At 72.6% G+C, this 57671-nt stretch carries 48 protein-coding genes (1 of these 48 running past the window's edge); 23 read left to right on the plus strand and 25 right to left on the minus strand.

Going from position 1 to position 57671, the window contains the following annotated elements:
- Together IEZ10_RS23630 and IEZ10_RS23635 are read left to right on the plus strand one after the other, a co-directional pair.
- A partial coding sequence (locus IEZ10_RS23630) for a HAMP domain-containing protein (protein ID WP_189248688.1) occupies positions 1–3100 on the plus strand: 3100 nt, incomplete at its 5' end.
- Positions 3101–3103: 3 nt separating this feature from the next.
- Entirely contained in the window at positions 3104–3736 is a 633-nt protein-coding gene (locus IEZ10_RS23635) for a response regulator (protein WP_179820860.1), read from the plus strand.
- Between the two features lie 612 nt (positions 3737–4348).
- Here the strand turns inward: IEZ10_RS23635 and IEZ10_RS23640 are convergent.
- The 3 genes from IEZ10_RS23640 to IEZ10_RS40025 form a co-directional block, all read right to left on the minus strand.
- Positions 4349–5125, minus strand: a complete 777-nt coding sequence (locus IEZ10_RS23640) for a MerR family transcriptional regulator (RefSeq protein WP_189248689.1) — start codon at positions 5123–5125, stop codon at positions 4349–4351.
- A 679-nt stretch (positions 5126–5804) separates the two neighbouring features.
- Positions 5805–7502, minus strand: coding sequence for an NYN domain-containing protein (locus IEZ10_RS23645; RefSeq protein WP_189248690.1), 1698 nt, complete (start codon positions 7500–7502; stop codon positions 5805–5807).
- A 258-nt stretch (positions 7503–7760) separates the two neighbouring features.
- On the minus strand, positions 7761–8792 hold the full coding sequence (locus IEZ10_RS40025) for a sigma-70 family RNA polymerase sigma factor (protein ID WP_189248691.1): 1032 nt from the start codon (positions 8790–8792) through the stop codon (positions 7761–7763).
- 232 nt (positions 8793–9024) lie between these two features.
- On the opposite strand from IEZ10_RS40025, the gene pyrE reads away from it, so the two are divergent.
- On the plus strand, positions 9025–9561 hold the full coding sequence (gene pyrE / locus IEZ10_RS23655; RefSeq protein ID WP_189248692.1) for an orotate phosphoribosyltransferase: 537 nt from the start codon (positions 9025–9027) through the stop codon (positions 9559–9561).
- A gap of 82 nt (positions 9562–9643) precedes the next feature.
- Here the strand turns inward: pyrE and IEZ10_RS23660 are convergent, their stop codons facing one another.
- A complete protein-coding gene (locus tag IEZ10_RS23660) occupies positions 9644–10453 on the minus strand; it encodes a DedA family protein (protein WP_229811564.1) in 810 nt (269 codons plus the stop codon).
- Between the two features lie 169 nt (positions 10454–10622).
- Between IEZ10_RS23660 and fbaA the strand changes: the two genes are divergently transcribed.
- The 4 genes from fbaA (at position 10623) to IEZ10_RS23680 (ending at position 14703) form a co-directional block, all read left to right on the plus strand.
- Positions 10623–11645, plus strand: a complete 1023-nt coding sequence (gene fbaA, locus IEZ10_RS23665; protein WP_189248693.1) for a class II fructose-bisphosphate aldolase — start codon at positions 10623–10625, stop codon at positions 11643–11645.
- A 184-nt stretch (positions 11646–11829) separates the two neighbouring features.
- The gene (locus IEZ10_RS23670) at positions 11830–12249 is read left to right on the plus strand and encodes a DUF3151 domain-containing protein (RefSeq protein WP_189248694.1); all 420 of its coding nucleotides are present in this window, start codon (positions 11830–11832) and stop codon (positions 12247–12249) included.
- 127 nt (positions 12250–12376) lie between these two features.
- Positions 12377–13660, plus strand: coding sequence for an adenylosuccinate synthase (locus tag IEZ10_RS23675; RefSeq protein ID WP_189248695.1), 1284 nt, complete (start codon positions 12377–12379; stop codon positions 13658–13660).
- Between the two features lie 98 nt (positions 13661–13758).
- The gene (locus tag IEZ10_RS23680) at positions 13759–14703 is read left to right on the plus strand and encodes a glycerophosphodiester phosphodiesterase family protein (protein WP_189248696.1); all 945 of its coding nucleotides are present in this window, start codon (positions 13759–13761) and stop codon (positions 14701–14703) included.
- Positions 14704–14787: 84 nt separating this feature from the next.
- On the opposite strand, the gene corA is transcribed toward IEZ10_RS23680, so the two are convergent.
- On the minus strand, positions 14788–15906 hold the full coding sequence (gene corA / locus IEZ10_RS23685) for a magnesium/cobalt transporter CorA (protein ID WP_189248697.1): 1119 nt from the start codon (positions 15904–15906) through the stop codon (positions 14788–14790).
- Between the two features lie 312 nt (positions 15907–16218).
- Here corA and purD point away from each other — a divergent pair, with 312 nt between their 5' ends.
- The 5 genes from purD to IEZ10_RS23710 all read left to right on the plus strand — a co-directional run bounded on the left by purD (position 16219) and on the right by IEZ10_RS23710 (position 23157).
- Positions 16219–17451 carry a phosphoribosylamine--glycine ligase gene (gene purD, locus IEZ10_RS23690; RefSeq protein WP_189248698.1) on the plus strand — a complete coding sequence of 411 codons (1233 nt, stop codon included), beginning with the start codon at positions 16219–16221 and terminating at the stop codon, positions 17449–17451.
- 212 nt (positions 17452–17663) lie between these two features.
- Complete coding sequence (locus tag IEZ10_RS23695; protein ID WP_189248699.1) at positions 17664–18701, plus strand: hypothetical protein; 1038 nt, start codon at positions 17664–17666, stop codon at positions 18699–18701.
- A gap of 322 nt (positions 18702–19023) precedes the next feature.
- Entirely contained in the window at positions 19024–20292 is a 1269-nt protein-coding gene (murA, locus tag IEZ10_RS23700) for a UDP-N-acetylglucosamine 1-carboxyvinyltransferase (protein ID WP_189248700.1), read from the plus strand.
- A 225-nt stretch (positions 20293–20517) separates the two neighbouring features.
- On the plus strand, positions 20518–21807 hold the full coding sequence (locus tag IEZ10_RS23705; RefSeq protein ID WP_189248701.1) for a GTP cyclohydrolase IIa: 1290 nt from the start codon (positions 20518–20520) through the stop codon (positions 21805–21807).
- A gap of 408 nt (positions 21808–22215) precedes the next feature.
- On the plus strand, positions 22216–23157 hold the full coding sequence (locus IEZ10_RS23710; protein ID WP_189248702.1) for an EamA family transporter: 942 nt from the start codon (positions 22216–22218) through the stop codon (positions 23155–23157).
- Between the two features lie 187 nt (positions 23158–23344).
- Here the strand turns inward: IEZ10_RS23710 and hisC are convergent, their stop codons facing one another.
- Positions 23345–24406, minus strand: coding sequence for a histidinol-phosphate transaminase (hisC, locus tag IEZ10_RS23715; protein ID WP_189248703.1), 1062 nt, complete (start codon positions 24404–24406; stop codon positions 23345–23347).
- A gap of 102 nt (positions 24407–24508) precedes the next feature.
- Here hisC and IEZ10_RS23720 point away from each other — a divergent pair, with 102 nt between their 5' ends.
- A complete protein-coding gene (locus IEZ10_RS23720; protein ID WP_189248704.1) occupies positions 24509–25135 on the plus strand; it encodes a Uma2 family endonuclease in 627 nt (208 codons plus the stop codon).
- Between the two features lie 128 nt (positions 25136–25263).
- Here the strand turns inward: IEZ10_RS23720 and IEZ10_RS23725 are convergent, their stop codons facing one another.
- The 5 genes from IEZ10_RS23725 to IEZ10_RS23745 form a co-directional block, all read right to left on the minus strand.
- Complete coding sequence (locus IEZ10_RS23725; RefSeq protein WP_189248705.1) at positions 25264–25929, minus strand: NUDIX hydrolase; 666 nt, start codon at positions 25927–25929, stop codon at positions 25264–25266.
- A 19-nt stretch (positions 25930–25948) separates the two neighbouring features.
- The gene (locus IEZ10_RS23730) at positions 25949–27793 is read right to left on the minus strand and encodes a DUF4434 domain-containing protein (protein WP_189248706.1); all 1845 of its coding nucleotides are present in this window, start codon (positions 27791–27793) and stop codon (positions 25949–25951) included.
- 69 nt (positions 27794–27862) lie between these two features.
- Positions 27863–28951, minus strand: a complete 1089-nt coding sequence (locus IEZ10_RS23735) for a glycosyltransferase (protein ID WP_189248707.1) — start codon at positions 28949–28951, stop codon at positions 27863–27865.
- Positions 28952–28969: 18 nt separating this feature from the next.
- Positions 28970–30187 carry a nucleotide sugar dehydrogenase gene (locus IEZ10_RS23740; protein WP_229811581.1) on the minus strand — a complete coding sequence of 406 codons (1218 nt, stop codon included), beginning with the start codon at positions 30185–30187 and terminating at the stop codon, positions 28970–28972.
- A 240-nt stretch (positions 30188–30427) separates the two neighbouring features.
- Positions 30428–32098, minus strand: coding sequence for a glycosyltransferase family 4 protein (locus tag IEZ10_RS23745; protein WP_189248708.1), 1671 nt, complete (start codon positions 32096–32098; stop codon positions 30428–30430).
- Between the two features lie 56 nt (positions 32099–32154).
- Here IEZ10_RS23745 and wecB point away from each other — a divergent pair, with 56 nt between their 5' ends.
- From wecB to IEZ10_RS23765, 4 genes are all read left to right on the plus strand, one after another.
- On the plus strand, positions 32155–33312 hold the full coding sequence (wecB, locus tag IEZ10_RS23750) for a non-hydrolyzing UDP-N-acetylglucosamine 2-epimerase (RefSeq protein ID WP_373287412.1): 1158 nt from the start codon (positions 32155–32157) through the stop codon (positions 33310–33312).
- A 197-nt stretch (positions 33313–33509) separates the two neighbouring features.
- On the plus strand, positions 33510–35567 hold the full coding sequence (locus IEZ10_RS23755; protein ID WP_189248709.1) for a glycosyltransferase family protein: 2058 nt from the start codon (positions 33510–33512) through the stop codon (positions 35565–35567).
- Between the two features lie 285 nt (positions 35568–35852).
- Entirely contained in the window at positions 35853–36980 is a 1128-nt protein-coding gene (locus tag IEZ10_RS23760) for an epoxide hydrolase family protein (protein WP_189248710.1), read from the plus strand.
- A gap of 443 nt (positions 36981–37423) precedes the next feature.
- Entirely contained in the window at positions 37424–39160 is a 1737-nt protein-coding gene (locus IEZ10_RS23765) for a DEAD/DEAH box helicase (RefSeq protein WP_189248711.1), read from the plus strand.
- A gap of 51 nt (positions 39161–39211) precedes the next feature.
- On the opposite strand, the gene IEZ10_RS23770 is transcribed toward IEZ10_RS23765, so the two are convergent.
- The 5 genes from IEZ10_RS23770 to IEZ10_RS23790 form a co-directional block, all read right to left on the minus strand.
- Positions 39212–40705 (minus strand): DUF6297 family protein, encoded by a 1494-nt coding sequence (locus tag IEZ10_RS23770; protein WP_189248712.1) that lies wholly within the window; start codon positions 40703–40705, stop codon positions 39212–39214.
- The gene (gene ccmA / locus IEZ10_RS23775; protein WP_189248713.1) at positions 40702–41448 is read right to left on the minus strand and encodes a heme ABC exporter ATP-binding protein CcmA; all 747 of its coding nucleotides are present in this window, start codon (positions 41446–41448) and stop codon (positions 40702–40704) included. Before ccmA ends, IEZ10_RS23770 begins: the two co-directional genes overlap by 4 nt.
- A gap of 150 nt (positions 41449–41598) precedes the next feature.
- On the minus strand, positions 41599–42054 hold the full coding sequence (locus IEZ10_RS23780) for a hypothetical protein (protein ID WP_229811565.1): 456 nt from the start codon (positions 42052–42054) through the stop codon (positions 41599–41601).
- On the minus strand, positions 42051–42485 hold the full coding sequence (locus IEZ10_RS39145; protein ID WP_229811566.1) for a hypothetical protein: 435 nt from the start codon (positions 42483–42485) through the stop codon (positions 42051–42053). Before IEZ10_RS39145 ends, IEZ10_RS23780 begins: the two co-directional genes overlap by 4 nt.
- A gap of 226 nt (positions 42486–42711) precedes the next feature.
- Positions 42712–43551 (minus strand): SDR family NAD(P)-dependent oxidoreductase, encoded by an 840-nt coding sequence (locus IEZ10_RS23790; protein WP_189248714.1) that lies wholly within the window; start codon positions 43549–43551, stop codon positions 42712–42714.
- A gap of 122 nt (positions 43552–43673) precedes the next feature.
- On the opposite strand from IEZ10_RS23790, the gene IEZ10_RS23795 reads away from it, so the two are divergent.
- The 4 genes from IEZ10_RS23795 (at position 43674) to IEZ10_RS23810 (ending at position 47748) form a co-directional block, all read left to right on the plus strand.
- A complete protein-coding gene (locus IEZ10_RS23795; RefSeq protein ID WP_189248715.1) occupies positions 43674–46247 on the plus strand; it encodes a sensor histidine kinase in 2574 nt (857 codons plus the stop codon).
- Positions 46247–46654, plus strand: coding sequence for a roadblock/LC7 domain-containing protein (locus tag IEZ10_RS23800; RefSeq protein ID WP_189248716.1), 408 nt, complete (start codon positions 46247–46249; stop codon positions 46652–46654). The genes IEZ10_RS23795 and IEZ10_RS23800 overlap by 1 nt, the downstream gene beginning before the upstream one ends.
- Before the next feature lie 190 nt (positions 46655–46844).
- Positions 46845–47192, plus strand: coding sequence for a DUF742 domain-containing protein (locus tag IEZ10_RS23805; RefSeq protein ID WP_189248717.1), 348 nt, complete (start codon positions 46845–46847; stop codon positions 47190–47192).
- Complete coding sequence (locus IEZ10_RS23810; protein WP_189248718.1) at positions 47173–47748, plus strand: GTP-binding protein; 576 nt, start codon at positions 47173–47175, stop codon at positions 47746–47748. The genes IEZ10_RS23805 and IEZ10_RS23810 overlap by 20 nt, the downstream gene beginning before the upstream one ends.
- Positions 47749–47837: 89 nt before the next feature.
- Here IEZ10_RS23810 and IEZ10_RS23815 read toward each other — a convergent pair whose 3' ends face one another.
- The 6 genes from IEZ10_RS23815 to xylA form a co-directional block, all read right to left on the minus strand.
- Entirely contained in the window at positions 47838–48209 is a 372-nt protein-coding gene (locus IEZ10_RS23815) for a DUF742 domain-containing protein (RefSeq protein ID WP_189248719.1), read from the minus strand.
- On the minus strand, positions 48206–48592 hold the full coding sequence (locus IEZ10_RS23820; RefSeq protein WP_179820950.1) for a roadblock/LC7 domain-containing protein: 387 nt from the start codon (positions 48590–48592) through the stop codon (positions 48206–48208). Before IEZ10_RS23820 ends, IEZ10_RS23815 begins: the two co-directional genes overlap by 4 nt.
- A 107-nt stretch (positions 48593–48699) precedes the next feature.
- The gene (locus IEZ10_RS23825; RefSeq protein ID WP_189248720.1) at positions 48700–50994 is read right to left on the minus strand and encodes a sensor histidine kinase; all 2295 of its coding nucleotides are present in this window, start codon (positions 50992–50994) and stop codon (positions 48700–48702) included.
- 101 nt (positions 50995–51095) lie between these two features.
- A complete protein-coding gene (locus IEZ10_RS23830) occupies positions 51096–51797 on the minus strand; it encodes a DUF998 domain-containing protein (RefSeq protein WP_189248721.1) in 702 nt (233 codons plus the stop codon).
- 181 nt (positions 51798–51978) lie between these two features.
- The gene (gene xylB, locus IEZ10_RS23835; RefSeq protein ID WP_189248722.1) at positions 51979–53394 is read right to left on the minus strand and encodes a xylulokinase; all 1416 of its coding nucleotides are present in this window, start codon (positions 53392–53394) and stop codon (positions 51979–51981) included.
- Positions 53391–54554 (minus strand): xylose isomerase, encoded by a 1164-nt coding sequence (gene xylA / locus IEZ10_RS23840; protein ID WP_189248723.1) that lies wholly within the window; start codon positions 54552–54554, stop codon positions 53391–53393. Before xylA ends, xylB begins: the two co-directional genes overlap by 4 nt.
- Positions 54555–54639: 85 nt before the next feature.
- On the opposite strand from xylA, the gene IEZ10_RS23845 reads away from it, so the two are divergent.
- Positions 54640–55866 (plus strand): ROK family transcriptional regulator, encoded by a 1227-nt coding sequence (locus IEZ10_RS23845; protein ID WP_229811567.1) that lies wholly within the window; start codon positions 54640–54642, stop codon positions 55864–55866.
- Between the two features lie 3 nt (positions 55867–55869).
- On the opposite strand, the gene IEZ10_RS23850 is transcribed toward IEZ10_RS23845, so the two are convergent.
- Positions 55870–56496, minus strand: coding sequence for a Fic/DOC family protein (locus tag IEZ10_RS23850; protein ID WP_229811568.1), 627 nt, complete (start codon positions 56494–56496; stop codon positions 55870–55872).
- On the minus strand, positions 56441–56755 hold the full coding sequence (locus IEZ10_RS23855; protein ID WP_189248724.1) for an antitoxin VbhA family protein: 315 nt from the start codon (positions 56753–56755) through the stop codon (positions 56441–56443). Before IEZ10_RS23855 ends, IEZ10_RS23850 begins: the two co-directional genes overlap by 56 nt.
- A 128-nt stretch (positions 56756–56883) precedes the next feature.
- Here IEZ10_RS23855 and IEZ10_RS23860 point away from each other — a divergent pair, with 128 nt between their 5' ends.
- Positions 56884–57393: a VOC family protein gene (locus tag IEZ10_RS23860; protein ID WP_189248725.1), complete on the plus strand. Its 510-nt coding sequence runs from the start codon at positions 56884–56886 to the stop codon at positions 57391–57393.
- Between the two features lie 15 nt (positions 57394–57408).
- Here IEZ10_RS23860 and IEZ10_RS23865 read toward each other — a convergent pair whose 3' ends face one another.
- On the minus strand, positions 57409–57671 hold the end of the coding sequence (locus IEZ10_RS23865; protein ID WP_229811569.1) for a DMT family transporter. It continues 649 nt past the right edge of the window; 263 of the gene's 912 nt are visible here — the last part of the coding sequence; its start codon lies beyond the right edge, outside the window — the gene reads right to left on this strand; it ends in the stop codon at positions 57409–57411.

The raw sequence follows: 57671 nt of genomic DNA on the forward strand, positions 1-57671 counted from the left end.
GCGGGGCGTGTCGGGGGTCTGGAAGGACCTCACCGACAACGTCAACTTCATGGCCAACAACCTGACCTACCAGGTCCGTAACATCGCCGAGGTCACCACCGCCGTCGCCAACGGCGACCTGACCCGCAAGATCGACGTGGACGCCCAGGGCGAGATCCTCGCCCTGAAGACCACTATCAACACCATGGTCGACCAGCTGTCCTCCTTCGCCTCCGAGGTCAGCCGCGTCGCCCGCGAAGTGGGGTCGGAGGGACAGCTCGGCGGCCAGGCGCAGGTGCGGGGCGTGTCGGGCGTCTGGAAGGACCTCACCGACAACGTCAACGTCATGGCCAACAACCTCACCACCCAGGTGCGGCAGATCGCGGCCGTCTCCACCGCGGTGGCCCAGGGCAACCTGTCGAAGAAGATCACCGCGGACGCCGCGGGTGAGATCCTCCAGCTCAAGGACACCCTGAACACCATGGTGGACCAGCTGTCGATGTTCGCCGACGAGGTCACCCGCGTCGCCCGCGAGGTCGGCACCGAAGGCCAGCTCGGCGGCCAGGCCCGCGTCCGCGGCGTCTCCGGCGTCTGGAAGGACCTCACCGACAACGTCAACTCCATGGCCAACAACCTGACCTACCAGGTCCGCGACATCGCCGAGGTCACCACCGCCGTCGCCAACGGCGACCTGACCCGCAAGATCGACGTGGACGCCCAGGGCGAGATCCTCGCCCTGAAGACCACCATCAACACCATGGTCGACCAACTGTCCTCCTTCGCCTCCGAGGTCAGCCGCGTCGCCCGCGAGGTCGGCTCCGAAGGACAGCTCGGCGGCCAGGCCCGCGTCGAGGGCGCCGAGGGCATCTGGAAGCGGCTCACCGAGAACGTGAACGAGCTGGCCGGCCGCCTGACCACCCAGGTCCGCGCGATCGCCGAGGTCACCACCGCCGTCGCCCGCGGCGACCTGACCCGCTCGATCACCGTCGACGCCGAGGGCGAGATCGGCGAGCTGAAGGACAACATCAACACGATGGTGTCGGTGCTGCGCGACACCACCACCGCCAACCAGGAACAGGACTGGCTCAAGTCCAACCTGGCCCGCATCTCCCGCCTCATGCAGGGCCACCGCGACCTGATGGAGGTCGCCAGGCTCATCATGAGCGAGCTGACCCCGCTGGTCTCCGCCCGCTACGGCGCCTTCTACCTCGCCGACGCCTCCGGTGACCTGCACCTGATCGCCGGGTACGGCACGCGCCCCGGCTCCAACGCCCGGGAACGGTTCGCGATCGGCCAGGGCATCGTGGGACAGGCCGCCCTGGAGGGCAGGCGGATCGTCCTGGACGACGTGCCCGCGAAGTACCTCACCGTGGACACCGGCCTCAGCTCCTCCTCCCCCGCCCAGATCGTCGTGCTGCCGATCCTGTTCGAGTCGCAGGTCCTCGGCGTGCTGGAACTGGCCTCCTTCCGCCAGTTCGGCGAGGTCCACCACGACTTCATGACCCAGCTCGTCGAGACCATCGGCGTCACGATGAACACGATCATGGCCAACTCCCGCACCGAGGACCTGCTGACCGAGTCGCAGCGCCTCACCACCGAGCTGCAGGAGCGCTCCGACGAGCTCCAGCGACAGCAGGAGGAGCTGCGCCGCTCCAACGCCGAACTGGAGGAGAAGGCCGCGCTGCTGGCCAAGCAGAACCGCGCCATCGAGATCCAGAACTTCCAGATCGAACAGGCCCGCCGGACGCTGGAGGAACGCGCCGAGCAGCTCGCGGTCTCCTCGCGCTACAAGTCCGAGTTCCTGGCCAACATGTCGCACGAGCTGCGCACCCCGCTGAACAGCCTGCTGGTGCTGGCCAAGCTGCTCACCGAGAACGCCGAGGGCAACCTCACCGTCCAGCAGGTCGAGTTCGCCCGGACCATCCACGGCGCCGGCTCCTCCCTGCTCCAGCTCATCAACGACATCCTCGACCTGACCAAGGTCGAGGCCGGGCGGATGGACATCCACCCCCAGCAGATCTCCCTGCCCAAGCTCGTCGACTACTTCGAGGCCACCTTCGCCCCCGTGGCACAGGACAAGGGCCTGTCGTTCGCGGTCGAGGTCGACGCGGCGGTCCCGCAGGAGGTCCACACCGACGAGCAGCGCCTCCAGCAGGTGTTGCGCAACCTGCTGTCCAACGCGATGAAGTTCACCCCCACGGGCGAGGTACGGCTGCGCGTGAGCCACGCGCAGCCCGGCGTGGCCTTCGTGGACGACACCCTGCGCGGCGCCACCGGCATCCTCGCCTTCGAGGTCGTGGACACCGGCATCGGCATCGCCGCCGACAAGCAGGAGGTCATCTTCGAGGCGTTCCGCCAGGCCGACGGCACCACCAGCCGCAAGTACGGCGGGACGGGCCTGGGCCTGTCCATCTGCCGGGAGATCGCCCGCCTGCTCGGCGGCGAGATCCACGTGGTCAGCGAGGTCGGGAAGGGCAGCATCTTCACCCTCTACCTCCCGCCGGTCTACAGCGGCCCGCTGGCGTCACGCGACGGCGGAGCCGCCGTGCCGGCCGCCTCCGCCCCGCCCCAGGAGGAGACGCCCGTCCTCGTGCCGGACGAGACGCCGGCGGAGCCGGTCGCGCTGCCCGAGCTGGAGACGATCCTGCCGGAGAGCCTGCCGGCCCCGAACCCCTGGCAGAGCGAGACGAAGCCCTGGAAGGGCGACGACCCGCTCACCGGCGCCAAGATCCTGATCGTGGACGACGACATCCGTAACGTCTTCGCGCTGACCAGCGTGCTCGAACGGTACGGTTCCACGGTCATCTACGCTGAGAACGGGCGTGAGGGCATCGAACAGCTCGAACGCAACGAGGACGTGGCGCTGGTGCTGATGGACATCATGATGCCCGAGATGGACGGCTGGGCCACCACGTCCGCGATACGCCAGATGCCGCAGTTCGCCGATCTGCCGATTATCGCGCTAACCGCTAAGGTCATGCACGGCGACCGGGAGAAGAGCATCGCGGCCGGCGCCTCCGACTACGTGCCGAAGCCCGTGGACGTCGACCGCCTGCTGGAACGCCTGCGCGGCTGGCTGAGCCGCGGCAAGGCGGCCGGCGACTCCTACGAAGGGGCTTGATCGATGTCCGACCGGGCGAAGATCCTCCTGGTTGACGACCGGGAAGAGAACCTGATCGCGCTCGAGGCCATCCTCAGCTCACTCGACCTCGTGCCCGTCCGAGCGAGATCGGGCGAGGAGGCGCTGAAGGCTCTGCTCAACACGGAGTTCGCGCTCATCCTCCTGGACGTCCGCATGCCCGGCATGGACGGGTTCGAGACCGCCTCCCACATCAAGCGGCGCGAACGCACCCGTAACATCCCGATCATCTTCCTGACCGTCGTCGACAGCGCCCCCGACTACGCCTTCCGCAGCTACGCCGCCGGTGCCGTCGACTACCTCACCAAGCCGTTCGATCCGTGGGTGCTGCGGGCGAAGGTCGCGGTGTTCGTCGAGCTCTACAACATGAACCGCCGCCTGGCCGAGCAGGCGTCCATGCTCCGCGACCGGCTCGCCGGCGAACTGCCCCCGGGTGACGCCGCCGACCAGGCGGCCGTGCTCCCGGAGCTGTCGAGGCGTCTGGCCGCGGTGGAGGACGAGTTCATCCGGGTCGGCGAGCTGGCCCGCAAAACCGGCGACCCCAGCCTCACCGGCGCGCTGGCCGACCTCTCCCACCGCCTGGACCACCTCCGCGCCGGCCTCGACGCGCTCTCCTGACCCCCTGAGCACGTCCCGCCTCCATAACCAGACCGAAGCCGTTCACATCGCAGGGGTTTCCCTAGGCATGGACGGGTCGGTGGTTGGTGGGTGTTCCGGTCTTTCAGGCTGGGGCTTTTCCTGCTTGGGGGGCGGTTCCCCGGGTTTGGGTGGGTCGGTGGTCGCCGGGCCGGTCGTTTGTGCGCGCTGCGGTGGGTGGGTGTTCCGGCCGGCGCTGTGGTTGCTGTCTGGTTCCGGCCGGCCTTCGGCCTGGTCTCGGGCGCGGTGGTTTCTGGCGTTTTGAAGCCGGCCGGAACACCCACCCACCTCCGCGCCATGACTTGCCCGGCCGTACGGCCCGCTCGCCGTAGCTGCTCCCTTTCTGCCGGCCCACGGTCCCCGCCGATGCTGAAGCGTTCCTGCTTCTCCGTCCGGGGCGGGTCGCCGTAGCCTTGCGGCCACACTGGCGGGGGAGAGCGCAGGGCCGGGCGCCGTAGCTTCTCCCTTTCGGACCGCTCATGGCCCTCGCCTCTTTCCTTCGAGCAGGAACCCGGGTCTTCTAGGGCCCCTCCGGGGAGCAGGAACACGGGTCTCCCACGGTCCTATGGTGGGGCGGCTGCGACGACGGACCGCTCAGTGGGCGGTGGTCCGTGCGCGTTCCAGATACGCCAGGAGTTCGACCATCTTCTCGGTCGGCCAGGGCAGGCGGGCACTGAGCTGGTCGCGATGCTCCTGCCACATTCGCCGAGCCGCCGCCTTGGTCTGTTCTCCCCTGGCGTCTTCGGCGTGGAAGGGCGTGGCCAGCTCGTCCCAGCGCCGGACGAGTTCCTGCACCTGCGGATCGTCGGCAGGGGTGCCGTCCTGTACGTGCCTGAGGAGTTGCTCGACCAGCTCGATGAAGTGGGTCTTGGCCTCCTCGACGGCCTCGGCGCCCAGCTCGCCGCGGCGACGGGCGAGTTCATCGCGTTGCTCTTGCGTGAAGTAGGTCTCCAGCATCGAGATCATCTCCAAGGTCGTCATGAATTGGTCCGGATCGGGCATCGACGCCTCGTCGAGCTGTCGCAGCAACCCATGAATCTGTTCGATCAGCTGTTGAATCTGTTCCGCCTGGAACGTCAGCTGCCGCAGCTGGGTTCTCAGGAGAGTCCGCATCGCCGCCGGGTTCTCCGGCGAGGACGCGAGCACCTCCTTGATCTCATCAAGCGGCATGCCCAGCGCACGCAGCGACCGCACCCGGTACAGCCGCCGCAGGTCAGCCGCGGTGTACCGGCGATGGCCGGACGCGGTGCGCTCGCCGGATCGCAGCACACCGATCTCGTCGTAGTGCCGCAGCGTGCGCACTGTGACCCCGCTGGCCCGAGCCAGCTCACCGATGCTCCACCAGCGCGCGGTGGCGTCTTCCCCGATCACGTCAGCAACGCTAGGACCTCACGCGACGAGAGGTTCAAGCCCGACCTTTCGCCTGCTCCCACCTCTTGCTTCCTCGCCCCTCGGATTTCTTCCCTTGAAATGGTCGACCCGGCCCCTGATTCCACCGCTCACACGTACTTCACCAGCGCCCTGGCTCACATCCTCTTTGCCGGCGGTGCGGGCCGTAGAGGACCGTGGGAGGTCCGGGTTCCTGCTCGAAGGAAAGAGGCGAGGGCCATGAGCGGTCCGAAAGGGAGAAGCTACGGCGCCCGGCCCTGCGCTCTCCCCCGCCAGTGTGGCCGCAAGGCTACGGCGACCCGCCCCGGACGGAGAAGCAGGAACGCTTCAGCATCGGCGGGGACCGTGGGCCGGCAGAAAGGGAGCAGCTACGGCGAGCAGGCCGTACGGCCGGGCAAGTCATGGCGCGGAGGTGGGTGGGTGTTCCGGCCGGCTTCAAAACGCCAGAAACCACCGCGCCCGAGGCCAGGCCGAAGGCCGGTCGGAACCAGACAGCAACCACAGCGCCGGCCGGAACACCCACCCACCGCAGCGCGAACCCCCGACCAGCCCGGCAACCACCAACCCACCCAAACCCGGGGAACCACCCCCCAAGCGGGAAAAGCCCCAGCCTGAACGGCCGCACGGGCCGGGCTTCGCGATGCGGACCGTTGTGCCCGCGCTAGCGGCGGGCGCGTTCGAGGGCGTCCCAGAAGCCTCGGCGGAGGGCGTGGCGGACCTCGTCGTGGAGGAGGAAGTCGATCGGCAGGGAGGAGCCCTGAAGGAGACGTGCCTCAAGGTCGGAGGGCATCCGAGGCTTGCGGGCCAGCACGGCCTCCAGCCACAGAGCGGGGGCGTCCTTGGCGACGGACTCGCCGAAGTCGTAACCCTCCTTGTGCGCGGCCTTGACCGCGTCGGCGAGGGTGGTGGCGACGCCCGCGGGCATGCTCTGGATCGGCACCGGAGCCGCCTGGGGGCCGGTGTAGGCGGACTGGTAACCGGACATGCCTCCGGTCCCGTTCGACGTGTACGGCGAGACGGCGGGCAACGAGCTGGTCGGCCCGTTCGGGGTCGAGGCCGCCGGGAGCGAGGCCGGAGCGGGCGGGGAGGCCGGAGCCGGGGGCGGAGTGGCGGGAGCCTGTGGCTGGGGCGCCGTGGCGGGCGGGAGGGAAGAGGAGGACGGCTCCTGGGTGTAACCGGAGTAGGACGGCGGTGCGGGCTGGGAGGTCTGGGCGTGGCTCGCCCGGCTCCTCCTTTGCGGCAGGGGGGCGGGGGTCGGAGCGCCACCCATGCCGGTGTTCAGGCCGTCACCCGCGGCGCCGATGCCCTGGCCGCCGGCCGTCGCGCCGCCCGGCGTACCGGTGCTCAGACCGCTGCCCGCCGTACCACTGCTCTGCGCACCACTGTTCAGACCGCTGCCCGCCGTACCGGAACCGGGACCGGTGCCGAAGCCGCCGCCCGCAGTGCCGGGGTTCATGCCGCTGCTCGGTGTGGTGTCGTCCAGACCGGTCGTGCCGCCGCTCAGGCCGCCGGCCGGCGTACCGGACCCCAAGCCGCCTGTGCCGCCGCCCAAGCCGGTCGGACCGCCGTTCGGCGTACCGGAGCCCAGGCCGCTGCCCGCGCCGCTTGCGGCGAGTTCGCCGCCCAGAGCACCTGTGCCGCCGCCCGGACCGCCCGGACCGCCCGTGCCGCTCATGGCGCCGTTCCGGCCGCCTGCGCCGCCGCTCAGACCCGCGCCGAGGCCGCCTGTGCCGCCGCTCAGCGAACCGTTGGTCAGGGGTACGGTGACCTGGCCGTTTCCGGCGGTGTGGTGGCCGTTGCCGCGGGCGGGCGAGTCGGCCGCGGCGCCGTTCAGGGTGACGTAGGGCCGCAGGTGGCCGGCGCCGATCTCGATGAGGTCGTCGCACTCCTGGCGCAGTGAGCGGGACACCGCCCAGCTCCCGTCGGCGCCGATGTGCACGACGGTGACGCGGACGCCGAGGTCCTGGGCGTCGCAGACGACCTGGGCGAGGTCCTCGTCACCGCTGACCACGACGGCGTCGCAGACCGCGTTGTTGCGGGCGAGCGTCATCAGGTCGCGGTGGACCTGGGCGTCGACGCCCTCCCGGCGGCCGGGGCGGATGCGCGACAGCCGCAGCTTGAGGCCGGGGATGTCGGCCAGCGTGTCGTGTTCGGGTGTGCGCCGGCCCTCGACGGTCGCCTCGTACCAGTAGCAGCGCAGCACGGGGAGCCCGGTGCGTTCCCGGCAGAGGGTGTTGAGGAGCTTCAGCAGGCCCGGGTAGTCCCAGGTGACGGCCTCGCGATGGCGGGTCCCATGCGCGGCCATAGCGCCGTCGGCCAGCAGGTAGCCAGCGTCCACGAACAGCGCGCAGCGATCCACGCGACACCGCCCTTCCTACGTGGCCCGCCTTCGGCCTGAAAAGCCAGAAAGCACCCTGAGGGATCAGGCAGGCGGCCCTTCCTCAGGGTAATCAAGCAACTGATCGTCTGAGGCTGAATCCCGGCGATTCGACCCGCGCCTGACCATACGCCAGTGTGTCCACGCAGACCGTACCAGTTTGTCCTGTTATTCAGGTCTTCCGTAACTGCCCGATTCACCCCGGCCCGTTCCGCCCGTGTCCGAATTCCCGTGCGCGGTTCACGGCCGGGGGAGACCGCTTCCCGCCCCCGGTGATCCGCCCGCCGTACGGGCGGACGGGTCTGCGGTGCACCGGTCCGCCGGGGATGGCGGGGACGGCGTGCCGGGTGGCGGAAAACCGGACTGCGGGCCCGGCGGCCCGCCCGCGGACGCCACCGTGAGCGCGGCGGCCAGGGTCGCCGTGGCGGTCAGCGCGACGGTCGCCGCGACGGCCGCGAGGGGTCGCCACCAGGAGCCGGGCACCCGCCACCGGCGGAGCCGCCCGCGCACGCCCCTCGCCCGTTCCAGCCCGGTGAGGTAGGCGGGGAACGCCGGGCCCGCGACGAGGGGGCCGACGGCCCGGCGCAGCGCCCGGCCGACGTCGGCCAGTTCCAGGAAGGCGGCGTGGCAGCCGGCGCAGCCGTCCATGTGCTCCTCCAGGGCCGCCGCGGCGCGCCGGTCGAGGTCCCCTCGCAGGTGAGCGGTCATCTTCCGGAGCGTGGGGCGGCAGCCGATCCCCAGGTCGCCGGCCAGGCGGGTACGGATGTACGCCTGGCGCAGCCCCTCCCTCGCGGTGCGGGCGAGCGCGGACGCGCCGTCGGGGGTCAGGCCCAGCAGGGGCGCGATCTCGGCCGGTCCGGCCCGCTCCGCTCCCGTGTGCCACAGGACGAGCCGCCAGCGTTCCGGCAGTGAGAAGAAGACGCGTGCCATCGGCGCGCGCTCCGGCCCGGCCAGGGCCGGGTCCGCCGGGAACGCCCCTCGGCCGGGCCGGCGCTCCCCTCGCCCGCGGTCGCGGATCGTCCGGCGGAGCGCGGCGAGCAGCCAGGGCCGGAAGGCCTCCCGCGGACCGCCGCCGTCCCTGACCAGCAGCAGGAGCGCGGTGAAGGTCTCCGCGACGGCGGTCTCGGCCTCGACGGGGTCGCGGACGAGGCGGCGCGCGAGGATCCGGGCCGCCGTGGCGTGCCGTTCGTACAGCGTGCCGTAGGCCGCGGCGTTCCCGCCCCGCGCCGCGGCCAGCAGGTCGGCGTCTCCTTGAGGCCCTACCGCGCTCATCGCGAACCCTCCGTTACTCTGAGTAGCAGTATCGGTGATTCCGCACTCGGGGTGATGGCTAAACCGGGACCGTCGTTTTGCCGGGGTCGCGGCCCGGGTAAAGCCGGCCCCGGAGGCGCGGAGACCGGGCACGGCTCAGCGGCGGCCAGGCGGGGGCGGCGGAGCGGGCGGGGACGGAGCGTGAAGCGGGGCGGGAGCGGCGCGCCGGGGATACCGCCCTAACCTTGTTGCCATGAGCGATCGTGAGAGCCTGCTGGCCGAGATCAAGAGCAAGGGTGTCGTGCACGGCAAGGTCGTGCTGTCCTCCGGCAAGGAGGCGGACTTCTACGTGGACATGCGGAAGGTGACCCTGGACGGGCAGGCGGCTCCGCTGGTGGGCCGGGTCATGCTGGACCTCACCGAGGACCTCGACTACGACGCGGTGGGCGGGCTCACCCTGGGGGCCGACCCGGTCGCGGCGGCCATGCTGCACGCGGCGGCGGCCCGGGGCCGCAAACTCGACGCGTTCGTGGTGCGCAAGGCGCAGAAGGTCCACGGGCTGCAGCGCAGGATCGAGGGCCCGGACGTCGCGGGGCGGCGGGTGCTGGCGGTGGAGGACACCTCCACGACGGGCGGGTCCGCGCTGACCGCGGTGGAGGCGCTGCGCGAGGCGGGCGCCGAGGTGGTGGCGGTGGCCGTGGTCGTGGACCGGGGCGCGGCGGCGGCGGTCGCCGAGGCGGGCCTGCCGTACCGGAGCGCCTACGGCCTGGAGGAGCTCGACCTGGCCTGAGAGCGGCGCCCCGGCTCGTCACCACCGTGCCTCACTCGCATGGTGGTGACCCCGCGTCACCGCCGGGCGTCGTCCCGCGCGGTCACCACTGGCCGTCGCCCCACGGGGCGGACGTGTCGCGGTGGTGCCTGCCCCGGGGGCGGGCGACGCCGGCCTCGCCCTGCTGACCCGGGACGCCCGGCACATCCGGAGCACCGGGGACGCCCGTGCCGCCCTGAGCGCCGGGGGCGGCCGGACCGCCGGGTCCACCGCCCCTGCGGCTCTTCACGATCTCCAGGATGATCGGGATGATCGAGATCAGGATGACGACCAGGGCGCCCGGCAGGATGTACTTGTCGATGTCGGGCACGGCCGAGCCGACCAGCCGGCCGAAGATCAGCATGCCGTCGGTCCAGATGATGCCGCCGATGCAGTTCCACAGGAAGAACCTCTTGCGGCTCATGCCGAGCATGCCGGCGACCGGGTTGAGGAACGTCCGGACGATGGGGATGAACCGGGCGAGCACCACCGCCCTGGCCGGGCCGAACTTCTGGAAGTAGTGCTCGGCCTTGTCGACGTACTCCTTCTTGAAGAGCCTGGAGTCGGGGCGGTCGAACATCCTTCGGCCGTAGGTGGCGCCGAGATGGTGCCCGAGCTGGGCGCCGGCGATGGCGCACAGGGGCGCCAGGACCAGCAGCAGGGGGAACGACAGAGGCTCAAGCCCCGGAATGGCGGTGGCGGCCTCGGCCGTGCTGAAGATGCCCGCGGCGACCAGCAGCGAGTCGCCGGGCAGGAAGAAGCCGAGCAGCAGCCCGGTCTCGGCGAAGATGATGCCGAGCACGCCGGCCGTGGCGAACGGGCCGAGCAGTCCGAGCCACCACTTGGGGTCGAGGAGGTTGTGCAGGAGGTCCATCAGCGTGAAGCCTACCCCGCCGGGGATTACCGGCGAGGTCGTCTGGGCATGCGAAGGGACGGTGACGGAACTATCGGGCCGGACCAGGACCCTGGATACTGGCCAAGGGCCCGGTCCGCGCCGGGCCCCGCGCCAGCCGCCTTAAGCCGTCTCGTAGGGAGATGACACCATGCCCATCGCGACCCCAGAGGTATACGCCGAGATGCTCGACCGGGCGAAGGCGAACGAGTTCGCCTACCCGGCGATCAACGTGACCTCGTCCCAGACCCTGAACGCCGCGCTCCGCGGCTTCGCCGAGGCGGAGAGCGACGGGATCATCCAGGTGTCCACCGGCGGCGCCGAGTTCCTGTCCGGCGCGAGCATCAAGGACATGGTGACGGGCGCCAGGGCGTTCGCGGAGTACGCCCGCGTCGTGGCGGAGAAGTACCCGGTGACGGTCGCGCTGCACACCGACCACTGTCCCAAGGACAAGCTGGACAAGTTCGTCCGGCCGTTGCTCGACATCTCCCTGGAGCGGGTGTCGCGGGGTGAGGACCCGCTGTTCCAGTCGCACATGTGGGACGGCTCGGCCGTGCCGCTGGACGAGAACCTGGAGATCGCGCAGGAGCTCCTGGACAAGGCGGCCCGCGCGAGGATCGTGCTGGAGGCGGAGATCGGCGTGGTCGGCGGCGAGGAGGACGGCGTCGTCGGCGAGATGAACGAGAAGCTCTACACGACGGTCGGGGACGCCCTGGCCACGGCCGAGGCGATGGGCCTGGGCGAGCGGGGCCGCTACATGCTCGCCGCGACCTTCGGCAACGTGCACGGCGTCTACAAGCCGGGCCACGTCAAGCTCCGCCCGAGCGTGCTGAAGGACATCCAGGAGGCCGTGGGCGCCAAGTACGGCAAGGAGAAGCCGTTCAGCCTCGTCTTCCACGGCGGCTCCGGCTCCGCCCTGGAGGAGATCCAGGAGGCGATCTCCTACGGCGTGGTCAAGATGAACATCGACACCGACACCCAGTACGCCTTCACCCGGCCGATCGCCGACCACATGTTCCGCAACTACGACGGTGTGCTGAAGGTGGACGGCGACGTCGGCGACAAGAAGACCTACGACCCCCGCTCGTACGGCAAGGCCGCCGAGGTCGGCATGGCCGCCCGCGTGGTCGAGGCCTGCCGGCACCTGAGGTCCGCGGGCACGAAGATCTCCTGATCCGCGGCGCCGGGGCGGTTCCCGGACGACGCGTGACGTGACGGCGCCGGAACGACTCCCGGACGGCGCCCGGCGGCCGGGGAGCCGCTCCGGACGCCCGGCGCGGCGCCGGGGCGGCTCCCCGGGCACGGACAACCGGGGGTCGTTCTTCGCCAGGACCGACGGAAGAGGTAGGACTGTCCCCATGGAAACGCACGAGAACCTTCTCGCCGGCCCGCCGCCGACCCGGCTGCCGGACCTGCCCGAGGCCAGGGAGGCGCTGGAATCCGGCGTCCAGGCATCCGACGTCGCCGCGCGCTTCCCCGCCTACCCGGCGGCCTGGGCCACGCTCGCGGACGAGTACTTCGCGGGCGGCCACGCGGTGACGTCGTACGCGTTCGCGCGCACCGGCTACCACCGCGGCCTCGACCAGCTGCGCCGGGCGGGCTGGAAGGGCCACGGACCCGTCCCCTGGGAGCACGAGCCCAACCGGGGCTTCCTGCGCTGCCTGCACGCGCTGTGCCGGGCGGCCACGGCCATCGGGGAGAAGGACGAGGCCGAACGCTGCCTGCAGTTCCTGAAGGACGCGAGCCCCGAGGCGGCCGAGGTTCTCAGCGCCCGCTGACGCCGGTGGATCTCCCGCCGGGAGGGCGGGAGATCCCCATACCGGATTCGTTCGGGTATTCTCACCACGCAAGAGCCCCAGTCGCGATTGCGTCCGGGGTTTTCGTTTTTGCGGTGGGAGAAAAGCGATGCCGGCAGTCGTTCTCGTGGGTGCCCAGTGGGGCGATGAGGGCAAGGGTAAGGCGACCGACCTTCTCGGCGACCGAGTGGACTACGTCGTCAGATACCAGGGCGGGAACAACGCCGGCCACACGGTCGTCATCGGCGACCAGAAATACGCCCTGCACCTGCTGCCGACCGGTGTGCTCTCGCCGAACGTCGTCCCGGTGATCGGCAACGGCGTGGTCGTCGACCCGGGCGTGCTGCTGAGCGAGATCGACGGGCTCAGTGAGCGGGGCGTCTCCTCGGAGCGGCTGCTGATCTCCGCCGACGCGCACCTGATCATGCCGCACCACAAGGCCATCGACAAGGTGACCGAGCGCTTCCTCGGCAAGGCCAGGATCGGCACCACCGGCCGGGGCATCGGCCCGGCCTACGGCGACAAGGTCTACCGGATGGGCGTGCGGGTCCAGGACCTCCTCGACCCGGGCATCCTGCGGAAGAAGATCGAGGCCGCGCTGCAGGAGAAGAACCAGATCCTCACCAAGCTCTACAACCGCCGGGCGATCGAGGCCGACAAGGTCCTGGAGGAGTACCTCGGCTACGCCGAGCGCCTCAAGCCGCACATCGCCGACACCTCGCTGATCCTGAACAGGGCGCTGGACGACGGTAAGACCGTGCTGCTGGAGGGCGGCCAGGGCACGCTGCTCGACATCGACCACGGCACGTACCCGTTCGTCACCTCCTCCTCCCCGACGAGCGGCGGCGCCTGCGCCGGCTCGGGCATCCCGCCGACCCGGCTCACCCGCGTGATCGGCATCCTGAAGGCGTACACCACCCGTGTCGGCTCCGGCCCGTTCCCCACGGAGCTGACCGACGAGATGGGCGAGTGGCTGCGCACCACCGGCGGCGAGTACGGCGTCACCACCGGCCGCAACCGCCGCTGCGGCTGGTTCGACGCGGTGATCGCCCGTTACGCCAGCCGCGTCAACGGCGTCACCGACTTCTTCCTCACCAAGCTCGACGTGCTGTCGGGCCTGGAGCGGATCCCGGTCTGCGTGGCCTACGAGGTGGACGGCGTCCGCCACGACGAGATCCCGATGACCCAGACCGACTTCCACCACGCCAAGCCGGTGTACGAGGAGTTCCCGGGCTGGCAGGAGGACATCTCCGGGGCCACGTCGTTCGACGAGCTGCCGCCCAACGCCCAGGCGTACGTCAGGACGCTGGAGGAGATGAGCGGCGCCCGGATCTCCGCGATCGGCGTCGGGCCGGGCCGCACCCAGACGCTCCAGCTGCACTCGCTGATCTGACCTCCTTGACCTGAGGTTCATCCCGGCGACGCGCGCCCGTTGCACGGCGGGCGCGTGTCGTACGGGCGTTCGGCACGGGAGATCGGTAAGGTCCCCCCGTGCATGTCGAGATTCACGGCCACAGGGGGGCCCGCGGGCTCCGTCCGGAGAACACGCTTCCCGGTTTAGCCCACGCCCTGGAGCTGGGAGTCGACGCGCTGGAGTTCGACGTCGTGATGACGGCCGACCGGTGCCTGGTGCTCAGCCACGACCTGACCGTCTCCCCGGTGACCAGCGCCGACCGCGGGCCGGTCTTCCCCGGCGACCCGCTCTTCCCCTACGTCGGCAGGCCCGTCGGCGCGCTGACGCTGGCGCAGCTGCGCACCCTCGACTGCGGGGTCCGGCGCCCGCGCGCCGAGACCGACCGGTTCGCCGCGACGCAGGTGCCGGTGCCCGACACCCGGATGCCGACGCTCGGCGCCGTGCTGGGCCTGGTGGACGCCTACGGCGCGGACGACGTGCGGATGCACGTGGAGCTGAAGTCCGACCCGTCCAGGCCCGACCTCACCGCCGATCCCGCGGAGTTCACCGAGGCCGTGGTGGCCGAGCTGGCCCGCCACCGCAGGCTCGGCGGGGCGGCGATCCTCAGCTTCGACTGGCGGATCCTGGACGTGGCCCGCTCGCTCGTCCCCGACGTCCCCCGGTACGCGCTGATCGAGCACGCCACCATGGACGCGGTCTGGCTCGCGGGCCTGCACCTGGCGGACTTCGGCGGCGACGTGCCGGCCGCCGCCGCGGCGGCCGGGGGCACCGTGCTGTCGCCCGCGCACGTCATGGTCGACGTGGAGCTGGCGCGGCAGGCGGAGAAGCACGAGCTGCCGGTGGTGCCCTGGACGGTCAACCACCCCGGCCGGGCCGCGGAGCTGCTCGACCTCGGGGTGGCCGGGGTCGTGACCGACTACCCCGACCGGATGCGCGCGCTGTGGGCGGAGCGGGGTCTGCCCGTCCCCCCGCCCGTCACCGTCCCCGCTCCGGCGGCGGCTCCGGTCCTGGCCCGCGCGTAGGCCCGGAGAGGCCGCCCGTGCCCTTCCCCGGCCGTACGTCGGGCGTTCCGGGCCGGGCCGCGCCGTACGGCGCGGCCCGTGTCGCTACATCCAGCCGTTGCGGCGGAAGCCCCGGTAGAGCAGCGAGCAGGCGATGATCATCACGCCGATCACCAGCGGGTAGCCGAAGACCGAGTCGAGCTCGGGCATGTGTGTGAAGTTCATGCCGTAGATGCCGGCGATCATCGTCGGGACCGCCATGATGGCCACCCACGCGGAGATCTTCCGCATGTCCTCGTTGGCGAGGGCGTTGGAGCGGGCCAGCGCCGCCTGCAGGATCGAGTTGCACAGCTCGTTGGACGACTCGACCTGCTCGCAGACGCGGGCCAGGTGGTCGACGACGTCGCGGAAGTACTCCCGCATCTCCGAGGGGATCATGCGGCGCTGGGCCAGTGACGACATGGGCGACTGGAGCGGCGTGACGGACCGCTTCATCTCGATCATCTCGCGCTTGAGGTTGTAGATGCGGCCGATGTCGCGGGCGCTGACGTCGGCGAAGACCATGGCCTCGACGTCCTCCAGCTCGGCCTGCATCAGGTCGGCCACGGTGAGGTACTTGTCCACGACGTGGTCGGCGATCGCGTGCAGCACGCCGGTCGGGCCGCGGTCGAGGAGGCGGGGGTCGTCCTCCAGGCGCTCGCGCACCACCGACAGCGGGCAGAGCCCGCCGTGCCGTACGGTCACCACGAAGTCGGGCCCGACGAACATCATGATCTCGCCGGTGTCGATGATCTCGCTGGTGGCGGTGAGCACGTCGTGGTCGAGGTAGGCGACGGTCTTCAGGACCACGAACAGCGAGTCGCCGTACCGTTCGACCTTGGGGCGCTGGTGAGCCTTGACGGCGTCCTCGACGGCGAGCGGGTGCAGGGCGAAGACCTCCGCCAGCCACTCGACCTCGGGGGCGTCGGGTTCGTGCAGCCCCACCCAGACGAACGCGTTGCCGTTCTCCTCGGCCGCGTTGTGCCGGCGGACGATCTCCAGGGCGTCGGGGATGCCGAGCGCCTCGATCTTCTTGCCGTCGATGTAGGCGGCGTACTCGACCAGCGAGTCGCTGGGCGGAACGCACCGGCCGGCGGTCCTGACGCGGGAGGAGGCGGCGGGGGCGTGCGGAGCCCGCACGACGCGGGTGTGCTTGATCCGGGGAAAGAGAAGCGAGGAGCGCATGGCAGGCCTTCCCGCCCGGCCTGGGCCGTTCACGCGCGACGCGATGTCACCTCGGTTCTGCGGAGAAAAGCGCGCGATGCCTGCCGGGCAATGATGCGGAGTGGTCAAGGGTGCGCACCGAAGACGTGCGCGTGCACGTACTGCTGGGATCGCCAGAGGACATCCCCAACCACCTCCAATCACCCTGAGAGAGGCAAAGCCGCCCAAACCTAGCACAGAAGTCGGGTGCCTTCCAGCTTACTCCTGGCCGTGACGGCCGTCCGCCGAACCGGGAGGACCACCGTCCGGCGGGGGACCGATAGGCTCTCGCACGTGCGCGTTCTTGTGATTGGCTCCGGCGGGCGCGAGCACGCCCTGTGCCGGGCCCTGGCGGCAGATCCCGAGGTCACCGAGGTCCACTGCGCTCCCGGAAACGCGGGCATCGCGCGGGTGGCGACCCTCCACGCGGTGACCCCGACCGACCCGGACCGGGTCGCCGGGCTGGCCGTGGAACTGGGGGCCGACCTGGTGGTGGTGGGCCCGGAGGCTCCGCTGGTCGCCGGGGTGGCCGACGCGGTCCGGGCGGCGGGCGTCCCCTGCTTCGGGCCGTCGGCGGAGGCGGCCCGCATCGAGGGGTCCAAGGCGTTCGCCAAGGAGGTCATGGCCGCGGCGGGCGTGCCCACCGCGCGGTCGCGCACCTGCGTCACCCCCGAGGAGACCGCCGCGGCGCTGGACGAATTCGGCGCGCCGTACGTGGTCAAGGACGACGGGCTCGCGGCCGGCAAGGGCGTGGTCGTCACCGGCGACCGCGACGAGGCGCTGCGGCACGCCGCCGCCTGCGGGCGGGTCGTCGTCGAGGAGTTCCTCGACGGCCCCGAGGTGTCGCTGTTCGCCCTGTGCGACGGCTCCACGGCCGTGCCGCTCCAGCCCGCCCAGGACCACAAGCGCGCCTACGACGGCGACGAGGGGCCCAACACCGGCGGCATGGGCGCCTACACGCCGCTGCCGTGGGCGCCCGCGGACCTCGCGGAGCGGGTGATGGCCGAGACCGTCATCCCGACGGTCACCGAGCTGGCCCGGCGCGGCACCCCGTACACCGGGGTGCTGTTCGTGGGCCTGGCCCTCACCGCCGGCGGCCCGAAGGTCATCGAGTTCAACGCGCGGTTCGGCGACCCGGAGACCCAGGTGGTGCTCGACCGGCTCGCCACACCGCTGGGCCGGCTGCTGCTGGCCTGCGCGAACGGCGCGCTGGGCGGCTTCGGGCCACTGTCGTGGCGCGAGGGCGCCGCGGTGACCGTGGTCGTCGCGGCGGAGAACTACCCCGGCGAGCCGGTGAAGGGCGACGTGATCGAGGGGCTCTCCGACGTCGGCGGGGACGCCTACGTGCTGCACTCCGGGACGGCCGCCGACGGCGACCGCGTCGTCTCCAGCGGCGGGCGGGTGCTCAGCGTGGTCGGCACCGGCCCGGACGTGGCGGCGGCGCGCGCGGCGGCCTACGAGGCGGTCGGCCGCGTCCGGATGCGCGGCTCGCACCACCGCACCGACATCGCGTCCCGCGCCCTCTGAAGCCGCGGGCACGGCGTCCCGGACCCTCCGGGCCTCTTCGCGGCGCCGCCCCCCGTACGGCGAGCGCGGCCGGCGCGGCCCGGACGCCCGCGGGAGACGCCGGGGCGGCACGGTGAACCCGCGGGGGGCGGGAGACGTAGCGTGGAGGAGGCATGCCCCGATGATCAGGGGGCAGGTGCCGCCCGTCCCGCCGCGCCCCCCTCGGAGGAACGATGACGCTCGACTCCCCGGTGTCGCTCGAACGGATCGGTGACACCGGCGTGCTGCGCTGGCCGGGCACCTGGCGGGTGTACGTCGCCACGCGCAGCGAGGAGATCAGGGCCGACGCCGAGCGCGCCCTGGCCCTGCGTGACGAGGCGGGCCAGCTCGTCTCGGTCGGCGAGGGCATCGGCACCCACCTGGCCCGCGCGGAGACCTACGCCCGCAGCAGGCACGGGCTGCGGCGCTGGCTGACCGGCCAGGCCGTCGAGGGCGCCTGGTCCAACATCAACAGCGCGACCGTCATGCTGTATGGCGTGCTGCCCACGGTGGAGCTGTGCGGCAGGTGCCCGGAGGTGGTGGCGATCGGCCGGGCCTACCTCCCCGCCGACGACCCCCGCCTGGTGCACCTGCAGGCCAGGCTCGCCGCCGGCGACCTGGGCGAGGACGACAGGCCGCTGATGCAGTCGGTGCTGCGCGCCGCCTACACCGCCCAGGCCATGGAGACGGGGCGGGTCCGCAGCTTCCGCAACCTGCTGCTCGCCGGGGTGATGATGCTCACCCTGCTCGTGCTGGGCGTGGTCGCCGTCGGCGCGATCTGGCCCGAGGTCGTCCCGATGTGCGGGAACCAGGCGGTGGTCCAGGCCCAGGGGCTGATGCCCGCGCAGATCTGCCCGACCGGCGGGCGCAGCCCGGGCCACGGCGACGTCCCGCTCGTCGCCCTGGTCGGGATGCTGGGCGCGGCGCTGGCCACCGCGGCCTCGCTGTCCACCCGGTCGGAGCAGTCCACCCGTTACTCGCTGGCCGTGGTGCAGAACCTCCTCAAGGCGCCGGCCGGGGTCGCCACGGCCGTGCTCGGCCTGCTGATCCTGAACTCCGGCTTCGTCCCCGGTTTCGCCGGGCTCGGCTCGCAGCCGGCGATCCTGGTGTGGGCCATGGCGTTCGGGTACGGCCAGCAACTCGTCACCCGCTTCGTCGACCAGCGCGCCGACACCCTGTTGTCGGCCGCCTCCCCGCTGACCCCCGCCGCGCGGGGGACGCGGGCGGCGTGAATAAAATCGGGGCGGTGAAGCACGTGCCCCGGGGCTGGCTCCCGTGACCCCCGGTCACCTCCGCGCCGTCCCGCCGGCCGTGCCGGACGACCCCCGCGAAAGACCCTCGTACCGCCCTTCCGTTCCCCCCGGACCGGCGAGCGGACGCGTGACCCTCACCCGGAGTCCACGCGCCCTCCGACTGTTCGGCCTTTCAAGGGGTAGTTCCCGCACGAAGCGGCCTGTTCAGGGACATCCAGCGGCTACTGTTGGCCGGTAGCCGCCCCGGCTGTCGCGCTTCGCCGTAGACGTACAACCGCCCCACCTGCAAGGAGCATTACGAATGGTCCGTTACCGCGTGCGCGGTGGCAATCCCCTCCGTGGAACCGCCTTCATCCAGGGAGCCAAGAACGCCGTCCTTCCGATGATCGGCGCCGCGCTCCTGGCGGCCAAGGGCCGCACCGTGCTGCGCAACGTGCCGATCATCGAGGACGTCCGCCGCGCGGTCGAACTGGCCGAGGCGATCGGCGCGAAGGTCGAGCTCCACGAGGCGGAGCGCACGCTGGTCATCGACGCCTCCACGCTGACGAGCCCGGTGCTGCCCGCGGAGATCGCCCGCCGCTTCCGCGGCTCGGTGCTGTTCGTGCCCGCGCTGCTGCACCGCCTCGGCGAGGCCGTCATCGAGGGCGTCGGCGGGTGCAACCTCGGCAGCCGCAACCTCGACTTCCACTACCTGGGCTACAAGCGCCTCGGCGCGGTGGTGGACGAGGGCGACGCCGTCATCCACGTCAAGGCCGCCGGCTTCACCGGCGCCACCCTCTACCTCGACACCCCCTCGCACACCGGCACCGAGAACCTCATCATGGCGGGCGTCCTCGGGCGCGGCACCACCGTGATCGAGAACGCGGCGCTGGAGCCCGAGGTCCTCGACGTGATCGAAATGCTGACCCGGATGGGCGCGAAGATCAGCGGCGGTGGGACCGGCTTCATCACCGTCGAGGGCGTGGAGGAGCTGCAGGCCGTCGAGCACACCGTGATGCCCGACCGTCTCGACGCGGGCGTGTTCGCCATGGCGGCGGCCGTCACCGGCGGCGAGGTCAACCTGGTCGGCGCCGACCTCGACCACCTCGGTGTGGTCCGCTACAAGCTGGAGCAGATGGGGGTGGAGTTCGCCGACCACGGCGCGGTGCTCCACGTGCGCCGGGACCGCCCGCTGCGCCCGATCAACGTCATCACCGACACCTACCCCGGCTTCGCCACCGACCTGCAGTCGCCGATCATGACGGTCGCCTGCCTCGCCGACGGTGCCAGCTACATTCACGAGCGCATTTTCGACGGCCGGTTCGCGTTGGCCTCCGAGCTGAACAAGATGGGCGCCGACATCGAGGTCAAGGAGAACAGCGCGGTCGTCCGCGGCGCCACTCCGCTGACCGGAACGTCGGTGACCGCGCACGACCTCCGTTCGGGAATCGCCCTCGTGCTCGCCGGTCTGGCCGCCGAAGGGGAGACCGTCATCGAATCCGGATATCTCATCGACCGCGGCCACTCATATCTCGCCGACCGTATGCAGGCCCTGGGCGGCGATGTGACCCGGGAGATTTCTCCCGCGTAATCGCCGGGTTCACACCTCCCCTGAAACCATGCTGACCTGTGTAAACGACGGAAGTAAGGGGTTTACCCCCGAACTTGCCTCCAGAATTGACATCAAATCGGGCGTGACATTACGGCCTTCACCAGCGATCGTTCCAAAAGAGAGCCGAAACAAACGGATGGCATGATGGGACGAACATTGGTCGAGCGAGCTGAAGAAGCTCCACGAGTGTCACGCCCGGGTGCCATGACACCGGACCTCACTATCGGTGTCGTGGGACCCCATGACCTCGTCGAGCGAGTGATGTTGATGGGACACGCGGCGGCCCCGCTGCCCTGTCGCCTGGTAGCCGCTGCATACCGGGACGAGCAGGAGGCCTCCGACAAGGTCAATCGTTTGGGAGCGGGGGTGGACGCCTGCCTGTTCGCCAGTCCCGTCCCCTACGACCTGGCCCGGCGTTCGGGGGTGCTGACGATGCCCGCGACGTACGTCCAGCTCGGCGGCGCCGCCCTGATCGCCGCGCTGGCGAGGGCGGCGCTGGACGAGCGGATCGACCCCCGCCGGGTCAGCGTGGACGTGTTGAGCCGGGCCGACGTCGAGGAGGCCTACGCCGACCTCGGCCTACCCGCGGGCGAGGTGCACAGCCGCGACGAGCCCGGGGCCGCCGGGACGATCACGGCCTTCCACGAGCGTCTCGTCCGCCAGGGCCTCAGCACCGGCGCGCTGACGTGCCTGCCCGCGGTCGCCGACCGCCTGCAGGCGGCGGGGGTGCCGACGATCAGGATCCGCCCGACCTCCGCGGCGATCCGTACGGCGCTGCACACCGCGACCCTGCTGGGCGCCCACCACCGGCTGGAGGAGTCGCAGCTCACCGTGATCCTGGTGGAGGTGCCCACGCTGCGCGAGCCGGTCCGCCGGGCCGCGCCGCGCCACTGGCGGGACGAGCTGCGGCTGTCGCTGCACCGGCTGCTGGTGCAGGAGGCCAACCGGATCAACGCGGCGGTGACCCCGGTCGACGACCACAGCTACATGGTGACCGCGACGCGGGGTTCGGTGGCCACGGCGACCGAGGGGTTCCGGGTGCTGCCGTTCGCCGCCCGGGTGCGCGAGGAGCTGGGTCTGGCGGTGGAGGTGGGGGTCGGCATGGGCCGTACCGCCCACGACGCCGAGGCCCACGCCCGCGCGGCCATGGCGCGCACGCAGGCGGGCAAGCAGGCGCAGGGCTTCGCGGTGGACCGCGAGGGCAGGGCGCTGGTCCCGGCGCCGCGGATGCCTCCCCAGAGCGGCGGGCAGCTCAAGCCGAAGGGCGTGGAGGTGCTGGCCAGGCTGGCGGCCAAGCTGGAGGGCGGGGACACGGTGGTGGACGCGGAGAGCGCGGGCAAGATGCTCGGCGTCACCCCGCGGACGGCACGGCGGTTGCTGCGCACGCTGGTGGACGAGGGACTCGCGTGGCCGCTTCCGCCGAACCGCACCCCCCAGCCGGGCCGGCCCCGCCAGCTGTACCGGTTGATCGTGGAGAAGCTCGGCGGTCACTGAGGCGGGCACCGAGCCGGCCGTCGAGCGGTCGCCGCGTGGTCGTCCGCGTGGTCGTCCGAGTGGTCACCGTGCGGTCGCTGTGCGGTCGTCCGCGTGGTCGCCGAGCCCCTGCGGCCTTCCGCGGCCGGGTGGCCCCGCCCTCGCACGGCGGGGTCCCCGGGCTCCGCGGTTCACCCCCGGGCCCGGTGGCTTCCTTCCGCGCCCGGCGACTTCCCGGAGCCCGGTGGTTCCGGGGTTCCGGGGGTCTGATGGTTCCGGGGGTCACGGGGGCCCGGTGGTTCGTCTCCAGGCTTCATGACTTCCCCGGATCCGGCGGTTCACTCATGATCCGGCGACTGGCCCCTCGCCCGTCTCAATGTCTGAAATATGTGGCATGACGATCGGGCGCAGGGGCTATTGTCATGCGTCATGAGCCGTGACACTGCTGTCGGCCCCCGGCCGCTCCTCGTGTGGGGAGCGCTCGCGATCGTGTACGTCGTGTGGGGGTCCACCTACCTGGGGATCAGGTTCGCCATCGAGACGATCCCGCCGCTGAGCAGTGGCGCGATGCGCTTCCTGGTGGCCTCCCCGATCCTGGCGCTCGCGGTGCTCGCGCTGCGGGGACGGCGGGCCTTCCGGATGACCGCGAAGGAGGCCGGCGGGGCCGCGCTGGTGGGGCTGCTGCTGCTGACCGGCGGCAACGGCATGGTCGCGGTGGCCGAGCAGCACATCTCCAGCGGGCTGGCCGCGCTGCTGGTGGCCTCGGTGCCGCTGTGGCTGGTCATCCTGCGGCTCATCGCCAGGGACCGGCCGCGGGCGCTGACGCTCGGCGGGGTGCTGCTGGGATTCTGCGGGGTGGCCGGGCTGTCGCTGACCGGCGGGGGCGGTTCGGGCGACGGCGTGGGGATCGCCGTCATCCTGTTCGGGTCGCTGTCGTGGACGGTCGGATCGTTCCTGTCGGCCAGGATCCCGATGCCCGCCGACCCCTTCGCCGCGAGCGCGGTCGAGATGGCCGCGGGCGGCGCCGGGCTGGTGCTGGTCGCCTCGGTCATGGGCGAGCACGTGGACTTCGGGGCCATCTCGGGGGCGTCCTGGGCGGGGCTGGCCTACCTGGTCGCGATGGGCTCCCTGGTGGGCTTCACGGCCTACGTCTGGCTGCTGGGCAACGCCCCGATCTCACTCGTCTCCACCTACGCCTACGTCAACCCGGCGGTGGCGGTCGCCCTGGGCGCCCTCGTCATGCACGAGGCGGTCACCGTCCCGATGCTCGTGGCGGGCTTGGTGATCGTCCTGGGCGTGGCCCTGGTGGTCTCCACCGAGCGCCGCGGCCGGGCGCGGGTGGCCGCCGAGGAGGAGCCGGCGGCCGCCTAGCGGCGCGCCGGAACGGGGCCGTACGCGGCGGGCGCGGGCCGTACACGGACCATGCGGGCCCGCACACGGCGGGCGCGGGCCGTACACGGATCACGCGAGCCGTACACGGCGGGCGCGGGCCGTGCGCGCCGGCCGTGGGGCCGTGGGTTTCGCCGCGGGCCCGGCGGAGCGGGCCCGCGGCGGGTCGTCAGGCCTTCTGGAACACCTCGGCGACGGAGAGGAAGGTGTCGTTGGCATCGGGGGAGCCGATGGAGATCCGCGCCCCCTCCTCCGCGAACGGGCGCACCGCCACGCCCTCGGCCGCGCAGGCCTCGGCGAAGGCCGTCGTGCGCTCGCCCAGGCGGAGCCAGACGAAGTTGGCCTCGGTGACGGGCACCTCCCAGCCCTGGCCGATCAGGCTCTCGCGGACCCGGGTGCGCTCCTTGACCACGGCCTCCACCCGCTCCAGCAGCTCGTCCTCGGCCGCGAGCGAGGCGACCGCGGCGGCCTGCGCGAGGTGGCTGACCGCGAAGGGCACCATCGTCTTGCGCACGGCGGAGGCCACCGGCTCGTCGGCGATGAGGTAGCCCACCCGGAGCCCGGCCAGGCCGTACGCCTTGGAGAAGGTGCGCAGCACGGCGACGTTGGGCCGGGACCGGTAGTAGGTGAGGCCGTCGGGCACGTCGGCGTCCCTGACGTACTCCCGGTAGGCCTCGTCGAGGATGACCAGCACGTCCTCGGGGACGCGGTCCAGGAACGCCTCCAGCTCGGCCGAGTGGACGGCCGTGCCGGTGGGGTTGTTGGGGTTGCAGACGAGCACCATGCGGGTCCGCGGGGTGATCGCCTCGGCCATGGCGTCCAGGTCGTGCGACTCGCCCGCCAGCGGGACCCGTACCGAGGTCGTCCCGGCGAGGTCGGCCAGCAGCGGGTACGCCTCGAACGACCGCCAGGCGTAGACCACCTCGGCGCCCGGCTCGCCCACGGTCTCGAAGAGCTGCTGGGCCACCGCCACCGAGCCGCCGCCGAGCGCGACGTGCTCCGGCGGCACGCCGTACCGCTCGGCCAGGGCGTTGGTCAGGCCGGTCGCGGCCGGGTCGGGGTAGCGGTGGATCTCCGTGGCCGCCTTCGCGACCGCCTCGACCACCGAGGGCAGCGGCTCGTAGGGGGATTCGTTCGAGGACAGCTTGTAGGACCGGCCGTCGGGCGAGACGACGGCCTTGCCCGCCTTGTAGGCGGGCATGGTGTCCAGGATGGCGCGGAAACGAGGCATGCTCTTACTTTAGGAGGATCGCCCGGCTGGGAGAACGGCGGGCGCACGGGGCATGATCCTGGAACACTGGAGGTGAGAGGCTTGCCCGACCGGGAGGACGACATGAGCATCGCACCGCCGCACGTGGCCGAGGCCCCCGATGCCGACATATCCGAAACGGAACCCCTGCCGTCCTGGGTCATCCCGCCCGCGGGAGGCTTCACCGCCGATGACCTGGACCGGTTGAGGGGACTCCCCCCGCACACCGAGCTGATCGATGGCACTCTCGTCTTCGTGAGCCCCCAGACCAACTTCCACGCGCTGGTGATGTTCCTTCTGGAGCGTGAGCTTCGCCGGGCCGCTCCCGCGGACCTGCGCGTCCGCAGGGAGATGACCGTGACGCTCGGAAAGCGGCAGCGGCCGGAGCCGGATCTCATCGTGATCCGCGGGGAGGCCGTCGAGGACATGCGGCAGACGACCTACCGGCCGGAAGATGTGCTCCTGGCCGTCGAGGTCGTCTCCGCCGAGTCCGAGATCCGCGACCGCGAGCGCAAGCCGCAACTGTACGCGGGGGCGGGCATTCCCCATTTCTGGCGGGTGGAGTTCACCGAGGGCCGCCCGGTGGTCTACGTCTACGAGCTCGACCCGGCCACGCGGACCTACGGGATCGCCGGCGTCCACCACGACCGGCTGAAGGTCGGCATCCCCTTCGACATCGACATCGATCTGGGGGAGATCGACGAGCTCTGACCGCCGTCAGGCGCCGAGGACCGAACGGCGGGGGCTCCGTCCGTCTCCCCGGCCCTGCGTGACCGGGGCTCACGTCCGGGCGACGCCGTCCGTGTCGTCACCGCCCGTCCTTCGTGGAGCCGGTGAGGTCAGTCCTTCAGGGAGCGGAGCATCGGGGGGTGCAGCAGCGTCGCCGGGCCGCGGCGGTAGAGCTTGGCGGGGCGGCCGCCGTCGCGGGTGGTGGTGCGGCCGGTCGGCACCAGGAAGCCCTCCGCCCGGGTGACCTTCCGGTGGAAGTTGCGCGGGTCCAGGGGACGGTCCCAGACGATCTCGTAGACCCGGCGCAGTTCGGCGACGGTGAACTCCGGGGGGCAGAACGCCGCGCCCAGCGGGGTGTACTCCAGCTTGCTGCGGGCGCGCTCGACCCCGTCGACCATGATGCGCCGGTGGTCGAAGGCCATGTCGCGCAGCGAGGAGACGGGCTCCCAACTCATGTGCGCCTCGGTGGAGGCCGGCAGGTCGGGGGCGAGGCCGAGGTAGGCGACGCTCAGCACGCGCTGGCGCGGGTCGCGGTCGGGGTAGCCGTAGGTCTGGAGCTGCTCCAGGTGGACCGGGGCGCCGGGCAGGCCGGCCCGTTCTGCGAGGATCCGCGCCGCGGCGGCCGGGAGGTCCTCGTCGAGCTGAATGAATCCGCCGGACAGGGCCCAGCGTCCTTCGGATGGGGGCCTGTCGCGGCGCCAGACGAGCGCGCTCAGCGCCTGGCAGCGCACCGTGAGGACGACCAGGTCCACGCTGACGGGAATGCGCGGCACCATGCCAGGCACGTTACACCGGTCAGAGGTCGACGCGGACGTGCAGCGCCTCGGCGGCGGCCCGTCCGTCGGGGGCGGCGACCTCGACCTCCACCCACTGGCCGGGCGGCACCTGGGTCCAGTCGAAGGGGATCCACGCCGTCTCCATCCGGGCGGGCTGGTTCGGCGGGGGCGGGTTGAGGTTCACCCCGGCCACCTCGACGACCTTGGGGGTCTCCTGTCCCTCCCAGGTCAGGGTGACCTTCGCGCCGATCGGCATGTTGTAGCCCCGGATCTCCACGCCGTCCTGGATGTCACGCGGCCGGCGGACGGCGTCCACCGGGATGGGCCGGTTCCAGTCGCGGGTGACCTCCTCCGACAGCGACGGCGAGCCGCAGGTGAAGAAGTCGCTCCACATGTAGGAGACGATCTTGGAGACGTAGCGGCCGGCCTGGGTCACGGCCGCGTCGAGCCGCTTCTTGTCGGTACGGCCGCGGTCGCCGGTCCGTACCTCGCAGGGCTCGCCCTTCGACGGCTCGAACGCCTCCACGTTGGCCCACAGCTGCACGTTGTAGCCCTGCTCGGCCATCCGGTCGCGGGCCGCGGACATCTCCCGGTAGTAGTCGCGGGTCGAGCCGTGGTAGGCGGTGCCGTTGTCGGCCTCCCCCACGACCGGGCGCAGCCGTTCGTCCACCTTCTCGTCGCGCTCGTCGGGCCAGAACAGCCCGACCTTGCCGGTGCCGCGGCTGTCCTGCGGGGCGATGATGCCGACCCCGGTCCTGGCGAGGGCCTCGAACCCCCGGGCGACCTCCTTGGGGGTGGCGCTGAACGGCAGCCTCTTGCGGGCGTCGAGGTAGGGGCTGACGAGGATGGGCCTGCCCGGCATCTCCTGCTCGACGATCTCGTGCTGGGAGGCGTAGACCCGCAGCGTCGGGTGGTCCTTCTTCGCCTCCTCCGGATCGTTGGACCCCGAGTAGCGCATGTCGCGCATCTGCACCTCGAACGGCTGATAGAAGCCGCCCAGCGAGGCCCGGTCGCCGAAGCGGTCGCCGTAGTCCTGCAGGATGCGCCGGGTGAGGGTGGTCAGGGTGTTCGTGCCCTGCTTGGCGGCCCTGGACTGCAGCGCCGGGTCACGCGGGGCCAGCGGCAGCGCGGGGAAGACCTTCACCCCGAACTGGTCGCCGAGGTCGAGCAGCTCGGTGAGGCTGTCCTGCTCCGCCGCGGCGATCAGGATCACGTGGTAGCCGCGGCCCTTGGTCCTGATGTTGTCGCAGGTCGGGTCGTCGCTGCCGTCCTCGTTGACGATGAGGCGGTAGAAGACGGTCTTGCCGACGGGGATCTTCCGCTCGAACTCCGGGCAGCGGAACAGGCCGGGGCCGAACGCCTCGTCGGTGCGGTAGACGAACGTCCAGCTCACCCGGTTGCCGGGGTTGGCGGCCTTGAGGTCGCGCTCGGCCGCGGCCTCGCAGGGCAGCCCGTCCTCCACGCACGGCTCGTAGCGGGGGTCGACCTCCTCGCCGTTCTTGTCCAGGACGCGGCCCTCGTCGTCGACGCGGCGGGCCTGCAGGCCCCAGCCGATCCGGATCACGGTGTCGCCGCCCAGCCGGTGGATGGCGGCGAACTGCCGCCGCCAGGTGCAGTGGTCGGCCGTGGGGATGAGCCAGTAGCCGGTCACCGCGTACGGCGTGGGCATGGCCGTGTCGAACGTTCCACAGGGGTCGGTGAACTCGGCCTTCGGGGCGGGGGTCGAGGGGGTCCGTGCGGGGACCGACGACGCGATCGGCGTCCTGTCGCCGGTCGCCTTCTCGTCGTCCCGGGGGAGGACCAGGACGACCGCCGCCACCACCGCGAGGATCGCCACGCCGAGCAGAGCGGTGAACCAGCGCACGATCAGGACACTACCGTTCTTGTGATCAGGCGGACGTAAACCATTTCGCCGTGCAACCCGTACAAGCGGTCAGTTCTTGACGCCGCCCCACTCTTCCAGTTGGGCCACGAAGCGGCGGGCGGAGTTCGGCCAGTGATGGTTCGCACGGGCCGCCGCATACCCCCGGGCGCCCATGGCATGCCGTTCGCGGGAGTCGTTCCGGAGGAACAGCACGGCGTCGGCGACCGCCCTGGGGTCGTTCCAGGGCACGACCACGCCGCTGTCGTAGCGTTCGACCAGCTCCACCGCGCGCGGCGAGGGCGTGGTGATGACGGGGACCCCGTGGGCCATGTACTCCACGATCTTCGTCGGCATGGAGTGGCGGTAGTTGGGCTCGTCGTGCAGGAGCGACAGGCCGGCCATCGCGCCGTCGAGCCGCTTGAGCGCCTCGTCGTTCGGCATGAAGTCGCGCCACTCCAGCACCCCCTCGGCCACCGCCGCGTTCAGCGCCGGCCGGGACTGCGGGTCGGCGTAGCCGATCAGCTCGACCGTCACCCGATGCGGCCGCAGCAGCCGGGCCGCCTCGATGGCGTCGTGCACCCCGCGCGCCTCCGACAGCCAGCCGAGGTAGACGACGCGGTCGTCGCCCGGCGTGGTCACCGCGTCGGGCACCCAGGTCTCGTTCGGGACGACCAGGTGGGTGCGGCTGAACCGGCCGGCGTAGGCGCTCTCGGCCAGCAGCAGGTGCAGGTGCCGCTCGGCGACGCCTTCGAACGTGCGGGCCAGGAACCGTACCGGGGGCCGCAGGAACGCGGGCAGCCAGGGCTTCAGCGACAGGGTCGCCGGGGTGTCCTCGTGGACGTCCCAGACCACTGGGGGCCGCCGTCGCACGCCCGCGACCGCGAGCAGCAGCTCGGGGTCGTGGATCACGACCAGGTCGACCTGGTCGCGCATGCGTTTGAACACCTTGCGGGCGGCGCGTACGGCGGACAGGCGCCTGCGCTCCGCCGCCCGGGGCAGGTCGACGCCGTTCACCCACGACCGGGCCATGACACCCCGCGCGGTGTACGGCGCGGCGTACGTGACCTCATGACCGGCATCGACGAGTGCCCGGATCTGCCGGTGCAGGATCCGGGCGTCCTCGGGGTGATGCACCACCGTCATGACGAGCACGTGCACTGCGCGCAGCCTCCGCCGTCAGAGTCGCTCGACGCGTTCACCCTCGGCGAGCACGCCGCGGGTGTCGAGCACGAGCCGGCCGTGGTCCTCGATGGTGGCGAGGTCGAAGGCGGCGTGCTGCTGCAGCAGCAGCGTCACGTCGGCCTCGGCGACCGCCCGGGCGAGGTCGTCCTCGCGCGGCACCTCCATGCCGTCCACCCGCCATTCCCTGACGTGGGGGTCGGCGAAGACCAGATCGGCGCCGAGCTCCAGCAGGGCCCGCGCGACCGGCAGGGCCGGGGTCTCCCGCTCGTCGGCGATGTCGGGCTTGTAGGTGACGCCGAGCAGCAGCACCCTGGCGCCGTTGACCGCCTTCTTGTGCCGGTTGAGCAGCCGCTGCACGCGGGCGACCACGTACGACGGCATCCGCTCGTTGATCTCCTGGGCCAGCTCCACGAACCGGAACGGGTAGCCCAGCTTGCGGACCGTGTAGGACAGGTACGACGGGTCCACCGGGATGCAGTGGCCGCCGACGCCCGGACCGGGCAGGAACTTCTGGAAGCCGAACGGCTTGGTGGCCGCGGCCTCGATGGACTCCCAGAGGTTGATCCCCAGCTCGTCGCAGAAGATCGCCATCTCGTTGACGAGGGCGATGTTGACGTGCCGGTAGGTGTTCTCCAGGAGCTTGGCCATCTCGGCCTCGCGGGTGCCGCTGACCGGCACGACCTGCTCGACGAACTGGGAGTAGAACCCGACCGCGCGGTCGCGGCAGGCGGCCGTGTAGCCGCCGACGACCTTGGGGGTGTTGCGCAGGCCGAACTTGGGGTTGCCCGGGTCGATGCGCTCGGGCGAGAAGGCGAGGTGGAAGTCGGTGCCCGCGGCGAGGCCGGAGGCCTCCAGGATCGGGCGGGCGACCTCGTCGGTGGTGCCGGGCCAGGTGGTGGACTCCAGGACGACCAGGGTGCCGGCGGAGAGGTTGCGGGCGACCGTGGCGGTGGCGCCCTCGACGGCGGACAGGTCGGGGCGGTGGTCCTCGTCCAGCGGGGTGGGCACGCAGATGACGACGGTGCGGCTGGCGGCCAGTACGGACTCGTCGAGGGTGGCGCGGAATCCGCCGGCCAGCATGTGGTCGAGGTCGGCGTCGGTGAGGTCGTCGATGTAGGAGCGGCCCGCGTTCAGGGCTTCGACTTTGGCGGGGTCGACTTCGAAGCCGACGACCCGCAGGCCCGCAGCCGCGGCCTCCTTGGCCAGGGGCATGCCGACATACCCGAGACCGATGACGGCCAGGTCGTAGACGCCCACGTCATGGGCCTCCTCGGCCACGCCCGCGAGGCTGCCCCGCCCGTCGGCGTGCTCGCTTCGCTCACTCACGGCGCGACCCTGGAATGCCGGAAACAACACTTCATGGTGGCAAAGGCTATCTCAAGTCGGAACGAGGCACGTCTAATGCGACTGAACGCCTCGTAAACGGCTGGTCATACAGCTCATGACGGGTGGTCATCGGTCGGTGAGGGATCGGTAGATCTCGCGGTAGGTCTCCGCGACCCGGCCCCACGTGCGCTTCGCCGCCACCTCGGCCCGTCCCGCCTCGCCCATGGCGGCCCGCCGTTCGGGGTCCTCGCGCAGCTCGGCGAGCGCGTCGGCGAGCGCCTCGGGGTCGCCCGGCGGGACCAGGAGGCCGGCGCCGTCGGAGCCCACCAGCTCCGACAGCGCGGGCAGGTCGCTCAGCACGACCGGTTTGCCGAGCGCCATCGCCTCGACCGGCTTCAGCGGCGTGACCAGTCGGCAGACCCGCAGATCCTCGCGGGGGCAGACGAAGATGTCGATGGCCGCCTGGGCCTGCAGCGCCTCGTCCGGGCCGACCCGGCCGGGCAGGATCGCGATGTCCTGCAAACCCAGCTCCTCGACCTGCTCCAGCAGCTCGGGCCGGGCGGCGCCGTCGCCGACGAGCAGGACCTTGATCGGGGTGCCCCGGTCGCGCAGCAGCGCGGCGGCGCTGATCATCGTGCCGAAGCCCTCGTAGCCCACGATGCTCGACACCGAGCCCATGATGATCTCGCCGGGCTCGATGCCGTAGGCGGCGCGGAAGGCGGGGCCGTCGTAGGAGGCGGTGAGCAGGGAGTCGTCCACCGCGTTGGGCGCGAGGTAGATCCTCTCCCGCGGCACGCCCCGGTCGACGATCTCGGTGGCCATGGTCTCGGCGAGGGTGACCACGGCGTCGGCCGAGCGCATGATGAACGCCTCGCGCTCGCGCTGCAGCACCTGCCGCTGGCTGCCGACCCGCTTGGGGTCGCGCGAGGCCCAGGTCTCCTCCAGGAAGCCGCGGACCTCGTAGACCAGGGGCGTGCCGGTCCGCTCGCGGGCGGCCAGCGCCACCGAGCCGTTGCGGTGGTCGGTCGCGGCGTGCAGCACCTGCGGGCGCAGCGTCCTGACCAGCTCGGTCACCTCGCCGGCGCCGCGGATCATCCGGCCGTGGCTCTCGAACGGCACCTCGCCGCTGGGCAGCAGCCGGTGGTAGGGGATCCCGTCGATCTCCTCGTACGGCTCGGCGTCGGCGTGGCCCTGCATCATCGGCCAGCCCCAGCTCGTCACGACGTGCGGGTCGAGCCCGGCGGCCTTCTGCGCGGTGACGATGCGGTGGGTCCGCACGGTGTAGCCCGCCTGGGTGTACGGCAGGGCGTTGGTGACGCAGTGCAGCACCCGCCCCTGGACGCGCTCGCCCACGATCACCTTGGGCTTGGGCGGGATCGGGTTCGGCTGGATGGCGGCCAGCTCGCCCGCGTAGTACGTCGCCCGGCGGTTGATGAAGGGGTACTTGGTGTACGGCTGCAGCACCGCGACGGCGTCGGTCATCCGGCCGGCGTCGAAGTGCTCCTTGGCGTCGTTCCAGGGGCCCTTGAGCACGCGCATGCCGAGCTTGCGGAACACGAACCTCGCCCGGCGCGCGGCGGGCCAGGCGACCTTGCCCACGACGGGGCGCAGCTTCGGCGGGAGGGTCTCCGCGGCGGCCTGGGCCACCCGGATCGGGTCGGACTTGACCTTGGCCGCGACGACGCGGGACACGATCACGGGGTGCTGGGCGAACCCCTTCAGCAGCCCGCCGAGACCGGCTCGGGCCGTCCTCGCGGATACCTTGGGGGACTCTGGCCTGCTGGCGTCGGATACCACGCCGTGACCGTACCATAGGCAACGTTTGACCTACTCCCGGATGAAAGGCGAGGTCAGTGACCACGGAGACGGCTTCGGCCCCCGAGGACCCGCTCGTCCTGCACGTGCTCGGCGCGCGGCCCAATTTCGTCAAGGCCGCCCCGGTCGTGCGGGCCCTCGCGGAGGTGGGGGTGCGCCAGGGCATCGTCCACACCGGCCAGCACTACGACGCCCTGATGTCGGACGTGTTCTTCGCCGACCTCGGCCTGCCCGAGCCGATCGCCAACCTCGGCGTCGGGTCCGGCTCGCACGCCCGCCAGACGGCGGCCCTGCTGACCGGCCTGGAGGAGGTGGTGCTGGCGCACCGCCCGGCGCTGGTCGTCGTCTACGGCGACGTGAACTCCACGCTCGCGGCGATCCTCGTCTGCGCCAAGCTGCAGATCCCGACCGCGCACGTCGAGGCGGGCCTGCGTTCCTTCGACCGGGGGATGCCCGAGGAGGTCAACCGGGTCGTCACCGACGCGCTGTCCGACATCCTCTTCGCCACCTCGTCCGACGCGCTCTCCCACCTGGCGAACGAGGGCGTGGACCCCGCCCGGGTGCACCTCGTCGGCAATCCGATGATCGACAGCCTGTTCTCCGCGCTGGACCGGCTCGATCCGGCCCCGGTCCGGGCGCGCCTCGGGCTCGGCGAGCGGTACGCCGTGGCGACCCTGCACCGCCCGGCCAACGTCGACGACCCGGCCGCGGCCAAGGAGCTGGTCGACGCCGTGCTGGCGGTGAGCGAGCGGCTGCCGGTCGTGGTGCCGCTGCACCCGCGCGGCCGGACCCGCCTGGCCGAGGCCGGCCTGGTGGACGGCGAGCGGCTGTCCATCGTCGATCCGCTCGGCTACGTCGACTTCCTGTCGCTGGTGCGCGGGGCGGCCCTGGTCGTCACCGACTCCGGCGGCGTGCAGGAGGAGACCACCATGCTCGGCGTGCCCTGCCTGACCGTGCGGCCCAACACCGAGCGGCCGGTCACCGTCACCCACGGCACCAACCGCCTGGTCACCCCGGCGGGGCTGCCCGCCGCCGCGGACCGGGCCCTGGCCGGCGGCGCCGCGACGCCGTCGGGCGAGCTGCCGCCGCTCTGGGACGGCAAGGCCGGTCCCCGGATCGCCCGGGTGATCGAGGCGTGGCTCGGCGGCCGGAACCTCTCCCCGGCGGCGCAGAACGAACCGCGCGACGCGCTGTGACGGGCGACGCGCTGTGACAGGCGGCGCGCCGTGACGGGCGCGGGCCGTACCGCGCGGCGTGCCGTGGCGGGCGGCGCGGGCTGCCGTACGGCGCGCCGTGGCGGGCGGGCCGTACTCCGCGAATCCCCGCAAAACGCCCATTTGATCACGGCGTAAGCCGTACGCTGGCACGACCCCGGACGAAGGCGACCGACCCCATGAGTGAGCAGACCCCCGAAGAGCCGAAGTACCAGCGTCTCGGACCGGTCAACTGGCTGCCCGAGGAGCGCAAGGTCATCGAGCGCTACGAAGAGCGCGTCCAGGACCTGGAGCGGCGGCTGGCCATCGCCGAGGCCCGCGCCGAGTACGCCCAGTGGAAGCTGGAGTCGACCAAGGTCCAGCGCCCCTACCGGGTGGCCGAGGCGCTGACCGGGTCCCGCGGGGCCGGGGTGGTGAACCTGCCGGGCAAGCTGCGCGGCGCGATGCGGCCCGGCCGCGCGCCCAAGGCGCCCCGGCCGGTGTCGGAGGTGATCGAGGAGGTCTCCAACCGGGGGCCCGTCGTGGACGTGCCGCAGGTGAAGTGGCCGTCCGGGCCGGTGAACCGGCCCGACCTGAAGGTCGCGGTCATCCTCGACGACTTCTCCCGCATGGCGTTCAAATACGAGTGGGACCAGATCGAGTTCGGGCTGCGCGACTGGCCGGAGATCTTCGCCGAGCGGCGGCCGGACATCCTGTTCGCCGAGTCGGCCTGGCACGGCAACCAGGGCCGCTGGCGCTACCAGATGACCGGGACGAACGCTCCCAAGCCGGAGCTGCGCGCGCTGATCGAGTGGTGCCGCGCCGAGGGGATCCCGACGGTCTTCTGGAACAAGGAGGACCCGCCGAACTTCGACTTCTTCATCGACACGGCCAAGCTGTTCGACTACGTCTTCACCTGCGACGGCGACATGGTGCCGCGCTACCGCGAGGTGCTCGGGCACGACCGGGTGGACGTCCTGCAGTTCGCGGCCCAGCCCCGGGTGCACAACCCGATCCAGGAGAAGCAGGGCCGCATCCACGACGTGGTCTTCGCGGGCATGTACTTCCGCGACAAGCATCCTGAGCGCCGCGAGCAGATGGAGACGGTCCTCGACCCGATCCGCGAGCTGGGCCTGCACATCTTCGCCCGCAACGGCACGGTGGACGAGAAGTACGCCTGGCCGGAGAAGTACGTCCCGCACATCGTGGGCGAGTTGCCCTACGACCGGATGCTGGCCGCGTACAAGATGTACAAGGTCTTCCTCAACGTGAACTCGGTGCTGCACTCGCCGACCATGTGCGCCCGGCGGGTCTTCGAGCTGTCGGCCTGCTCCACGCCGGTGGTCTCCGGCTGGTCCCGGGCCATCGAGGAGACCTTCGGCGACCTCGTCCCCATCGCCCACGACGAGCTGGAGTCCTACAACAACGTCCTGCACCTGATCAACAGCCCCGAGCTGCGCGCCCGCCGGGGGCACCTGGCCATGCGCGAGGTCTTCGACAAGCACCTGTTCACCCACCGGGTGGACCAGATCCTGGGCTTCCTCGGCCGGCCGGTGCAACCCCGGGCGCGGTCCGTCTCGGTGGTGCTGCCGACCAACCGGGCCTCGCAGATCGAACACGCCATCTCCTCGGTGGCCCGGCAGATCCACCGCCCGGTCCAGCTCGTCATGGTGCTGCACGGCCTGGACATCGACCCGGTCGTGGTCGCCGACAAGGCCCGCGTGGCGGGGGTCTCCGACGTCGTGGTGCTGGCCGCCGACGCGTCGATGTCGCTGGGCGCCTGCATGAACATGGGCATCGCCGCGGCCGAGGGCGAGCTGATCGCCAAGATGGACGACGACAACCTGTACGGCGAGCACTACCTGTCGGACCTCGTCCGCGCCTTCGACTACTCCGACGCCGAACTGGTCGGCAAGGGCGCCCACTACGCCTACTTCGAGTCCACCAACACCACGATGCTGCGCATGCCGGGCCTGGAGCACCGCTACGCCTGGCTGGTGCAGGGCGGCACCTTCCTCGGCAAGGCCGACATGTTCCGCCACTACGGCTTCGAGGACGTCACCCGGGGCGAGGACACCCGCCTGGTCAAGCGGCTGAAGGAGGACCGGGTCAAGATCTACTCCACCGACCGGTTCAACTTCGTCTACTGGCGCAGCGGCGACCCGACGATGCATACCTGGCAGCCCGACGACCACAAGCTCACCCGCGGCGCCCAGTTCTCCTTCGTCGGCCGCCCCGACGACCACGTGATGATCTGACCCGGGACCGCCCGGACACCGCGATCGCGGCCCGAGCCCCCGTATCGGATCCCGCCCATGGCACTCCCGCATGGGCGGGATCCGATGCGGGGGCTTTCCTTGTCGAGCTGCGACGCGGCCGGCCCGCGGTGATCACCGGTTCCGCCGACGGCCCGCGGTTCCCTGTCCGCCGGACCGGCTCGCTCCGGCATATTTGTGGAATGAAGCATTCCGTTCTGCTAATATTGGAACAGAACGATCCGCTCCGCAGGGCGGGTCGGTGAACCGCGAGAGAGGCACGCCGGCATGACGAACACCGAGATCCGCCGCTTCCACATCGACGTTCCGCAGGCCGACCTCGACGACCTCCGCGACCGGCTTCGCCGTACCCGCTGGAGTGGCGAGATCCCCGGCGCCGGCTGGAGCCGGGGCGTGCCGGTGGACTACCTGAAGGGGCTCGCCGACCACTGGGCGAACGGTTACGACTGGCGCGCCGCCGAGGCGAAGCTGAACGAGCTCCCGCAGTTCACCACCGAGGTGGACGGCCAGACGATCCACTTCGCCCACGTGCGGTCCGATGACGCCGACGCGCTCCCGCTGCTGCTCCTGCACGACTGGCCGGGCTCGTTCACCCAGTTCACCGAGGTCGTCGAGCCCCTGTCCAAGGAGTTCCACCTCGTCATCGCCTCGACCCCGGGCGTCGGCTTCGGCGGCCCGCTCACCGCCCCCGGCTGGAACACCGGGAAGATCGCGAGCGCGTTCGTCGAGGTGATGGACCGCCTCGGTTACGACCGCTACGGCGTGCAGGGCGGCGGCGGGGGCGCCTGGATCGCCGCCGAGATGGGCCGCCAGGTCCCCGGGCGCGTCGTCGGGATCCACCTGAACGGGCTGGTCACCTTCCCCTCCGACGACCCCGCCGACTTCGCCGGCCTGACCGGGGACGAGCAGGAGCGCCTGGCCCGGCTGCAGCACTTCCGCGACGACATGATGGGTTTCAACGTCATCCAGTCCACCCGCCCGCAGACCCTCGCGTACGGCCTGCACGACTCCCCCGTCGGGCAGCTCGCCTGGATCACCGAGAAGTTCAAGGAGTGGACGGACGCGGCGGCCGAGCTGCCCGAGGACGCCGTGGGCCGCGACAACCTGCTGACGAACGTCAGCGTCTACTGGTTCACCGGCACCGCCGGCTCCTCGGCGAACCTCTACTACGAGATGGCCCACGACCCGGCCGCCTGGGCTCCCAGGGAGCGCGGCACCGTCCCCACCGCCGTCGCGCTCGCCCGCACCACCGACATCACGGTCCGCCGGTTCGCCGAGCGCGACCACAACGTCACCCGGTGGACCGAGTTCGAGCGCGGTGGCAACTTCCTGTCCCTGGAGCGGCCGGAGCTGCTGGCCGGCGACGTCCGGGAGTTCTTCTCCGCGCTGCGCTGACCGGACGGCGAGCGCCCCGGTGCCCGGCCCTCCCCGGCCGGACACCGGGGCGCCGGCGTTCCGGGCCTCATCGGGACACCCGCCCCGGACGAACGCGCGGGGAGGTCAACTAGGCTGGGACCACCGATCCGGAGTTCGCCGCCGATGTCGTCTGTTCGACGTTCGTCCGGCGCGCGGCCGGGCATGTCATGGGACACGCACCCTGGCCCGCCCGTCACCACCGGATCGGCGGCGCCGGTCCCTTGAGGTGGGACCGGCCGACGGGTCCACCGGCGTTCGCGCCCGGCCGCTCACGACGGCCGCCGTCCGGGGAGGCGCGCCGTGACGGACCGGTGAAACCGGCGGTCCGGGGGCGCCCCGAAGACGGAGCATGCGGTCACGGGGTGGAACTTGTCGTCACCGTGAGCCCGTGCGCGTCCGTCCAGGAGTGAGGAAACCCGAGCATGACCACCCCGAATACCACCCCCGCGCCCGACGCGGACATGTCCGGCAACATCGCGTCCGGTTTCGCCGAGCTGGATCTGAGGCCCGAGATCCTGCGCGCGCTCTCCGGCCTGGGCTACGAGGAGCCCACGCCGATCCAGCGGGAGGCGATCCCGCCGCTGCTGGAGGGCCGCGACCTGCTCGGCCAGGCCGCGACGGGCACGGGCAAGACGGCGGCCTTCGCGCTCCCGGTGCTCCAGCGCCTCGACACCGCGGCCGAGAGGGAGGACCCGACGGCGCTGGTGCTGGTGCCCACCCGGGAGCTGGCCGTACAGGTGTCGGAGGCGTTCCACCACTACGGCCGCGAACTGGGCGCGCAGGTCCTGCCGATCTACGGCGGGCAGCCGATCGGGCGGCAGCTCCGCGCGCTGGACCGCGGGGTCGACGTCGTGATCGCCACGCCCGGACGCGCGCTCGACCACATCGGCCGCGGCACGCTCCGGCTGTCGAACCTGCGCATGGTCGTGCTGGACGAGGCCGACGAGATGCTCGACATGGGCTTCGCCGAGGACATCGAGGCGATCCTCCAGGAGACCCCCGAGAACCGCCAGACGGTGCTCTTCTCCGCCACGATGCCGCCGCGCATCAACGGCATCGCCCGCCGCCACCTGCAGGACCCGGTCCGGATCGAGATCGGGCGGGAGGCGCCCGCGCCGGGCGAGTCGCCGCTGGTGCGGCAGACCGCCTACGTGGTGCCCCGGGCGCACAAGCCCGCGGCGCTCGGCCGCCTGCTGGACGTGGAGTCGCCCACCGCCGCGATCGTCTTCTGCCGCACCCGCGACGAGGTGGACCAGCTCACCGAGACGCTGAACGGCCGCGGCTACCGCGCCGAGGCCCTGCACGGCGGGATGGGCCAGGAGCAGCGCGACCGCGTCATGGGACGGCTGCGCAGCGGCACGGCCGACCTGCTGGTGGCGACCGACGTGGCAGCGCGCGGCCTCGACATCGAGCAGCTCACCCACGTGGTGAACTACGACGTGCCCTCCGCGCCCGAGGCGTACGTGCACCGGATCGGCCGGGTCGGCCGGGCCGGCCGCGAGGGCGTGGCCATCACCCTGGCCGAGCCGCGCGAGCACCGGATGCTCAAGACCATCGAGCGGGTGACCAAGCGCCGGATCCCGGTCGAGAAGGTGCCGACCGTGGCGGACCTGCGCGCCCGGCAGCTGGAGATGACGCGCGCCGCGCTGCACGAGAGCCTGCTGGAGGACGACTTCGACCGCTTCCGCGTCGTGGTCGAGACCCTCACCGACGAGTTCGACATCATGGAGGTGGCGCTCGCCGCGGTGAAGCTGGCCCACGAGGCGAGCGGGGCCGCCGCCGACGAAGAGGAGATCCCCGAGGTCACCCTGCGGCCCGCCGAGGGCCGCGGCCGCCGCGACGGCATGGGCCGTGACGGCGGTCGGGACGGTGGCCGGGACGGCGGTCGCGAGCCACGGCGCGGGCCGCGGGCCGCCTCGGGCGGGATGACCCGCCTGTTCGTCGGCGCCGGGCGCAGCGCCGGCGTCCGGCCCCAGGACCTGGTCGGCGCGATCGCCGGCGAGACGGGCCTCAGCGGCCGGGACATCGGGGCGATCGAGATCTTCGACCGCTTCTCCCTGGTGGAGGTCCCGGACCCGGCGGCCGAGCAGGTGATCGCAGGTCTGCGGGGAAGCACCATCAAGGGCCGCCGGGCGACGGTCCGCCGCGAGCGCTACTAGGCTCCGGTGCGCTCCCCGGTCTTCGGGCCGGGGAGCGCCGCCGCCCGCCCCTCAGCCGCCGCGGCGCGCGCAGAGCAGGTAGGCGGCCAGGGCCGCCGCGCCGGTCAGCGCCTGCGCCGCCAGGAACGCGGCCGGCCCGGCGGAGCCGCCGGTCAGCGCCAGCGCCAGGGGCAGGCACCCGGCCACGGCCAGGTCGGCGCCGGTCAGGCCCCACAGCAGCGGCCCCGTGGGGACCGCGCCGCCGCCGGTGTCGATCACCGGCATCGAGTGGTCGACCGGCCGCCTGCGGGCCATCCGCAGCGCGGCCGCGGCCAGGGCGGGCGCCGCCGCCACGCCCAGGAGCAACCACGGGCCCGCCGGGAGCGCGCCCGCCAGCGTCAGCCCGCCCAGGGCGACGGCCAGCCAGGCCGCGCCCAGCAGCGCCGGCAGCAGCGCCCTGGCCGCCAGGACCGAACGGAACCCCGTCCCGAGAAGCCGGGCGAGGGCGGGGTCGTCGCCGTCGCGGCGCGCACCGGAGACGCCGGACGCCGCGGCGGCCAGCCCACCGGCGAGCACCGCCGCCGCGGTCAGCGGGGTGAGCCCGCCGGACGCCCGCGCGACCAGGGCCGGCAGTACGGCGACGCCGAACAGTACGGCGAGCCGTCCCGGCCGCCGGGCGAACCTGCGCCAGTCGTGCCACGCCGTCGCCAGCGGGGCGGGCAGTGACGGCCACGGCCGGGACCGCAGGCGGCGCCCGCGCCAGTGGACCTCCTCGGCGATCTCGGCCAGCAGGCTGGGGTCCAGACCGGTCGCCGCCCGCGTCACGTGCCCGGCCCGGGTGGAGGCCCCGAGCACGGCCCGCGCGGGCATCGCCGCCGTCGCCGCGCGGGCCCGCCGTACGAGCAGCGCGGCCACGGCGGCGGACGCCGCGGCGAGGGCCGCGCCGTACGCCGGGGGAGCGGAGGAGGCGGCGAGCAGCCACCGCCCCGCGCCGCCGAGCAGCGCGACCGCCGCGGCGGCGACCACCGTCACGGCGACGGCGGCCTGCAGCCACGAGTCCCACGTCTGCGACGCCTGGGCCATGACGGCCACGGCCATGCCCGCCGCGCTCGCCGCGAGGCCGAGCGCCACCGCCACGGCCAGCCGTACCACCGTCTGGTCGGGCGCCCCGAGCACGGCGAGCGCGGCCACCCCCAGCGTGATCCCGACCGGCACGCAGACCAGCGCGAGGATCCGCGTCGTCCGCCCCAGCACGGCCCGCCGGTCCAGCGGGGACAGCAGCAGCCAGGAGGCGTCCGGGGTGGGCAGGGCGACGGGACCGGCGACGCGGGCCAGGGCGAGGAACCCGGCGTAGGCCAGCAGGACCAGGGCGACCCCGGCCGCCGCCCGCGACGGGTCGCGCGGGTGACCGAACGCGGCCAGCGCGGAGGAGAGGGGCTCGGCGAGGACGGCGAGGATCATCACCAGCCCGAACCCGGCCACGTAGCGGTCCGACCAGCTCGCCCGCCCGCGCCGGGGACGGGCGAGTGCGCGCGCGGCCCGGACCGCGGCGGCGCCCTCGCTCATCGGGCCCTCCTCGTCGCGCGGCCGCCCGCCGTACCGGCGGTACGGCGGGCGGCCCGGCGTCCGGTCTTCCCGCGGCCGGCCGAGCCGTCCGCCGGGTCGTGCGTCGAGCCGTACGCCGCCGGGGCGTCGGTCAGCTCGACGCGGCGGGCTCCGGCGGCCTCGGCGAGCCCGGGGTCGTGGGTGGCCGCGACCACCGTCCGCCCCTCGGCCGCGTAGCCGGCCAGGAGGGCCGCCAGGCGCTCGCGGAAGTCGGCGTCGAGCCCGCGCTCCGGCTCGTCGAGCAGCAGCAGCCGGCTCGGGCGGAGCAGCGCCGCGGCGAGGGAGAGCCGCTGGCGCTGGCCGGTGGACAGGTTCTGCGGCACCGTGTCGGCGCGGTCGCGCAGGCCGAAGGTCTCCAGCGCCTCCCCGGCGTCCATCCGCGGGGCGGGATGGACCGCGCGCACCAGCTCCAGGTGCTCCCGCGCCGTCAGGCCGGGATACCACGCCGGTTCGTCGGCGGCCAGCACCACATCGCGCCAGAACGCCGGGGTGTCGCGGGGTGGGCCACCGAGGACGGTGATCTCCCCCTCGTCGGGCGACTGCAGGCCGGCCAGGCAGCGCAGCAGGGTCGACTTGCCCACGCCGTTCGGCCCCGTCACGGCGACGATCTCCCCTGCCGCGGCCGTCAGCCCGATGCCGCGCAGCACCGGATTCCCGCCGAGGTCCACCCGCAGACCGCGGAGCATGATGATCGGTTCGGTCACCGTTCGACCCTAGCCAAGGACGGGACACGGCGTGCTCCGGCCGATGGGCGCCTCGGTCCCCGTGGCGGACGGCGGACCGGGCGGCACGGTTTCGGCTCGTACGGGCCCGGGCCCGGTCCCGTCCCCGCGGCCCGGACGACGGGTTCGGGCTCAGTCTCCGCGGCCCGGACGGCGGACGAGGGTGGCCAGCAGGAGGACGACGGCGGTCTGGGCGAGCGCGCCCGAGGCGAAGGGCGGCGCGGGCCCCACCGTCTTGCTCACGGCGTACCACCAGCGGGTGAGCGGGGGGATGCTCTCCCAGGTCGCGGCGTACCGCTGGTCGAGGAAACCCGCATCGTAGTCGGCCGTGACGTGGAGGTAGACGCCGATCGCCGCCACCGCCAGCACGACCACCGAGAGCACCCACACCACGGCGACCGCCCACCGGGAGTCGCGGAGGGCGGCGATCACCACTCCCGCCGTCAGGAGGACCAGTGCTCCCCAGGGAGGAAGCTGGTTCCACGCCTGCCAGTGCCGCTCGGCGGCGAGTTCGAGGCCGGTGCCGAGGATGCTCACCGCGACCAGGGCGAGGAGGCCGGGCCGCAGCCAGGCGGAGCGGTCGTTCAAGGCTGGAGCGCTGAGATGATCTTGTCGATCGTGTCCTGGCCGGGGTTGTACTTGGCGAGCTCCTCGCGGAGCTTCGTGAGGCTGCGGTCGTCGGCGGGGTACGGCCGGTATTCCACGACCTCCTTCGCCCACCGTTCGGCGTTGGGCACCCCGGCGTCCCGGAGCGCGGTGGCGATCTGGCTCTCACTGGCGGTGTTCGCCGACACCTTGGCGAGCTGCGAGGTCGGGGCGCCACCGGGCGCGCCGCCGGGCGCCCCGCCGGGGGCGGAGGGGCCGCCGGGTGGTGAGGTGGCCGCGGGGGAGTTCGTGCCGCTGCCGGTCGTGGCGGGGGCGGAGGCGGTGGGACCGCCCGGCTGCCCCCCGCCGCACGCCACGAGGGTGGCCAGGGCGGCGAACGTCACCATGGCCCAGGTCGTTCTCCCGATCCTCATGCGAAGCCCCCCGCGCCTCATGTGAAGTCCCCGTGCGATGCCGGTGCCGTGTCAATCGTGAGATTGCCAGCGCCGGACCCGGAGAATCTTCGCGAAGCGCCAAAAGCGTCTGAGGATGCGGTCATCCGCCCAGGCCGGCCGCCCGGGTTCCGGGGTGCGTGCCGGGCCGGCGGGTCACCCGGGATCGCCCGGGACCGCGCCCGGCCCCGGTCGGTGTCCCCGGCGGCTAGTCCAGGCCCACGGCGGCGGCGCTGGCGTCCCAGAGGGCGCGGGCCAGCTTCGGGTCGCTCATCCCCCGGGGGACGGCGGCGGGGGCGCGGTCGGCGAAGTAGCGGCCCGGGTGGTCGGCGCCGTCCGGGTGGGTGGCGAGGTGGACCATCGTGCTCGCGCCCTCCTCCGCCGTCTGCCCCATGCCCGGGATGTGCTTCACCATCCACATCATGAACGTCCCCGGGGCGAACCCCGTCTTGATCACGCCGGGGTGGAAGCAGGTGGCGCTCACCCCGGTCCCCGCCAGCCGCCGGGCCAGCTCCACGGTGAACAGCGCGTTGGCCTGCTTGGAGTCGCCGTACTGCAGCCAGCCGCTCCACTTCCGCCGCTCGCGGTCGAGGTCGGCGGGGTCCAGTCGGCCCGACTTGCCCGCCCGGGACGAGGTGGTGATCACCCGGCCGGTCACCCGGTCCAGCAGCAGGTTCGTCAGCAGGAAGGGCGACAGGTGGTTGACCTGCATCATCGTCTCGTGGCCGTCGCGGGTGAGCGTCCGCTGCGTGGTCATCACGCCCGCGTTGTTGATCAGGATGTCGATGCGCGGGTAGCGTGAGCGCAGCTCCGCCGCGAGCGCCCGCACGTCGTCGAACGACGCGTAGTCGCACGTCAGCGTGTCCGGCGCGGCACCGGAGCCGGCATCCGGGCCGGAGGCGGCGGTCGCCTCGGCCACCCGGCCGGCCACCTCGGCCAGCCGTCCGGCGTCGCGGCCGATCAGCACGAGCCGGTGGCCGCGGCGGGCCAGTTCCACCGCGGCGGCCGCGCCGATTCCGGCACTGGCCCCGGTAATCACACTAATCATCAGATCCTCCACTGCGCCGAAACCTTAATCGGTGCTAGTCTCCTGTGCGATCTTCCGGAGGCGCATTCCATCCCCAAGCCGGTCACGAGCCTCCACATACTCACAGGTTGGGACGAGTGGGCATGGGCTCTGGAAACCGATCCATTCGGTTCAGGATCGTCTTACTGCTGCTCCTGCCCCTGGTGTCGCTCAGCGCGCTGTGGGGGTTCGCCCTCAACCTGACCGTCGGCGACGGAACCGCCCTCCTGCGGTCCTACGACCTCTACCAGGGCGTCGGCGTGACCTCCACCGAGCTGGGGCTCCAGGTCCAGGCCGAGCGGACCCAGTCCTCGGTGGCGATCAGCTCCCGGGTCGTCACCAGCGTGACGGGCGAGCAGCGCGGCCGCACCGACCGGGCCGTGACGAGTTTCCGGGACGCGGCCCTCGCCGCCGACCCCGACGGCCCGGAGATGAGCGCCGCGCTGGACGGCGTGCTCCGGCAGCTCGACCGGCTCCCCGGCATCCGCGCCGGCATCGACGGCGGGCGGCGGGACCGGCTGGACGCCCTGACGCAGTACAACCAGATCCTGGACTCGGTCTTCCTGCTGTACGACCAGCTCGTCGCCGTCCCGGAGGTCGGCATCTTCCGGCAGGCCGTCGCCCTGCAGTCGATGGGCAACGCCCGGGAGATGATCGCCCGGGAGAACGCCCTCATCAGCGGCGCGCTGATCGACGAACGGCTGTCCCGCCAGGAGCGGGAGGTCTTCGGTGAGTACGCCGCCACCCGCCGGTTCCTGCACTCGCGCGGCCTGGCGGCCCTGGACGGCGAGCTGGGCGGGCCGTACCGCGACATCTTCGGCTCCGCGGCCTTCAAGAAGTTCACCGAGCTGGAGGCGGCCGTCATCACGGCCCCCGACGACCAGCTCCCCGCCGAGCTGGGCGCCTGGAAGACGACCGTCGACGGCCTGGCGACCTCGCTCGACCAGCTCGGCGCCTCCGCCTCCGCCGTGCTGTCCGGACGCTCGGAGTCGGTGGCCACGGGCATCCTGACCCGGATCGCGATCGCCGGCGGCGTCGGCCTGCTCGCGGTGGTCGCCTCCATCGTCATCTCGGTCCGCTTCGGCCGCCGGCTGTCCGGCGAGCTGGCCGGGCTGCGGTCGGCCGCGCTCGACCTGGCGGACGTGCGTCTCCCGCGCCTCGTGGAGCGGCTGCGGCTCGGCGAGAAGGTGGACGTGCGCGCCGAGGCCCCGCCGATGGAGGTCGCCGGCGGCTCGGCCGAGGTCCGCGACGTGGCCCACGCGTTCGACTCGGTACGGCGCACCGCCGTCGAGGCCGCCGTCGGCCAGGCCGACCTGCGCCGCGGCGTCAGCCAGGTCTTCGTGAACCTCGCCCGCCGCAAGCAGGGGCTGCTGCACCGCCAGCTCACCCTGCTGGACGGCATGCAGCGCCGGACGAACGACCCCGACGCCCTTGAGGGCCTGTTCCGGCTGGACCACCTGACCACCCGCATGAGGCGGCACGCCGAGAGCCTGATCATCCTGTCCGGCGCCGCGCCGGGCCGGGCCTGGCGCAACCCGGTGCCGGTGCTCGACGTCGTCCGGGCCGCCCTGGCCGAGGTCGAGGACTACCGGCGGGTCAAGGTGGCGCCGATGCCCGCCGCCTCGGTCGACGGGGCCGCGGTGGCCGACCTCACGCACCTGCTCGCCGAGCTGATCGAGAACGCCACGGTGTACTCGCCGCCGCAGACCTCGGTGACCGTGCGCGGCGACGTGGTTGCCAACGGGTTCACCGTCGAGGTGGAGGACCGCGGCCTGGGGCTCAGCGCCACGGAGTACGCGATGATCAACGAGCGGCTGGCCACCCCGCCGGAGTTCGACCTGGCCGACAGCGACCGGCTCGGCCTGTTCGTGGTGGGTCAGCTCGCCGCCCGGCACGGCGTCCAGGTCACCCTGCGCAGCTCGCCGTTCGGCGGCACCACGGCCATCGTGCTCATCCCCCGGGCGGTGCTCGCCGAGACCGGCCCGCCGCTCGCCCCCGCCGCCCCGCGACGGCCTGAGGCGCCCGCGGGCGACGCCCCCAGGGCCGTCGCGCCGTCCCCGCTCGCCGCGGCGGGCGGCATCCGCCAGAACGGCGGCCGGCCGAACGGCTCGCGGTCGAGCGGAGGCCGCCAGGGCGGCGGCCTGCCCCGGCGGACGAGGACGACGCCCAGGCCCGGCGGCGCCCCCGGTGACGTCCCGGCCGGACGGCCGCCCCTCGCCGCGCCGACGCTCACCGTGGTGCCCGGGCCGCCGTCCACGGAGGCGGCTCCCGGGAAGGACCGCGAGACGGCCCCTGGGAAGGCTCCCGGGAAGGACCGTGAGACGGCCCGGCAGGCCGGCGGGACCGGCGAGGAGCGCGCGGGGCGGGTCACCGGCGTGGTGGCCGACGAGGCCGCCACCGCGGAGAACGACGCGGGGAGCGCCGCGGAGACCACCGGCCCCCGGGAGCTTCCCCGCCGGGTCCGGCAGGCCAGCCTCGTGCCGCAGCTCCGGCAGGAGACGGCGACTCCGGCCCAGCAGGCGCCCGCCGGGCCTGAACCCGAACCGGACCCGCCCGCCGAAGGCCGCTCGCCGGACGAGGTGCGGGCCCTGTTCTCCGCCTTCCAGGCGGGCACACGACGGGCACGCGAGGAGAACGAAGACTTGGCACACCACACGAAAGCCGACAAGAGGGACTGATGACCGGGAAGTTCACCAACACCGGCGAGTTGAACTGGCTCCTCGACGATCTGACGAGCCGGGTGGCCGCGGTGCGCCAAGCTGTGATCCTGTCCACCGACGGTCTGGCGGTGGGCTCCTCCAAGGGCCTCAGCCGGGAGGACGCCGAGCACCTGTCGGCGGTCGCCGCCGGGTTCCAGAGCCTGGCGCGCGGGGCCGGCCGCCACTTCGGCGGGGGCGAGGTGCGCCAGACCATCGTGGAGATGGAGTCGGCGTTCCTGTTCGTCACCGCCGCCGGGCAGGGCACGTGCCTCGCCGTGCTGAGCGATTCCGACGCCGACGTCGGCCACATCGCCTACGAGATGGCGATGCTGGTCAAGCGGGTCGGCCCGCACATCTCCACGCTCCCGCGCCAAGGACTCTCGTGAGTGAGCGGGACACCGGGCACGGCGTGCCGGGCGGTCGTCCCGCGACCCGCCTCCCGCGCGGCCGCCGCGCGGCGCGCGCGCCGTACGGTCGGCCGGTGACCCGCGTTCCGTACGGCCGCCACACGGTCCGTACGGCGTGCGGCCGGTCCGCCGCCCGCGCGCCGTACGGGTGCGGAGGGGAGCGGCCGTCATGACGCGGTGGATGGACGAGGAGGCCGGGCCCGTTGTCCGGCCGTACGCGCTGATCGGCGGCCGGACCCGGTCGTCCGGTGACGCGCTGGACCTGGTCTCGATGATCACCGCCACGGGGACGGTCCCGCCCGGCGGGTTCGTCCCCGGCCCCGAGCAGGAGCGGATCCTCTCCCTGGTCTCCACGGCGACCTCGGTCGCCGACATCGCCTCCGACCTGGACCTGCCCCTCGGCGTGGTCCGTGTCCTCCTCGGCGACCTGCACGACCACAAGCTGATCTCGATAGGGCGCGCCTCGGCGAGCGAGCGCATTCTCAAGGAAGTGATCAATGGACTTCGAGCCCTCTGACGAACCAGTCGCGCTCAAGATCCTCATCGCGGGCGGCTTCGGGGTGGGCAAGACGACGCTGGTCGGCTCGATCAGCGAGATCCGGCCGCTCCGGACCGAGGAGGTGCTCTCCGACCGCGGCATCGGCATCGACGACGTCGAGGGCGTGGAGGGCAAGCACACCACCACGGTCGCGATGGACTTCGGCCGCATCACGATCCGGGAGGGCCTGGTCGTGTACCTGTTCGGCACCCCCGGGCAGGAGCGGTTCTGGTTCATGTGGGACGAGCTGTCCTACGGCGCGCTGGGCGCGGTGGTGCTCGCCGACACCCGGCGGCTGACCGACTGCTTCCCCTCGATCGACTACTTCGAGCAGCGGGGCACGCCGTTCATCGTGGCCGTCAACTGCTTCGACGGCGCCGAACGGTACGAGGCCGACGAGGTGCGCTCCGCGCTGGACCTCGACGAGGACGTGCCGGTGCTGCTGTGCGACGTACGGCGCCGCGTCTCGGCCAAGACGGTCCTGGTGACGCTCGTCGAGCACTCCCTGAAGGTGCTGACGGCCGGCCAGCACTGACGGCCCGCCGGCCTGGACGAACTCGTGGCCCGCACTCCCGTCGCGGGCCACCGTTCCTCCCGCCGTCCCCCACCACGGCGGAAACGGGCTCAGAGCGCCCGGAGGCCGTTGATCACTTCCTGCAGGAGGCTCTCCACGGGCGGCGTGGCGGCCGGGACCGGTGACCGCACCAGGATGAACCCCTGGTCCAGCAGGTCGCCCAGCAGCACCTTGACGACTCCCATCGGCAGCCCGGCCTCCGAGGCGACCTCCGCGATGGGCCTGGTCCGCCGGACCAGGTCCAGCAGCCGCCGATGCTCCGATCCCAGGTGGACGGCGGTGGTGGCCGCCGCGCCGGTCGCCACCACCATCGACAGCACGTCGAACGAGGACGAGGAGGCGCGTGTGCGCCCGCCGGTCAGCGCGTAGGGGCGGACGACCGGACCGGCCTCCTCGTCCACCCACTCGACGTCGTCGCTCATTGCCCCGCCCGGGGGGTGGTGGCCATGTGCTGGCCGACCCGGGTCACCAGGCGGGCCATCTCGTAGGCGATCAGGCCCACGTCGGCGGCGCCGGTGGTCATGACCGCCAGGCAACTGCCCTGACCGGCCGAGGTGACGAAGAGGAACGCCGAGTCCATCTCCACCATCGTCTGCCGGACGGCTCCGCCGCCGAACTGCAGGCTGGTCCCCTTGGCCAGACTCTGGAACCCGGAGGCCACCGCCGACAGGTGGTCGGCGTCCTCCTTGCTCAGCCCGCGTGACGAGGCCATCATCAGCCCGTCGTTGGACAGGATCAGCGCGTGCGAGACGTCCGCCACGCTCGTGACGAAGTCATCCAGAAGCCAATACAGCTCACCCGGCACGTGGTAAAACCCCTTCCCCTGTGATGGTCGCGCTCGTTCGCGTGTCTACACCGGCCGCGGGCCGGCCCTCCCGTTCGGTGCTCCTCACCACCGTCCTCGGCCCGGTCTCAGTGCTCCTCACCGCCGTCCTCGGCCCGGCCGCGCCGCCAGCCGGCCTGGAGCGAGCTGAGCACCGCCCGCGCCTCCTCCGGTGATCGTTCCCCGGCCTGCCCGGCCGCGTCCGGATCATGCGACGGCCGCGGCGGGCTCGCCTGGCGGATCCGGCGGGGCAGGCCGTCCGGCCGCGGCGCGGTCCCGGCCGGCCCGGCGGGTTCTCCGGTCCCGGCGAGCCGTACGATCCCGGCCGCCCCGGCGAACTCGGCGCCTCCGGCCGGCTCCGCGCTCTCCGCCGGGGCCCCGGCGGGCTCCGGCGCAGTGGCCCCGGCGGCCCCGGCGGCCCCGGCGGGCCGTACGGTCCCGGCGGGCTCGCCGCCGGTCCCGGACGGTCCGGGGATCTCCCGCGGCGCCTGCCCGTCCGTCTCCGGCGTTCCCAGCAGCGACTCGGGGACCAGCACGACGACCCCGGTCCCGCCGTACGGCGAGGGCCGCACCGTCACCTTCGCCCCGTACCGTGCGGCCAGCATGCCGACCACCGCGAAGCCCAGCCGGTCGGTCTCGGCCGGGTCGAACTCCGGCGGGCTGGCCAGCCGCTCGTTGACGGCGGCGCGCTTCTCCGGGGTCATGCCGAGGCCGCGGTCCTCGATCTCGACCGTGAAGCCGTGACCGGCGAACTCGCCCCGGACAGACACCTCGCCCCCCGGAGGGGAGAAGGCCGTGGCGTTCTCGATGATCTCGGCGAACAGGTGCATCATGTCCGCCACCGCGTCACCGGCCAGGGTGGCGCCGGGCATGGGGTAGATCCGCACCCGGGCGTAGTCCTCGACCTGGGCGGCGGCGCCGCGCAGCATGTCCTCGATCAGGACGGGCGAGCGCCACTTGCGGCCCGCGGCCCCGCCGGAGAGGATCACCAGGCCCTCGGCGTGGCGGCGCATGCGGGTGGTCAGGTGGTCGAGCCGGAACAGGTTCTCCAGCGCCTCGGGGTCCTCGGCCTGCTTCTGCATGCCGTCGAGGAGCTTGAGCTGGCGCTGCAGCAGCGACTGGCTGCGCCGGGCGAGGCTGCGGAAGGACTGCGCGACGGCCTCGCGCAGCCTGGCCTGCTCCACGGCGGCGTCCACGGCGCGGTGCTGGACGCTGTCGAAGGCGGCGGCGACGTCGTGGACCTCGGTGGTGCTGCCCAGCGGCTCCAGCGGGGGCGCCTCGGCGGCCACGTCCACCGGCTCGCCCCGGCGCAGTTTCTCCATGACGCGCGGCAGCCGTACCTCCGCGAGGTCGGCGGCGGCGCGCCGGACCCCGGCGAGCTCACGGGTGAGGTTGCGGCCGATCCGGTAGGAGATCAGCAGTGAGGCGATGACCGCGACGAGGCCGAGCGCGCCGGCGATCCCGGCCTTGGCGAAGGTCGTGAGGGCCGACGGCGCCGCCCGGTCGGTGACCCTGTCGGCGGCCGCCGACAGCCCCTTCCAGTAGACGGCCTCCAGCCGGTCGGTGGTGGCCCGCCAGTCGGCCTCGGCGACCACGCCGCCGGACAGCAGGCGGTCCTCCATCTCGGTGAGGGCCCGCACCGGCTGCGACGACGGGGTCAGGCCGGCGAAGGGGGCGCGCATCCCGGCGTCGAGCTGCGACATGCCCTCCTCCATGAGGAAGGCCCGCTTGGTGGCGAACCGGCCGAACGACCGCAGCTCGGCCGGTGACAGACGGCGGCCCGTGGCCAGCGCGTCCGCGGCGAGCGCCCGCTCGTGGGAGAAGAAGGCCATCGAGTAGCCGACGGTGTTGACGCCGCGCATCTGCCGGGACAGGTCCGGGTCGTCGGTGATGGCCACGATGTCGATGAACCGGTAGAACGCGTCGGGCACCGGGCCGAACTCCCTGACGAGCTCGGTGGGCTTGATCCGGCCGCCGTCCACCTTGGCCCGCGTCGCGTCGAGCGTGTCGACCGCGGCGGTCAGGTCGGCGAACCGGGCCTTGGACGTCGGGCCCAGGCCCCCCAGGTCCAGCCCGTGCCGCGCCCCGTCACGCAGCCGGAACCGTTTCCTGTCGGTGACGGCGCGCTGGAAGGTGAGGGCGGTCCGGGCCTCCTCGGAGCGGACGGCGAGGTACTCGGCCGACAGGACGTGCTCGCGCTCCACGGCGTAGCTCACCTCGGTGGCGGGCGCGATGACGGTGTCGTAGAGGTCGTCGGCCTCCAGCAGGCTCATCGAGTCGCCGACGGTGACCGTCGCCGCGAATCCCCAGAGGGCCACCAGTGAGGTCAGCGGGATCGCCAGCAGAGCAGAGATCTTGAACCGGATGGACCTGCTCGATGCCATGTCACCTCAACGGTTCGGTCTCGGAGCGCGAGAGCGAGAACCTCCGGACGATCTTTAGATCGCCGACGAGGATAGCATCGGACAGGAGAAATATTCTTGTCCTATTTGTGACCTGTCAGAAAATAGTCATGTTCCCGGACAAGTCCCCCGAGAAGCGCCCGGCCCGCGCGTGGCGTGCGGGCGGCGTCCGGAACCCAGGCCAGCCACGCCAGCCGTACGGCGAGCACCCCGAGCAACGCGACCTCGGTGACCAGCAGCGTCCGCTCGGCCAGGCCGATCAGCACCCGGTCGCCCGGGAGCGCCACATAGGTGAGGGCCAGCAGCCCGAACCCGCCGGCCAGGGTCAGCCACTCCACCGGCCTGGCCACCACCCGCCACCGCTCGTCCCGGCCCAGCCCCGGAGCCATCAGCGCGCCCGCCGCGGGCAGCGCGAGGAAGGCCGCTATCGAGACGTAGCGGTGCACCTGGGCCCCGAGGTCCATCGCCAGGCCCGGGGCGACCGTCGGCACGACCGCGATCACGACCAGCGCCGCGCTCCAGGCCAGCATCAGCCGCTCGGCCACCGCGCCGATCGGGGCCCGGACCGCCCGCAGCCCCGCCACCAGAGCGAGGGACGCGACACCCAGGCACGCCATGGCGAACTCGGTGGCCCCGCCGCGGTCGAGCACGGCGTACTCGCTGATCGTCAGGTTGAGCGGATCCAGCTGCGGATCCGGGTCGATCTGACCGGCGATCGCGGCCACGACGGCCGCCGCCGTACCGGCGCAGGCGATCAGGGGGTAGAGCCTCTTCGACGCGAGCATGGACCCAGACTGTCCCGCGGACCCGGTTCCACACATCCGGCGGCGTCCCTGACCCGACCCTGAGCGATCCCCGAGATCCCGCCCCGTGGAGCGGGGTCCCGGGGACCGGCTGCCGGGTCGCGCCGCGGCCCGGGCCGGTCCGCGGGTTCCCGTACCGCGGGTTCCCGCCCCGGGCCGCCGCTCAGGCCGTGTCGCGGCCCCCGGTGTACCGGGCGCGGGCCTCGGCGTAGCGGGCCCTGATCTCCGGCACCGCGTCGGCCTCGAAGCTCCGGGAGCCGGCCCGGTCCCAGACCGGGGGCTCGTCCCCGCCCGCGACCAGCCAGGCGGCCTGCCGCGCCGCGCCGTCGGCGACGTACTCCCCCGGCTCCGGGACGACCACCGGCCGCCCGAAGACCGCCGGGGCGATCCGCCGCACCGCCTCCGACCGCGCCCCGCCGCCGATGAGCAGGACCCTGGCCGGCTCCAGCCCGAGGGCGTCGAAGGCGTCGGCCAGGTGGCAGAGCATGCCCTCCACCGCGGCCCTGGCCAGGTGGGCGGGGGTGGAGGTGGCCAGGGTCAGGCCGTGCAGCGTCCCGGTGGCCTCGGGCAGGTTCGGCGTCCGCTCCCCCTCCAGGTACGGCACGCAGACCAGGCCGCCCGCTCCGGCCGGAGCCTGCAGCGCGAGCCGGTCGAGGTCGGCGGGGCCGACCCCGAGCAGCCGGGCGGCGGCGTCGAGGACCCGGGCCGCGTTGAGCGTGCACACCAGCGGCAGGAACCGCCCGGTGGCGTCGGCGAACCCGGCCACCGCGCCGGTCGGGTCGGCGCTCGGGCGCTCGGCCACCGCGAACGCCGTGCCGGACGTCCCGATAGACACCACCACGTCGCCGGGTCCCGCGCCCACCCCGAGGGCGGCGGCCATGTTGTCGCCGGTCCCGGGGGCCAGCCGTACCGGGCCGGACGCCCCGGGCGAGCCCGGGACCCGCAGCTCGCCGGCCTCCTCGCGGGGGCCGAGCACGCGCGGCAGGCCGGGCACGGCGCCGAACGCCGCCTTGAGCAGGTCGGTGCGGTAGGAGCCGGTGGCGGGCGAGAAGTAGCCGGTGCCGGAGGCGTCGCCCCGGTCGGTGACCGGCTCGCCGTCCCCGCCGCCCAGCCGCCAGGTCAGCCAGTCGTGCGGCAGGCACACCCGCGCCGTACGGCGGGCCGCCTCCGGCTCGTGGACCGCCAGCCAGCGGAGCTTGGCCACCGTGAACGACGCGACCGGCACGCTGCCGACCGCCTCGGCCCACCGCTCCGGCCCGCCCAGCTCCTCGACCAGGTCGCGGGCGGCGCCGGCCGAGCGGGTGTCGTTCCACAGCAGCGCGTCCCGCACGACCCGCCCGGACTCGTCCAGGCAGACCATGCCGTGCTGCTGGGCGGCGACGCTCACCGCGGCGACGTCGTCGAGCCCGCCGGCCTGGGCGACCGCCTCCTGGAGCGCGGCCCACCAGGCGGCCGGGGCGACCTCGGTGCCGTCGGGATGGGCCGCGCGACCCTGGCGGACCAGGGCCCCGGTCTCGGCGTCCCTGATGACCACCTTGCAGCTCTGGGTCGAGGAGTCGACCCCGGCCACGAGCGTCATGCCCGGTCGCCCCCGCGGACCCCGAGGAGGTGGTCCATGGCGAGCTGGTTGAGGCGGGAGAAGTGGAAGCCGCGCGCCGCCGCCGCCTCGACGTCGAACTCGTCGTTCGCCAGGTCGGTCAGGGTCTCACCGGGGGCCAGCGTGGGCTCGGACAGCTCGGCGACCCTGCTCGCGGCGAGCGCCTCGGCGACCTCGGAGTCGGCGCGGAACGCCCGGGACTTCTCCTTCAGGATCAGGTACATCCGCATGTTGGAGGCGGCCGACACCCACACGTCCTCGGGGTCGTCGGTGCGGACCGGCTTGTAGTCGAAGTGCCGGGGACCGTCGTAGCCGCCGTTCTCCAGCAGGTCCACCAGGAAGAACGCGTTCTTCACGTCGCCGTGGCCGAAGACCAGGTCCTGGTCGAAGCGGGGGCCGTGCTGGCCGTTGAGGTCGATGTGGAACAGCTTGCCGTGCCACAGGGCCTGCGCGATGCCGTGGGCGAAGTTGAGCCCGGCCATCTCCTCGTGTCCCACCTCGGGGTTGAGGCCGACCCGCTCGGGGTGCTCCAGCTCGTTGATGAACGCCAGCGCGTGGCCGATCGTCGGCAGCAGGATGTCGCCGCGCGGCTCGTTCGGCTTGGGCTCGATGGCGAACCTGAGGTCGTAGCCCTTCTCGATCACGTAGGAGGTCAGCAGGTCGACGCCCTCCTTGTAGCGGCTGAGCGCGGCCCTGATGTCCTTGGCGGCCCCGGACTCGGCTCCCTCGCGCCCGCCCCAGAAGACGTAGGTCGTGGCGCCCAGCTCGGCGGCCAGGTCGAGGTTGCGCATCACCTTGCGCAGGGCGTGGCGGCGGACGTCGCGGTCGTTGCTGGTGAACGCGCCGTCCTTGAAAACGGGGTGGGTGAACAGGTTCGTGGTGGCCATCGGGACCTTCATCCCGGTCTCCGACAGCGCCTTCTTGAAGGCCGCGATCGCCCGCTCGCGGTCGGACTCGACGGCCAGCAGGTCGTCGTCGTGGAAGGTGACGCCGTACGCGCCGAGCTCCGCCAGGCGGTGGACGGTCTCGACCGGGTCCAGCGGGGGGCGGCTGGCGTCCCCGAACTGGTCACGGGCCTGCCAGCCCACGGTCCACAGCCCGAAGGTGAAGCGGTCCTCCGGCCTGGGGGTGTAGTCGCTCATCGCGTCCTCCTATTTAATCCACATTATGGACTTAATATGGTCCGGCAGGGTGGGATCGTCAAGAGGTGGGGGTTCCATGGGTTCCATGACGACGGGTTCCATGACGACGGGTTCCGGGACGACGGGTTCCGGGACGACGGGTTCCATGACGACGCAGGCCGTACGCCACGACTCGATGCGCGCCCGCAACCTCGCCGTGGTGCTGGGCGAGGTGCGCCGGAGCGGCCCGGTCACCCGCGCGGCGCTCGCCGAGATCACCGGGCTGACCAAGACCACGGTCTCCAAGATGGTCGGCGACCTGCTGGAGGCCGGGATGGTCGCCGAGTCGGCGGCGCCCCGCGACGGCGAGCGGGGCCGGCCGGGCACGGCCGTCTCCCTCAGCGGCGACCGGGTGGCGGCGCTCGGCCTGGAGATCACCGCCGGCCACCTGTCGGCCTGCGTGGCGGACCTCACCCTCACGGTTCGGCTCCGTTGTGCACAGGCTGTGGACAACCGGTCCCGCCCCCCTGTGGAAACCATGGCCCATCTGCAGGAACTTGCCCACAGGGCTGTGGACGAAGCACGTACGGCCGGCCTGTCCGTCGTCGGCTCCACGCTCGCCGTCCCCGGCCCCGTGGACGGCGGGCTGCTGCACACCGCGCCCAACCTCGGGTGGCGCGGCGTCCGGGCCGGCGACCTGCTGGACTTCCCGGTGACCGTGGAGAACGAGGCCAACCTCGCCGCGCTGGGCGAGCTGTGGTTCGGCGGCGGGCCGGGCGACTTCCTGCACGTGTCGGGGGAGACCGGCATCGGCGCCGGCCTGGTGGTCGGCGGCGAGCTGTTCCGCGGCGCGCACGGCCTGGCCGGCGAGCTGGGCCACGTGGTCGTCTTCCCCGACGGCCCGGACTGCCGCTGCGGCGGCCGGGGCTGCCTGGAGCGGTACGCCGGTCAGGAGGCGCTGCTCCGCGCCTCCGGCGCCGCCGGGGTGCCCGAACTGACCGAACTGCTGCGGGCCGGCGAGGCGGACGCGCTGCGCGCCTGTGAACGCGCCGGGCGGGCGCTGGGCGTCGCCCTCACCTCGGCGGTCAATCTGATGGACCCCGGGACGGTCGTGCTGGGCGGGATCTTCGCGCCGCTGTTCGAGTGGGTCGCCGGCCCGGTCCGTGAGGCGATGTCCACCCGGCTGGCCGGGATGCGCCGCTCCGTGCCCGAACTCGCGGTCTCCCGGCTCGGCGGCGACGCCGCGACCCTCGGCGGGGCCGGACGGGTCATCCACCGTGTCATCGCCGACCCCGCCCCCCACCTCCCCACCGCCCGCCCGGCGGTCCCCTGACCCTCAGCGGGCCACCAGCGCGTCGAGAAGGTCACGGAGCGGGCTGTTGTCACCTCGTAGCGAGGTCATCGAGGCGCGCGTGTTGGCCTCCGGATCGAGACCGGACCAGTCGACAGACCACCCCGCCTCACGGCTCAGCTGACGGAAAAAGGCCCGCTGCGTGCGGCCATTGCCTTCCCGAAAGGGGTGGATCGCGTTCACTTCCGCGTAGTAGTGGGTCAGCCGATCCACGAACTCCTCGCGGTTCAGGCGACGGAGGTGGCGCTCCTTACGCAACGCCCCGAACAGGTCCGCCGAGTAAGCCTCGATGTGCTGAGGCAGGCAGAACGGATCCGTCTTGGCGATCCCCACCACCCTGACCTCGCCGGCCCATGGATAGAGGTCACCGAAGATCTCCTGATGGAAGAGGCGGAGATGAGCGAGATCGTAGTCGCCGGGCAGGGTCCGGGTGCCGAGGTCCGCCAGCGCCGCCGCCGTCAGGCCCGCTTCGACCGTGCGGAGGCGTACGGGATCGGAGATTCCGAGTCGGTTGCGGAATACGCCGGTCTCCGGTCGACGTATGGATCGATGTTCACTACGCTCCGTACAGCGCCCGGACCAGCTCGCGCATGCGCTGGGTGCTGATCTCACCGCGCGCCCAGCGCTCCATCACAGCCTCGGCATCGGCCTCCACGTCGAGCCCTTCGGCGCGCACCGACGCCCGCGCCTGGGAGAGCGCCCGTTCGCGCTCGGCGGTCAGTTCATCAAAGACCTCAACGGGGACCATGACCGCCTCGGTTCTGCGATACGAGCCGACACCCACCGGTGTGCGATCACCGTTACGGAACCGTTCCAGCACGCTTGACAGCCGCTCGCGGGCCTCCCGCACGGAAAGCGTCTCGATTAACATGATTAAAGTGTACCCAGATGTGTACACGTTTCCCTTGGTCGGCGACAGATCTCACTCACACATCACATCCATCGCCCTCGTTCTGGCCGGGTAGACTGGTTGAAGGTTCAAGTTCTTAGGAGAGGGCCATGCCCGTCCAGCGGCTCAACCACGCGGTCCTGTACGTGCGCGACGTCGAACGCAGCGTCGCCTTCTACCGGGAGGCCCTCGGCTTCGAGGTCGTCATGGGCATGCGGGGTGCGGCGTTCCTGCAGGCCTCCGGCTCCGCCAACGACCACGACCTCGGCCTGTTCGAGATCGGCGCCCAGGCCGCCCCCTCGCCCGCCGGCCGCTCCGCCGTCGGGCTGTACCACCTGGCCTGGGAGGTCGACACCCTGGAGGAGCTGGAGCGGATCGCCGCCAGGCTGACGGAGATGGGCGCCCTGGTCGGCGCCTCCGACCACTCCACCACCAAGGCCCTGTACGCCAAGGACCCCGACGGGCTGGAGTTCGAGGTGTCCTGGCTCGTCCCGGCCGCCCTCCTCACCGAGGAGACGCTGCGCGGGCGCAGCCGCATCCGGCCCCTCGACCTCGCCGCGGAGAAGGAGCGGTACGGCGCGCACACCCGGGGCGGCGTCGGGGTCTCGACGCCGGCCTGACCGCGGGTCCCGGGTTCACCGTCCCGGAGCCCGCCTCCGCGAGACCGCCACCCCCGCCAGGCACAGCAGCCCGCCGAGGAGGGACAGCCACCCGGGGACCTCCCCCAGCACCGCCCAGGCCATCAGGACCACCAGCACCGGGACGAGGTAGGTCGTGGCGCCCATCTTGCCCGCGGTGGTGCGGGCGAGGGCGTAAGCCCAGGTGGTGAATGCCACCGCCGTCGGGAAGACGCCGAGGTACACGACATCCAGGGTCGCCGCCAGCGGGGCTCGGGCCG

The organism is Streptosporangium pseudovulgare, assembly GCF_014648055.1.
Lineage (GTDB): Bacteria > Actinomycetota > Actinomycetes > Streptosporangiales > Streptosporangiaceae > Streptosporangium > Streptosporangium pseudovulgare.

Excerpts from the sequence above, each read along its gene's own strand:
- IEZ10_RS23635 (WP_179820860.1), top strand. The coding sequence starts at position 3,104 with ATGTCCGACCGGGCGAAGATCCTCCTGGTTGACGACCGGGAAGAGAAC.
- IEZ10_RS40025 (WP_189248691.1), bottom strand. The coding sequence starts at position 8,792 with ATGAGCGCGGTAGGGCCTCAAGGAGACGCCGACCTGCTGGCCGCGGCG.
- pyrE (WP_189248692.1), top strand. The coding sequence starts at position 9,025 with ATGAGCGATCGTGAGAGCCTGCTGGCCGAGATCAAGAGCAAGGGTGTC.
- IEZ10_RS23660 (WP_229811564.1), bottom strand. The coding sequence starts at position 10,453 with ATGGACCTCCTGCACAACCTCCTCGACCCCAAGTGGTGGCTCGGACTG.
- fbaA (WP_189248693.1), top strand. The coding sequence starts at position 10,623 with ATGCCCATCGCGACCCCAGAGGTATACGCCGAGATGCTCGACCGGGCG.
- IEZ10_RS23670 (WP_189248694.1), top strand. The coding sequence starts at position 11,830 with ATGGAAACGCACGAGAACCTTCTCGCCGGCCCGCCGCCGACCCGGCTG.
- IEZ10_RS23675 (WP_189248695.1), top strand. The coding sequence starts at position 12,377 with ATGCCGGCAGTCGTTCTCGTGGGTGCCCAGTGGGGCGATGAGGGCAAG.
- corA (WP_189248697.1), bottom strand. The coding sequence starts at position 15,906 with ATGCGCTCCTCGCTTCTCTTTCCCCGGATCAAGCACACCCGCGTCGTG.
- IEZ10_RS23695 (WP_189248699.1), top strand. The coding sequence starts at position 17,664 with ATGACGCTCGACTCCCCGGTGTCGCTCGAACGGATCGGTGACACCGGC.
- murA (WP_189248700.1), top strand. The coding sequence starts at position 19,024 with ATGGTCCGTTACCGCGTGCGCGGTGGCAATCCCCTCCGTGGAACCGCC.
- IEZ10_RS23705 (WP_189248701.1), top strand. The coding sequence starts at position 20,518 with ATGACACCGGACCTCACTATCGGTGTCGTGGGACCCCATGACCTCGTC.
- IEZ10_RS23710 (WP_189248702.1), top strand. The coding sequence starts at position 22,216 with ATGAGCCGTGACACTGCTGTCGGCCCCCGGCCGCTCCTCGTGTGGGGA.
- hisC (WP_189248703.1), bottom strand. The coding sequence starts at position 24,406 with ATGCCTCGTTTCCGCGCCATCCTGGACACCATGCCCGCCTACAAGGCG.
- IEZ10_RS23720 (WP_189248704.1), top strand. The coding sequence starts at position 24,509 with ATGAGCATCGCACCGCCGCACGTGGCCGAGGCCCCCGATGCCGACATA.
- IEZ10_RS23725 (WP_189248705.1), bottom strand. The coding sequence starts at position 25,929 with ATGGTGCCGCGCATTCCCGTCAGCGTGGACCTGGTCGTCCTCACGGTG.
- IEZ10_RS23740 (WP_229811581.1), bottom strand. The coding sequence starts at position 30,187 with ATGCCCCTGGCCAAGGAGGCCGCGGCTGCGGGCCTGCGGGTCGTCGGC.
- IEZ10_RS23755 (WP_189248709.1), top strand. The coding sequence starts at position 33,510 with ATGAGTGAGCAGACCCCCGAAGAGCCGAAGTACCAGCGTCTCGGACCG.
- IEZ10_RS23760 (WP_189248710.1), top strand. The coding sequence starts at position 35,853 with ATGACGAACACCGAGATCCGCCGCTTCCACATCGACGTTCCGCAGGCC.
- IEZ10_RS23765 (WP_189248711.1), top strand. The coding sequence starts at position 37,424 with ATGACCACCCCGAATACCACCCCCGCGCCCGACGCGGACATGTCCGGC.
- IEZ10_RS23770 (WP_189248712.1), bottom strand. The coding sequence starts at position 40,705 with ATGAGCGAGGGCGCCGCCGCGGTCCGGGCCGCGCGCGCACTCGCCCGT.
- IEZ10_RS39145 (WP_229811566.1), bottom strand. The coding sequence starts at position 42,485 with ATGAGGATCGGGAGAACGACCTGGGCCATGGTGACGTTCGCCGCCCTG.
- IEZ10_RS23790 (WP_189248714.1), bottom strand. The coding sequence starts at position 43,551 with ATGATTAGTGTGATTACCGGGGCCAGTGCCGGAATCGGCGCGGCCGCC.
- IEZ10_RS23795 (WP_189248715.1), top strand. The coding sequence starts at position 43,674 with ATGGGCTCTGGAAACCGATCCATTCGGTTCAGGATCGTCTTACTGCTG.
- IEZ10_RS23800 (WP_189248716.1), top strand. The coding sequence starts at position 46,247 with ATGACCGGGAAGTTCACCAACACCGGCGAGTTGAACTGGCTCCTCGAC.
- IEZ10_RS23805 (WP_189248717.1), top strand. The coding sequence starts at position 46,845 with ATGACGCGGTGGATGGACGAGGAGGCCGGGCCCGTTGTCCGGCCGTAC.
- IEZ10_RS23810 (WP_189248718.1), top strand. The coding sequence starts at position 47,173 with ATGGACTTCGAGCCCTCTGACGAACCAGTCGCGCTCAAGATCCTCATC.
- IEZ10_RS23815 (WP_189248719.1), bottom strand. The coding sequence starts at position 48,209 with ATGAGCGACGACGTCGAGTGGGTGGACGAGGAGGCCGGTCCGGTCGTC.
- IEZ10_RS23825 (WP_189248720.1), bottom strand. The coding sequence starts at position 50,994 with ATGGCATCGAGCAGGTCCATCCGGTTCAAGATCTCTGCTCTGCTGGCG.
- IEZ10_RS23830 (WP_189248721.1), bottom strand. The coding sequence starts at position 51,797 with ATGCTCGCGTCGAAGAGGCTCTACCCCCTGATCGCCTGCGCCGGTACG.
- xylB (WP_189248722.1), bottom strand. The coding sequence starts at position 53,394 with ATGACGCTCGTGGCCGGGGTCGACTCCTCGACCCAGAGCTGCAAGGTG.
- xylA (WP_189248723.1), bottom strand. The coding sequence starts at position 54,554 with ATGAGCGACTACACCCCCAGGCCGGAGGACCGCTTCACCTTCGGGCTG.
- IEZ10_RS23845 (WP_229811567.1), top strand. The coding sequence starts at position 54,640 with ATGACGACGGGTTCCATGACGACGGGTTCCGGGACGACGGGTTCCGGG.
- IEZ10_RS23855 (WP_189248724.1), bottom strand. The coding sequence starts at position 56,755 with ATGTTAATCGAGACGCTTTCCGTGCGGGAGGCCCGCGAGCGGCTGTCA.
- IEZ10_RS23860 (WP_189248725.1), top strand. The coding sequence starts at position 56,884 with ATGCCCGTCCAGCGGCTCAACCACGCGGTCCTGTACGTGCGCGACGTC.